The following is a 57,671-nucleotide window of genomic DNA, read 5'->3' as shown; positions in this document are numbered from 1 at the left end:
CGAAGCGGGACGCCTGGACGGTGTGAACGTGCTTCTGCGTCCGGTCAGCGCCGAGTCGCTGGATAATCTGGTGGCGACCTCTACCGCCCCCTTCGTGATGCGTGAAACCACCCGTGCCGCCCAGGCGCTTAACAGCCCGGCGCCGGGCGGTTTTGTGATTGCCAGCGATGAAGGCAGCGACCTGGTGGATCAACCTTATCCGCAGGTTTCGCTGTATGACTATCCTGCCCAGGAGCAGTGGAGCGAATTCCAGCGTCTGGCGCAGATGCTGATGCAGACGCCATTCAGCGCGGAAGGGATCGTCACCACCCTCTTCACCGACGCCAACGGCACGCGTCATATTGGCCTGCACCGTATGCCGGATAGCGCTGGCCTGTGGCGCTATATAGGGACATCCCTGCTGCTGATTGCGATGCTGGCGTGCATCGTCTGGAACGGTTATCAGGCCGTACGCCGCTATCAGCGTTCCCGCACGCGGCTGGCAGAAATCCAGGCCTACTACGAAAATTGCCTTAACCCGAAACTGATCTCCTCTTCTGAGAGCCTGATCGGATAACGTCCCTGCGCGACAAGTTGTGCTACCCTGTCGCGCACGTTTCTTCTGGCTGGAGTTCCCCCTTATGCATCTTAATATCGACTGGCAGGCGGTCGATACCGTCCTGCTTGATATGGACGGCACGCTGCTTGATCTCGCCTTTGATAACTATTTCTGGCAAAAGCTGGTCCCGGAAACTTACGGTGAACAGCAGGGGATCTCCCCGGCAGAAGCGCAGGAATTCATTCGTTCGCAATATAGCGCGGTGCAGCATACGCTAAACTGGTACTGTCTTGACTACTGGAGCGAGCGACTCGGTTTGGATATTTGTGCCATGACCACCGCCCAGGGCGCACGCGCCGTACTGCGCGAAGATACGGTCCCGTTCCTGGACGCGCTGAAAGCCTGCGGTAAGCGCCGTATTTTGCTGACAAATGCGCATCCCCATAACCTGGCCGTGAAGCTGGAACATACCGGTCTTGCTTCGCACCTTGATTTATTGCTTTCCACCCACACATTTGGTTATCCGAAAGAGGATCAGCGGTTGTGGCATGCCGTGGTAGAAGAAACCGGTTTACAGCCGGAACGCACGCTGTTTATTGACGACAGCGAGCCGATTCTGGATTCTGCGGCCGCTTTTGGCATTCGCTATTGTCTGGGCGTGACTAATCCGGATTCCGGCCTGGCTGAAAAAAGCTATCTGCGACATCCGGGGCTGAACGACTATCGCCGGATGATCCCCTCACTCACCGTGAAGGAGACGCCATGAAAGAAAAACCCTCTGATGGGGTAAGACTGGATAAATGGCTGTGGGCCGCCCGTTTTTACAAAACGCGCGCCCTTGCCCGTGAAATGGTTGACGGCGGAAAGGTGCATTACAACGGTCAGCGCAGCAAACCGAGCAAGCTGGTTGAACTGAATGCCACGTTAACGCTTCGCCAGGGCAACGATGAGAAAACGGTGGTGGTGAAAGCCATTACCGAACAACGGCGGCCCGCAACCGAAGCCGTTTTGCTGTATGAAGAGACGGCCGAAAGCATAGAGAAGCGCGAGAAAACCGCGCTGGCGCGCAAAATGAACGCGCTAACTATGCCTCACCCGGACCGGCGACCGGATAAAAAAGAGCGCCGCGATCTGATGAAATTTAAACACGGTGAGAGCGAGTAACCCTCACCTGCACGAGAGATGAAAATGGCCCAACACGACCAATTACACCGCTATCTGTTTGAACAATTCGCCGTGCGCGGCGAGCTGGTCACCGTATCCGAAACCTGGAAACAGATTCTGGAAAACCACAACTACCCGCTGCCGGTGAAAACCCTGTTGGGCGAACTGCTGGTTGCCACCAGCCTGCTGACCGCCACGCTGAAGTTCGCTGGCGATATTACCGTTCAGTTGCAGGGTGATGGCCCGATGTCGCTGGCGGTGATCAACGGTAATAACCAGCAGCAAATGCGCGGCGTGGCGCGCGTTCAGGGCGATATCCCTGAAAATGCGGATCTGAAAACGCTGGTCGGAAATGGCTACCTGGTTATCACGATTTCGCCTGAAGAGGGTGAGCGCTATCAGGGCGTTGTCGGTCTGGAAGGCGACACGCTTGCCGCCTGCCTGGAAGATTACTTCATGCGTTCCGAACAGCTGCCAACCCGTCTGTTCATCCGCACCGGTGAAGTGGATGGTCAGCCTGCTGCCGGTGGTATGCTGCTTCAGGTTCTGCCTGCGCAGGATGCGCAGACCAATGATTTCGAGCATCTGGCAACGCTGACGGAAACCATCAAAGCGGAAGAGCTGTTCACCCTGTCGGCGACCGACGTGCTGTGGCGTCTGTACCACGAAGAAGAAGTGACGGTTTACGATCCGCAGGCGGTGGAATTTAAGTGCACCTGCTCCCGCGAGCGTTGTGCTGGCGCCCTGAAAACGCTGCCGGATGAAGAGATCGACAGCATCATGGCGGAAGACGGTGAGATCGATATGCACTGTGATTACTGCGGTACGCACTACGTGTTTAATTCGATGGATATCGCGGAGATCCGCAATAACGCCTCTCCGGCGGACCCGCAGGTTCACTAAGCTCTGAGCCTGATGCCCGGCGGCGCTATGCTCGCACGGGCCTACAATGAATTGTGCAATTTTTTGATATGATTGCTAATTGTAGGCCGGGTAAGCGTAGCGCCACCCGGCAAGAAAAATCACTAACGCCACTGCGCATTATTGTAACTGTCGTAGCTCATATCGACACGCTCCCCAAAAATCTCAATATCCGCCCAGGGCTTCACGACAGATTTCACTTTCCTCTGCCTTAATGCGCGGTCAAGTTCTCCTCTGGTCAATGCCTCCGGCATTTTCCACGCGTCCCCGGCGATCCTCCAGCCCGTGTTAGTTTGTGTGTAAGCCACGATCGTGCGATCGGTAAATTGAAATAGCACGGCTTCCGGCTTGCCGTCGCTGTTAAGATCCAGCGGCATAAGTAAACAGTTACTCTGGGCGCTATCGCAGCTCTCGAAGCGATACTGATTGCTGAGCATGGCTTGCCAAAATGTCTTATCAGGATGAGCCATTCCCGGTGCGAGCTGGACCTGTTTTTCCAGCATCGCGGCGGTCATCTTACCTGCTCCGCCAGCATTCCTGGAGAGAAGACCATTTATTTCACGCTGGCGTTTTGGGTTAGAGATAAACTGCGGATCGTTTTGCAGCGTGAGCATCGCCTCCCGCCCCTTTCGTCCAGCGTTACTGAGCATATACAGGCTGACTTGATCCGCAGTTATTCTGCCGTCCTGATAGCGGGCCATATGGCTTGCAACACTTATTCGCCACGGATCCAGCACGGGGGTATGGACCAACGCCAGGAAAATGAGGGAAAGCAGCCCGGTCGCCGGGATGACGTACGCATGGATCTTCTGCGGTTCACGGCGCTGAATCAGAGCGCTGGCGCAAAAACCGATCGCCCAGACCAGCGCCACGATGGTTATCAATACCCCGTACAGACGCTCGGGTGACCAGCCGTATTGCGAAATGCGTAGCCACAGCGCCCACCCCGCCAGAACCGGATACGCGGGTACGATAGCCACAGCGAGGCGAATCATCCCTCGCAGCGGGGCATAGTAAGGCAGTGTTTGACGCTGTGGATGCCACACTATCGTCACCAGGAATAACAGCAGCAGCGCTAAGGTGGTCAGCAAGCCCGCGGCGGATATTCTGGCTGAAATGGATTCAAAGCCGACAAAAGGCAACGCGCCAATAAAGAGCAGCGCCAGCGCCGCCATCAGGGGAAGCAGACCGGTGGCGATGAGGGTCAGCAGATTTTGCAGGGCAAAGATTAACCTTACCTGCATGCGCGTGAGCACGGCCGCACTGGCTGAAACCACGCCAATCGCCACTGAAATAAATCCGTCAGAATGAAAGAAAAGCCGATCAAAAAAGCCGATGCCAATAAGTTCGAAAAGCTCGGCCCAGAGGAAAAGTACCAGCCAGAAGAGACCATTCGAAACAAAAATAATGAGCAGCGTCAGAGCGTTATGCCAGTTTCGTTGATAAAAGTCGCTTTAGAACGAGGTAGTCGGGACGGGATCCAGACGCCGCTGAAGCCATGGCAACACGAACAGCGTCATCAGCAGCAGATGAAAGCCGAAAACGAGCATCTCATCTCTGAGATTCCAGCTTTCGAGTCCTGCAACGCTCCACTTAAGCCAGCCGCCCATACCCGCGACTGCCGCGCCGATCATCCCGAGTGACAGCCACAAAAATGGCTTTCTGAATGACGTCATGGCAAGAGACAACGTGGTTGTCATTACCACGGTGGCAGGTACTACACACATCAGCCACAGCGTATCCGATGGCAATTTTGCGTACTCGATATACCACATGATTACATAGCAAATTACGCCCTGTAGAGCCCCCGCCAGCACGACGGCTACGCGCGTTAAAGCGGATAACGTCTCACGGTTTTCCATTTCTCATCCCTTGTTCATGAAAAATCTATTGTCTCATCAAAGCAAAACTCTGGCCCCCACCTCAAACTCTGAAAATAGCTGACCCAAGAGACCTGAATCGTTTTCCCAGTGTAACCCTTACGTAATTTTCTTACATGTATGCGATTACATTCACATTCTTCTGGATAAATTCACCAGAGATTAACCTTTTAAGAACATTTTCCCCATCCAAAAAGCGATTCCTGCGATAATCTGCCCGCCCTGTGACTGGAGTCGCAGCGTTTTCCGTTAGTAAGGGTTTTGACCAGATACGTAAATCTATGAGCCCCGTCGCGGTTAACATCCCCAGAAAAACCCTACAATTTCAGGCAGTACATATTGGCTAAGGAGCAGTGATATGCGTGTTAATGGTTTAACCCCGCAAGATCTCAAGGCTTATGGTATTCACGACGTCCAGGAAGTGGTCTACAACCCCGATTACGATACGCTGTATCAGGAAGAGCTCAATCCGGCACTGGAAGGATACGAGCGTGGTGTGTTGACGAACCTGGGTGCTATCGCCGTCGATACGGGTATTTTTACCGGTCGTTCGCCGAAAGATAAGTATATCGTCCGAGACGACACCACCCGCGATACGCTGTGGTGGGCTGATAAGGGCAAAGGGAAGAACGATAACAAACCGCTCTCCCCGGAAACCTGGCAGCATCTGAAAGGACTTGTCACCCATCAGCTTTCCGGCAAGCGTCTGTTTATTATTGATGCGTTCTGCGGCGCTAACGCCGACACCCGTCTCTCCGTACGATTTATCACCGAAGTGGCCTGGCAGGCGCATTTTGTGAAGAACATGTTCATTCGTCCAACTGATGAAGAACTGCAAGACTTCACCCCTGACTTTATCGTGATGAACGGCGCGAAATGCACCAACCCGCAGTGGAAAGAGCAGGGTCTGAACTCCGAAAACTTTATCGCCTTCAACCTGACCGAGCGTATCCAGCTGATAGGCGGTACCTGGTACGGCGGCGAAATGAAGAAAGGGATGTTCTCGGTCATGAACTACCTGCTGCCGTTGCGCGGTATCGCCTCCATGCACTGCTCGGCGAACGTCGGGGAAAAAGGCGATGTAGCAGTGTTCTTCGGCCTTTCCGGCACCGGTAAAACAACGCTGTCCACCGATCCAAAACGTCGTCTGATTGGCGATGATGAACACGGCTGGGATGATGACGGCGTGTTTAACTTTGAAGGCGGCTGCTACGCGAAGACCATTCGCCTGTCGGAAGAGGCAGAGCCGGATATCTACCACGCGATTCGCCGCGATGCGCTGCTGGAAAACGTCACCGTGCGTGCCGATGGCTCTATCGACTTCGACGATGCGTCTAAAACCGAAAACACCCGCGTCTCTTACCCGATCTACCACATCGAGAACATCGTCAAGCCGGTATCGAAGGCGGGTCACGCCACGAAGGTGATTTTCCTGACCGCAGATGCATTCGGCGTGCTGCCACCGGTTTCCCGCCTGACCGCCAGCCAGACGCAGTACCATTTCCTCTCCGGCTTTACCGCTAAACTGGCGGGTACCGAGCGCGGTGTGACCGAGCCAACCCCAACCTTCTCCGCCTGCTTCGGCGCGGCGTTCCTGTCGCTGCACCCAACGCAGTACGCGGAAGTGCTGGTGAAACGCATGCAGGCATCCGGCGCCCAGGCATACCTGGTAAACACCGGCTGGAACGGTACGGGCAAACGTATCTCCATCAAAGATACACGCGCCATCATCGACGCGATTCTGGATGGTTCGCTGGATAACGCCGAGACCTTTACGCTGCCGATGTTCGATCTGGCGATCCCAACAGCGCTGCCGGGCGTGGATACGCGTATCCTGGATCCGCGTAACACCTACGGTTCACCGGAACAGTGGCGTGAGAAGGCTGAATCGCTGGCGAAACTGTTTATCGAAAACTTCGAGAAGTATACCGACACCCCGGCGGGTGCTGCGCTGGTGAGTGCGGGACCGAAGCTGTAGGTAAAAGCAAAAAGGCAACGAAAGTTGCCTTTTTTAATGTTTTTTCCCTCTCCCCGTGGGAGAGGGCCGGGGTGAGGGCATCAGGCCCCACCCTTTTTTAACTCTCTTTCACCTGACCCCGTAAAACCGGCACCGGTAACCACGCACGAATGCTCAAACCACCCCGCTCGCTGGTGCCAATTTCCAGCAGTCCGTTATGGTTATCCACAATACGCTGCACAATCGCCAGGCCTAAGCCGGTTCCGCTGGTGCTGCGCGCGCTGTCGCCGCGCACAAATGGCTGGAACAGGTGCTTACGCTGCTCAGGCTTGATGCCCGGGCCATCGTCTTCCACCTGGAACCAGGCGCGGTTGAGTTCCGTACCGCTGCTGACTTTGATCCAGCCGTTGCCGTAGCGCGCCGCGTTGACCACCATATTCGCCACCGCGCGTTTAATGGAGAGCGGGTGCATACGTACCTGAATCTCACCTGCCTGAAGGTCGGTCGCAATTTCACGTTCGTAGCCGCTTTCGGCAGCAACCACTTCGCCCAGAACCGCATTCAGATCCGCCATCTCCATCGGCATCTCCTGCCCGGTGCGCAGGTAGTCGATAAACTGCTCGATGATGGCGTTACACTCTTCGATATCCTTGTTGATGGACTCTGCAAGATAACCATCCTGCTCGCCCATCATCTCCGTCGCCAGCCGGATACGCGTCAGGGGCGTGCGAAGGTCATGGCTGACCCCCGCCATCAGCAGCGTACGGTCGTCCGCCAGCTGTTTAACGCCTGCCGCCATGTGGTTAAACGCACGCGTTACCGAGCGCACTTCCGATGCGCCATACTCGCGCAGCGGCGGTGGGATAATACCTTTACCGACCTGTAATGCCGCATGCTCCAGGTCGACCAGCGGTCGGTTCTGGATACGAATAAACAGCCATGCGCCGCCGATGGCCAGCAGCATGATCGCCAGGGTGTATCGGAACAGCGGTGAGAAGTCGCCCTGATGAATCTCGGTGAGCGGAACACGCACCCAGATGTTGGGTGACAGCCAGGTTTTCAGCCAGACAACCGGCGAGCTTTTATTGACCTCAACGCGCACTTCCGTCGGGCCGCCAAGCTGCTGCGCCATCTGCTGGCTGAGGAATTCATAGTGCTGCGCCCAGCGCAGGCCGGCATCTTCCGCCGCTTCGTTCGAGTAGAGAGAAATGCCCAGCTCACGGTAGATTTCCCGACGGAACGCCGGGGGAACAACCAACTGCGTGCCGTCCTCCAGTTGCAGTTTGTCGGTCATCAGCATACGCACTTCGTATGCCAGCACCTTATTAAACTGCTGGAGGCTCGGCAGGATTGCAAAGTTCAGCACCACCAGGTAGGTCGTCACCAGACTGACAAACAGCAGGGTGACGATCAATAACAGCGTGCGGGCAAACGAACTTCGCGGCGAGAAGCGCATTCGCCTCATGCTTTAGAGCCGTCCGGGACAAACACGTAGCCCAGACCCCAAACGGTCTGAATATAACGAGGATGCGCCGGATCTTCTTCCACCATACGACGCAGACGAGAGATTTGCACGTCGATAGAACGCTCCATCGCGGAGTATTCACGACCACGCGCCAGGTTCATCAGCTTGTCACGGGAGAGCGGCTCACGCGGGTGGCTGACCAGCGCTTTCAGCACCGCGAACTCACCGCTGGTGAGCGGCATTGGCTCATCTTCACGGAACATCTCACGGGTGCCGAGGTTCAGCTTAAACTTACCGAATGCAATGACGGCCTCTTCCTGAGATGGCGCGCCCGGCAGTTCGTTCGCCTGACGACGCAGCACGGCGCGAATACGCGCCAGCAGTTCACGCGGGTTAAACGGCTTTGGAATGTAGTCATCAGCGCCAATCTCAAGGCCGACAATACGGTCGACTTCTTCACCCTTCGCCGTCACCATGATGATCGGCATCGGGTTGCTCTGGCTGCGCAGACGGCGGCAAATAGAGAGCCCGTCTTCACCAGGCAGCATCAGGTCCAACACCATCAGGTGGAAAGATTCACGCGTCAGCAGACGATCCATCTGTTCCGCGTTCGCGACGCTACGAACCTGGAAGCCCTGCTCGGTCAGATAACGTTCCAGCAGCGCACGCAGGCGCATGTCGTCATCTACGACCAGAATTTTGTAGTTCTCTTGCATTGTGTGTACTCCCAAAGGTTCGGATAAGCCTGGAACAGCGTATTCTAAAAAAGTGCACGGGTTCGACCAGCAAATTCTGGTATAAATTCTAGACGAAATTGTTACAAAGCATATTTAACAGCAGCTTATCTGTTCATTTCATCACATAAATCATTATTAATCTTGTCTGTTACACTGTGCGCTACGTATTGTGCGCAAAGACAGTTAACCGGCATTAAAGGCTGCACCATGAAAACGCCTCTGATCACCCGCGAAGGGTACGAGAAACTCAAAAAAGAGATGGATTACCTGTGGCGCGAAGAGCGTCCGGAAGTGACCAAAAAAGTCACCTGGGCCGCAAGTCTGGGCGACCGCAGCGAGAATGCGGACTATCAGTACAATAAAAAGCGACTGCGCGAAATCGATCGCCGGGTACGCTACCTGACGAAGTGTCTCGAGAATCTCAAAATTGTCGATTACTCCCCGCAGCAGGAAGGTAAAGTGTTCTTCGGCGCGTGGGTCGAAATTGAAAACGACAACGGCGATACCCTGCGTTTTCGTATCGTCGGCTATGATGAAATTTTCGGTCGTAAGGATTACATTTCTATCGATTCACCCATGGCCCGCGCCCTGCTGAAAAAAGAGGTGGGCGATTTAGCCGTTGTCCAGACGCCCGCAGGTGAAGCAAGCTGGTACGTCAACGAAATCGTGTATGTTAAATAGTCCGAGAGCGCCCTCCCCGGCTGGCATTTTTTGGTGTCAGCCCGTATAACTATCCCCCTGATTTTCGATCCACAAGATGAACTGACCATGATGAAAGAGTCGCTCTGCCGCATTATTGCGGGTGAACTTCAGGCCAGAGCCGAACAGGTAGAAGCTGCCGTTCGCCTGCTTGATGAAGGGAACACCGTGCCGTTTATTGCACGTTATCGTAAGGAAGTCACCGGCGGTCTGGATGACACGCAGCTGCGAAACCTGGAGACCCGTCTGGGCTATCTGCGCGAGCTGGAAGACCGACGTCAGGCGATCCTCAAATCTATCGGCGAGCAGGGCAAGCTGACCAGTGACCTGGAAAAAGCCATTAACGGTACCCTGAGTAAAACCGAACTCGAAGACCTCTATCTGCCGTACAAACCGAAGCGCCGCACGCGCGGGCAGATTGCGATCGAAGCCGGCCTTGAGCCACTGGCCGATCTGCTGTGGAACGAGCCGTCTCACGATCCGGAAACCGAAGCCGCCAAGTTTATCGACGCCGATAAAAGCGTAGCAGACACCAAAGCCGCGCTGGACGGTGCTCGCTATATTCTGATGGAGCGCTTCGCCGAAGACGCGGCGCTGCTGGCCAAAGTGCGTGATTACCTGTGGAAGAACGCGCATATCGTCTCCACCGTGGTGTCCGGCAAAGAGGAAGAAGGCGCGAAATTCCGCGACTATTTCGATCACCACGAACCCATTTCTACCGCGCCGTCTCACCGCGCGCTGGCGATGTTCCGCGGCCGTAACGAAGGCGTGCTGCAACTCTCCCTGAATGCCGATCCGCAGTTTGACGAGCCGCCAAAAGAGAGCCACTGCGAGCAGATCATTATGGATCATCTGGGCCTGCGCCTGAACAACGCCCCGGCGGACAGCTGGCGCAAAGGCGTGGTGAGCTGGACCTGGCGCATCAAGGTGCTGATGCACCTCGAAACCGAGCTGATGGGCACCGTGCGCGAGCGCGCCGAAGACGAAGCGATCAACGTCTTCGCCCGTAACCTGCACGACCTGCTGATGGCTGCGCCAGCTGGCCTGCGCGCCACCATGGGTCTCGATCCGGGTCTGCGTACCGGCGTGAAGGTGGCCGTGGTTGACGGCACCGGCAAGCTCGTTGCCACCGACACCATTTACCCGCACACCGGTCAGGCAGCGAAAGCGGCTGTCGTCGTCGCCGCGCTGTGCGAGAAGTACAACGTTGAGCTGGTTGCCATCGGTAACGGTACGGCGTCCCGCGAAACCGAACGTTTCTATCTCGACGTGCAGAAGCAGTTCCCGAAAGTGACGGCGCAGAAAGTGATCGTCAGCGAAGCGGGGGCATCAGTCTACTCCGCCTCTGAGCTGGCAGCGCAGGAGTTCCCGGATCTGGACGTTTCCCTGCGCGGCGCGGTCTCTATCGCCCGTCGTTTGCAGGATCCGCTGGCGGAGCTGGTGAAGATCGACCCGAAATCCATCGGTGTGGGCCAGTATCAGCACGACGTGAGCCAGACGCAGCTGGCGCGCAAGCTGGATGCGGTAGTGGAAGACTGTGTTAACGCCGTCGGCGTGGACCTGAACACCGCTTCCGTTCCCCTGCTGACCCGCGTGGCGGGCCTGACCCGTATGATGGCACAGAATATCGTCGCCTGGCGTGATGAGAACGGTCAGTTCCAGAACCGCCAGCAGCTGCTGAAGGTGAGCCGTCTGGGGCCGAAAGCATTTGAGCAGTGCGCGGGCTTCCTGCGCATCAACCACGGCGATAACCCGCTGGATGCCTCTACCGTTCACCCGGAAGCGTACCCTGTTGTTGAGCGCATCCTGGCCGCGACTCAGCAGGCGCTTAAAGACCTGATGGGCGACAGCAGCGCGCTGCGTAACCTGAAAGCGGTGGATTTCACCGACGAACAGTTCGGTGTGCCGACGGTCACTGACATCATCAAAGAGCTGGAAAAACCGGGCCGCGATCCGCGTCCTGAGTTTAAAACCGCGACCTTTGCTGACGGCGTGGAAACCATGAACGACCTGCTGCCGGGCATGGTGCTGGAGGGGGCGGTAACCAACGTCACCAACTTTGGCGCGTTTGTGGATATCGGCGTGCATCAGGACGGTCTGGTGCATATCTCTTCCCTCGCCGACAAGTTCGTTGAAGATCCGCACACCGTGGTCAAAGCGGGCGACATCGTGAAGGTGAAAGTGCTGGAAGTGGATCTCCAGCGCAAGCGTATTGCCCTGACCATGCGTCTGGACGAGCAGCCGGGCGACACTAACGCGCGCCGTGGCGGTAATGGCGGTGGCCGTGAACAGCAGCGTCCGGCAGCGAAAGCCGCGAAGCCACGCGGACGTGACGCACAGCCAGCAGGCAACAGCGCGATGATGGATGCGCTGGCAGCGGCGATGGGTAAGAAACGCTAATACTGTAAATGCCCGGTGGCGCGACGCTTACCGGGCCTACGGTTTTGTAGGCCGGGCAAACGCAGTGCCGCCCGGCAAGCAGGCCGCAGGGAATTAAAATAAATAAGTTGTATCCATATTTAAACCACGAATTATCACCTCATTAACAAATAGCCTTCTTTTTATTTTCACCTCAATTTCGCAAATATTGAGCAAGGTCAAGCAGACCGCAAATTAATACGATTAACAACATCCCGTCACATTTTTATTATTGCTGATAAAAACTATTCTCATTATCATCGCAGTGTAGATTATTTAACCTCTCGTGGAATCAGGCGCTATGCAATTCACTCCAGACAGTGCGTGGAAAATTATCGGTTTTACCCGTGAGATAAGCCCGGCCTATCGGCAGAAGCTGCTGTCCCTGGGCATGCTACCCGGCTCATCGTTCCAGGTGGTGCGCGTTGCGCCGTTGGGCGATCCTGTTCATATCGAAACCCGACGCGTTAATCTGGTTCTGCGTAAAAAAGACCTCGCATTAATTGAAGTTGAATCTTTATCCCGTTAACAAGCCAGCGGTTTCAGTGAGTCTATTACAATGAAAAAATTAACTATTGGCTTAATTGGCAATCCTAATTCCGGCAAGACAACCTTATTTAATCAGTTAACCGGCGCACGCCAGCGTGTGGGAAATTGGGCAGGCGTGACGGTGGAACGCAAAGAGGGCCAGTTCACTACAACAGATAATCAGGTCACGCTGGTTGATTTACCGGGGACCTATTCACTCACCACGATTTCATCCCAGACCTCACTCGATGAGCAAATTGCCTGCCACTATATTCTGAGCGGCGACGCGGATCTGCTCATCAATGTGGTGGATGCCTCCAATCTCGAACGAAATCTGTATCTCACGTTACAACTGCTGGAGCTGGGTATTCCCTGCATCGTAGCGCTTAACATGCTCGACATCGCCGAGAAGCAAAAGCTGCGCATCGACGTCGACGCCCTCTCCGCCCGTCTGGGCTGCCCGGTGGTTCCGCTGGTTTCTACCCGCGCGCGCGGCATTGACGCCCTGAAGCTGGCGATTGACCGCCACACGGGCAATGCCGACGTCGAACTGGTCCACTACGCCCAGCCGCTGCTGCGCGAAGCCGGGCAACTGGCGCAGGAGATGGACAACAGCATGCCCGCCAGACAACGTCTGTGGCTTGGCCTGCAAATGCTGGAAGGCGATATCTACAGCCGCGCCTACGCAGGCGATGCGGCTGATAAGCTGGGCGTCGCGCAGGCTCGCCTGAGCGACGAGCTGGACGATCCCGCTCTGCATATTGCGGATGCGCGCTATCAGGCTATCGCCGCTATCTGTGACGTGGTCAGCAATGCATTAACCGCTGAACCCAGCCGCTTCACCGCCGCCGTGGATAAGATTGTGCTCAACCGCTTCCTCGGTTTGCCGATCTTTTTACTGGTGATGTACGTGATGTTCCTGCTCGCCATTAACATCGGCGGTGCATTACAACCTATCTTTGATGGCGGCTCTGTCGCTATCTTCGTGCACGGTATTCAGTGGCTGGGCTACACCCTCCACTTCCCGGAATGGTTGACCATCTTCCTTGCGCAGGGGATCGGCGGCGGGATTAATACCGTCCTGCCGCTGGTGCCGCAGATCGGCATGATGTACCTGTTCCTCTCCTTCCTTGAGGATTCCGGCTACATGGCGCGCGCGGCCTTCGTAATGGACCGCCTGATGCAGGCGCTGGGGCTGCCGGGCAAATCGTTCGTGCCGCTAATTGTCGGTTTTGGCTGTAACGTGCCGTCAGTCATGGGCGCGCGTACGCTGGATGCCCCGCGCGAACGCCTGATGACCATCATGATGGCGCCGTTCATGTCCTGTGGCGCGCGTCTGGCGATCTTCGCGGTCTTTGCCGCGGCGTTCTTTGGTCAGGAAGGGGCGCTGGCCGTCTTCTCCCTGTATGTGCTGGGTATCGTGATGGCTATTCTCACCGGCCTGATGCTGAAGCACACCATCATGCGTGGCGAAGCGTCGCCGTTCGTGATGGAACTGCCGGTTTATCACGTTCCGCATCTGAAAAGCCTGATTATTCAGACATGGCAGCGCCTGAAGGGCTTCGTTCTGCGCGCCGGTAAGGTGATTGTGGTGGTCAGCATTTTCCTGAGCGCCCTGAACAGCTTCACCCTGAGCGGCCAGGCCGCGGACAACATTAATGACTCTGCCCTGGCCTCCGTCAGCCGGATCATTACGCCGGTCTTCAAACCGATTGGCGTTCAGGAAGACAACTGGCAGGCAACCGTGGGCCTGTTCACCGGCGCGATGGCAAAAGAGGTAGTTGTCGGTACCCTGAACACGCTTTACACCGCGGAAAACATCCAGGAAGAGGAGTTTAATCCGGCAGCGTTCAACCTCGGCGATGAACTGCTTGGCGCGGTGGAAGAGACCTGGCAGAGCCTCAAAGACACCTTCAGCCTGAGCGTACTGGCGAACCCGATTGAAGCCAGCAAAGGCGACGGCGAAATGGCGACCGGAGCAATGGGCGTGATGGGCCAGAAATTTGGCAGCGCGTCGGCGGCCTACAGCTACCTGATCTTCGTCCTGCTCTATATTCCATGCATCTCGGTCATGGGCGCCATTGCCCGTGAGTCCAGCCGCGGCTGGATGGGCTTCTCCATTCTGTGGGGGCTGAACATTGCCTACTCGCTGGCGACCGTGTTTTATCAGGCCGTCAATTACAGCCAGCATCCGCGCTACAGCCTGGTCTGTATCCTCGCGGTGATCCTGTTTAACGTAATGGTGATTGGCCTGCTGCGCCGGGCGCGTAGCCGCGTTGACGTTAACCTGCTGGCAACGCGCAAAACCCCAACGACCTGCTGTAACAGCCCAGCAGGCGACTGTCACTGAGGGGAAAAAGATGGCATCGTTGATTCAGGTTCGTGACTTACTGGCGTTACAGGGACGAATGGAGGCGAAGCAGCTCAGCCTCAGCCTGCATACGCCGCAGCCGATGATCGATGCCATGCTGGAAAGCCTGGAGGCGATGGGGAAAGCCGTGCGCATTCAGGAAGAGCCGGACGGTTGTCTGTCCGGCAGTTGCAAGAGTTGTCCTGAAGGTAAAGCCTGTCTCAGGGAGTGGTGGACGCTTCGCTGATAAAACCGGACAGCGCCGAACAAAACTCAGCAGGATGAGAGATGAACGGCGCATGTGCCGCTTTGGCAACCACCATTGATTTACTCTCCGGCCACAGCGCATCCAGCAGCGGAACCACCTTGCGCGGAACCAGTCCATCCAGATAGCCATAAATACGCAGATGCGGCACCGTTAACGACGCCAGCGGCTCGCGCAGATCGGCCGTTTTCAGGATCTCCAGTCCACCGTTCAGCACCTCAACCTCCGGCATCGGCAGAGAAAGCACCGTCTGCTTCAGCGTCCGTGCGTCCTGACGGGCGGTTTCTGTTCCCATGGTTTGTAGCGCCAGAAAACGCTCCACCGTCCGCTGGAAGTCTTCGCTCAGCTGATGCTGGAACCCGGCCAGCACCTCGGGTTTAATGCCCGGCCACGCCTCGCGGGCGCTGAAACAGGGTGATGAGGCAACGGTGATCAGCGCCTGGACCCGCTCAGGATGGCGCAGCGCAATCTGGCTTACCACCAGCCCGCCCAGGCTCCAGCCGAGCCAGACGGCTTTTTGCGGCGCCGCTTCCAGAACCTGCTCCGCCATGTCGTCAAGCGTCATCGCGCCATAGCCGTGGCTACGGCCATAGCCCGGTAGATCCACCAGGTGTACCGTGAATTGCGAGGCCAGTTCCTCACTTATGCAACGCCACACTTCGGCGTTCAGTCCCCATCCGTGCAGCAGCACAAGATGACAATTTCCCGTCCCAACGGTCTGCCACCACAGCGTCTTCATCAGTTAACGTTCTCTTTTTTCACATGGAGGTTGCGTATGCTAACAGTGCCCGGCTTGTGCTGGCTATGCCGAATGCCACTTGCGATGAGCGCGTGGGGCGTCTGTTCCGTTTGCACGCGAGCGCTGGGTTACCTGAAGGGCTGTCCGCAATGCGGCTTGCCTGCCGTCAGCCAGACGCTTCCCTGCGGCCGATGCCTGAAAAAAGCGCCGCCGTGGAGCGCGCTGGTGGCGGTGGATGATTATGTATTGCCGCTGAGTCGTCTGGTTCATCAGTTCAAATTTTCCAGCCAGATCGCGCTGGCGCAGCCGCTGGCACGCCTGTTATTACTGGCGGTATTGCAGGCGCGAAGAACGCGAGGACTGCCGCCGGTCGACACGCTCGTGAACGTGCCACTGTTTCAGCGCCGCCACTGGCGGCGGGGATACAATCAAAGCGACCTGCTGTGTCGTCCGCTCGCCCACTGGCTGGGTTGCCGGTACCCAGCCTCTGCGCTGAAACGTACTCATGCCACTGCCGTTCAGCACCGGCTCAACGCCCGGTCGCGCAAAAGGAACCTGAAAAACGCCTTTCGCCTTGAATTGCCGGTCAACGGTCTCCATATCGCGATTGTGGATGATGTCGTCACCACGGGCAGTACCGTGGCTGAACTTTCCCGACTGCTTTTGCAAAGCGGCGCCGCGTCAGTTCAGGTATGGTGTCTGTGCCGTACCTTGTAGCCCTTCTTCAATGGGCGTATGATTATACCCAGGTAATTTAGTCAACTATTAGGCCAAAGCTATGATCCGTATTTCCGATTCTGCACAAGCGCACTTTGCCAAACTGCTGGCAAATCAGGAAGAAGGGACGCAGATCCGCGTGTTTGTGATCAATCCAGGCACTCCGAATGCAGAATGTGGTGTCTCTTATTGTCCTCCGGATGCCGTGGAAGCAACTGACACTGCCCTTAAATTTGAACAGCTCACCGCGTACGTTGATGAGCTGAGCGCGCCGTATCTTGAAGATGCGGAGATTGATTTCGTCACCGACCAGCTGGGTTCTCAGCTGACGCTGAAGGCACCGAACGCGAAAATGCGTAAAGTCTCTGACGATGCCCCGCTGATGGAGCGTGTGGAATATCTGCTGCAATCGCAGATCAACCCGCAGCTGGCCGGCCACGGGGGACGTGTTTCCCTGATGGAAATCACCGAAGATGGTCTGGCAATCCTGCAATTCGGCGGCGGCTGTAACGGCTGCTCCATGGTCGATGTAACCCTGAAAGAAGGGATCGAGAAGCAGCTGTTGAACGAATTCCCGGAACTGAAAGGCGTGCGCGATCTGACAGAGCACCAGCGCGGCGAGCACTCCTACTACTGATTCAGTGCCCGTCTGTATTGCCCGGTGGCGCTGCGCTTACCGGGCCTACATTTTCTTGCCTCCCCCTCTATATGTTGACCTGCGTCTCATAATTCAAATTTTGCCTCCCTGGGTGATTCTCAATCACATCATGTTACCCGTATCATTCTCGTGGGCACTCAACACCCTTATAACAGCCGACTAAACTTAACGTTTTCGCAGGCATCAGTATGAGTGCCGTTAACACTCTGTTCCCAGTTGGGACAACCGGAATTTGTCGTTGAAACAATGACGTTACCCATAACAATTCAAAGGCCAGGTCAATCATGCCATTAGTCATCGTCGCTATCGGTGTTGTGTTATTACTGCTCTTGATGATCCGCTTCAAAATGAACGGATTTATCGCTCTGGTTCTGGTGGCACTTGCAGTCGGTCTGATGCAGGGAATGCCGCTGGTTAAAGTTATCAGCTCCATTAAAGCCGGTGTCGGCGGTACGCTCGGCAGCCTGGCGCTGATCATGGGCTTCGGCGCCATGCTCGGTAAAATGCTCGCGGACTGCGGTGGCGCGCAGCGTATTGCCACTACCCTTATCGATAAATTTGGCAAGCAGCACATCCAGTGGGCGGTGGTGTTAACCGGTTTTACCGTCGGTTTCGCACTGTTCTATGAAGTGGGCTTCGTTCTGATGCTGCCGCTGGTGTTCACCATCGCCGCTGCCGCCAACATCCCACTGCTGTTCGTGGGTGTGCCGATGGCTGCGGCGCTGTCCGTCACCCACGGTTTCCTGCCGCCGCACCCGGGTCCAACGGCTATCGCCACCATCTTCCACGCCGATATGGGTAAAACCCTGCTGTTCGGTACGATTCTGGCGATCCCGACGGTGATTCTGGCAGGCCCGGTGTATGCGCGCTTCCTGAAAGGCATCGATAAGCCTATCCCGGAAGGGCTGTACAGCGCCAAAACCTTTACTGAAGAAGAGATGCCAGGCTTTGGCGTCAGCGTCTGGACCTCACTGGTACCGGTGATCCTGATGGCGATGCGTGCCATAGCAGAGATGGTTCTGCCGAAAGGTCACGCGTTCCTGTCCGTTGCGGAGTTCCTGGGCGACCCGGTAATGGCAACGCTGATTGCGGTATTGATTGCGATGTTTACCTTCGGTCTTAACCGCGGTCGCTCCATGGATCAGATCAACGATACGCTGACCTCTTCCATCAAAATCATCGCCATGATGCTGCTGATCATCGGCGGCGGCGGCGCGTTCAAGCAGGTGCTGGTCGACAGCGGCGTGGATAAATACATCGCTGCCATGATGCATGAAACCAACGTATCGCCGCTGCTGATGGCGTGGTCTATCGCCGCCGTTCTGCGTATTGCGCTGGGCTCTGCGACCGTTGCGGCGATTACCGCAGGCGGCATCGTGGCACCGCTGATTGCCACGACGGGCGTCAGCCCTGAACTGATGGTTATCGCGGTCGGTTCGGGCAGCGTGATTTTCTCCCACGTGAACGATCCGGGCTTCTGGCTGTTCAAGGAGTACTTCAACCTGACCATCGGTGAAACCATCAAGTCCTGGTCCGCGCTGGAAACCATTATTTCGGTGTGCGGTCTGGTCGGGGTGCTGCTGTTGAATATGGTGGTTTGATGTAAAAAGCCGGGTAGCGCTGACGCTTACCCGGCCTACATTCTATTCCCTCTCCCTCTGGGAGAGGGTTAGGGTGAGGGTGAAACTACCGCTTATTACCCACCGCTCTTCTGCGCTTGTCCAAATCCTTAATCAACCTGTTCACCCCGTCATCGGCGAACATCGCTTCAAGCGTTGTGGACAGTTTGCGTCGCCAGTTTTTGTATTGATAGCTGGTGCCGGGGATGTTTACCGGCTCCGCCATATCAATCCAGTCTTCCGGTTGCAGACCGAGCAATGCGCTGTTGCTGTCGGCAATATAGCGCTGTAAGCCACGATTAAGCGTTGGCGTCATCGACATCAGCGACGCCTTATGCCCGGCGCGCTTCGGCAGACAACCATGTTTATGCAGCGCGTCCAGCAGCCCCTGCTTCGCCAGCTCGCGATCCTGATATAGCCCGCGCAGAACCTCTTCATTCGGGTAGAGACCTAACGTTTTGCCGAGCGTCAGGTCGCCGCTTTCCCAGTAGCCTCTGAGCGTAGGAAGATCATGCGTCGTCGCGACTGCCATTGACTGTTCAGGGTACGCTTTCGGCGCGCGGAAGGTTTTCTCATGGTCGTTTTCAAAATACAGCACTTTGTAGGAGTAGACGCCGCTGTCGCGGAGCTTACTGACAATTTCCACCGGCACGGTTCCGAGATCTTCGCCAATCACCATGCACTGATGACGTTTACTCTCCAGCGCGAGGATTGAGAGCAAATCGTCCACCGGATATTGCACGTACGCCCCGTGGTCAGCCGTTTCACCGTACGGGATCCACCACAGGCGCAGCACGGACATCACGTGGTCGATACGCAACGCGCCGCAGTTCTGCATGTTAGCGCGCAGCAGGTCGATAAACGGCTCGTAGGCACGCGTCGCCATCACGTGCGGATCCATTGGCGGTAAGCCCCAGTTCTGACCAAGCGGGCCCAGAATATCCGGCGGCGCACCGACGGAGGCTTTCAGACAGTAAAGCTCGCGGTCACACCAGGTTTCCGCCCCGCCTTCCGCCACGCCGACGGCCAGATCGCGATACAGCCCGATCGGCATGTTATAGCCCTGGCTCACCTGCCAGCAGGCGGCAAACTGGCTGTACGCCAGCCACTGCAACCAGAGATAGAAATCCACCTCGTCGGCATGCATCTCACAGAACGCCTTCACTTCCGGGGTATCCACGGACTGATACGCTTCCGGCCACACCGGCCAGCCCCAGCGCATCTCATCCTCCTGGACCTGATACGCATGCAACGCATCAAACGCTGCCTGCCAGTAAAGGCTCTCGCCTTCCTGCATCACAAACTGGCGGAAGGCTGCCATCTGCTCGTCGTCACGCTTCGCAAAGCCCTTCCATGCCAGACGCAGCGCCGCCATTTTCAGCGCGGTCACGGAGGCATAATCGACCCAGTCCGCATCGCGGGCCTGTTTCAGCATCTGTTGGGTGGTCTCAAGCTTCCACCACGCCTGCGCCTCTTTGCTGTTTTTGAAATCGTCTAACGCGTTAACGTCGATATAAATGACGTTCAGCCAGCGACGGGACGACGGGCTGTACGGGCTGGCGCTTTCCGGGTTGGCCGGATAGAGGGCGTGGATCGGGTTGAGGCCGATGAACGCGCCGCCGCGCTCGCCCACGGATGCCAGCATCTTTTTCAGGTCGCCAAAATCGCCAATGCCCCAGTTGCTGTCCGAACGCAGGGTATAGAGCTGCACGCAGGCGCCCCACAGCTTTTTGCCTTCAAGCAGCGCCTGCGGCTCATAGCAACGCTTTGGCGCCACGATCACCCGACAGTGAAAACGCTGGTCGTCCCGGGTAAGCGTAAGCGTGTGGTAGCCCTCCGGCAGCTTCGCCGGAAGGTTAAGGGTTTTGCCGCCTGTGGCATGGCCTTTGTGCTGATGCCCCTCTTCGGTGGTGAGCAGCCAGCTGAACTCGCCGCGCCCTTCCACCGCCAGCGGCATCTTTTTGCCCGCGGTAAAGACCTTCACGTTCGGCACCGGCGCACCCGACGCTTTCGCGTCGGTTTTGTGCATGGCATCCAGCAAACGTCTTTTGGTGTCCGCACCAATAGACTGCGGTTTGCCGTGCGCATTGATGTAACTGAGGCTAATTCCCGCCGCCTGCGCGGCACTGTCCAGACGTTTACTCTCCATCGCGCTTCCTTAGCGTTTTGCCTGCCAGATACGAGCCTGATAATCACGGATTGAGCGGTCAGAGCTGAACATACCGCAGCGCGCGGTGTTCAGGATACACGCGCGGGTCCACGCTTCCTGGTCGCGATACAGCACGTCGACCTGTTTTTGCGCTTCAACGTAGGCCGTGAAGTCCGCCATCACCAGGTACGGGTCGCCGCCCTGTTTGTCCATGCTGTGCAGCATCTGGTCAAACGCGTGCTTGTCGCCGTCGCTGTACTTCCCGCTTTCCAGCTCTTTGAGCACCGCATCCAGCACTTTATCTTTTTTACGCCATTTCACCGGGTCGTACCCTTTGGCTTTGATGGCTTTCACTTCTTCAACAGTATGGCCGAAGATAAAGATGTTCTCTTCGCCGACCTTCTCGGCAATTTCGACGTTCGCACCGTCCAGCGTGCCGACGGTCAGCGCACCGTTCAGGGCCAGCTTCATGTTGCCGGTACCGGACGCTTCTTTACCGGCGGTAGAGATCTGCTCGGAAATATCCGCCGCCGGGATCAGCATTTCAGCCGCAGAAACGCAGTAGTCCGGCAGGAACACCACCTTCAGCTTATCGCCCACTTTCGGATCGTTGTTGATCGCCGCCGCCACTTTATTAATGGCGAGGATAATGTTTTTCGCCAGGTAGTAGCCCGGCGCCGCTTTCGCACCGAACAGGAACACGCGCGGAACGCGGTCGGCCTGTGGATTCTCGCGGATCTCTTTATACAGCGCCAGAATGTGCAGCAGGTTCAGGTGCTGACGTTTGTACTCGTGCAGACGTTTGATCTGGATATCGAAAATCGCATTCGGGTTGATCTCAATCCCGGTGCGCATTTTCACGAACTCAGCCAGACGAACCTTGTTCTCCAGCTTAATGGCGCGGTACTGCTCGCGGAACTTCGCGTTGTCGGCCTGTTTTTCCAGGTTGATGAGCTGGTCCAGGTCGTTGGCCCACTCTTTCTTCAGGGTTTTGTCCAGCAGGCCGGCCAGCAGCGGGTTGCACTGCTTGATCCAGCGACGCGGCGTGATGCCGTTGGTCACGTTGTGGAACTTGGTCGGCCACAGCTGGTGATATTCCGGGAACAGATCTTTGACCACCAGATCCGAGTGCAGCGCCGCCACGCCGTTCACCGCAAAGCCGCTGACCACGCACATGTTCGCCATACGCACCTGTTTGTCGTGCACCACCGCCAGCTTCGCCCAGACGGCTTTGTCGCCCGGCCAGGTTTTCTCCACCAGCGTTTTGAACTGGTCGTTAATCTTATTGATGATCTGCATATGGCGCGGCAGCAGCGTTTTCACCAGCTTCTCATCCCAGCACTCCAGCGCTTCCGGCATCAGGGTGTGGTTGGTGTAGGCGAAGGTGCGGCTGGTGATGGCCCAGGCGTCGTCCCAGCTCAGCTGATGCTCGTCGATCAGCACGCGCAGCAGTTCCGGGATGGCAATGGTCGGATGCGTGTCGTTAAGCTGAATAACTTCGAAGTCCGGCAGTTGAGCCAGCTTGCGGCCCGCCAGGTGGTGTCGACGCAGAATGTCCGCCACGGAGCAGGCGCACTGGAAGTACTGCTGCATCAGACGCAGCTTTTTACCCGCCAGATGATTATCGTTCGGATAGAGGACTTTAGTCAGCTTCTCGGCGTCGATCCCCTGCTGCTCGGCGCGCAGGAAGTCACCGTCGTTGAATTTGGTCAGGTTAAACGGATGCGCGTGCTTCGCCTGCCACAGACGCAGCGGCTGCGCCACGCCGTTACGGTAGCCGAGTACCGGCAGGTCCCAGGCTTCACCGGTAATGGTGAACGCCGGTTCCCAGAGTCCCTGCTTCGTGACTTTCCCGCCAATCCCGACCTGCACATCCAGCTGCGCGTTGTGGCGGAACCACGGATAGGTATTGCGGTGCCAGTCGTCCGGCGCTTCCATCTGATGGCCGTCGGCAAATGACTGACGGAACAGGCCGTACTGATAGTTCAGGCCATAGCCAATCGCCGACTGGCCCACCGTTGCCATGGAATCCAGGAAGCAGGCTGCCAGACGTCCCAGACCGCCGTTACCCAGCGCCGGGTCAACCTCTTCTTCCAGCAGATCGGTCAGGTTGATGTCGTGTTCTTTCAGCACGTCACCGACCTCCTGATACCAGCCAAGGTTCAGCAGATTGTTACCCGTCAGACGGCCAATCAGGAACTCCATCGAAATGTAGTTGACGTGACGCTGGCCTTTCACAGGCTTCGCCACAGGCTGAGCGTCCAGCTGTTCTGCGAGCGCCCCGCTCACCGCCTGCCACCACTGGTGAGGCGTCATCTCGTTTGCAGCATGAAGGCCAAAACGCTGCCACTGACGCGTCAGGGCAGCCTGAAATTGAGCTTTGTTGAAAGTAGGCTGTGACATAGGGAATCGGCATCCTGTAGAGAGAAAACACATTTGGCGCTAGTGTGCCTGGCTCATTGCGCCTCTTCCTCCTCCTGTCGGGGATTAGGCAGGGAGGAGTAGCGGGGATGAGCATAAAAGTGTGATCGAGGCCACTGTGTAAGTGTGCGCTTCGCGGAAAAAGCGATCCCGGAAGAACGTCAAAGAAATGAAATGCAGTTTCGGAAGAAATTAATCATCGCTGAAATGATTACTTACGTAGAATAATATTTCCGCGCGTCGGGATTATTCAGCACCACTATTAAGCCCATGCAACTTTCCCCAAAGTTAATTAACTTCACCGTCATTATCTCTTTCTGAAACCAGTTTCAGCGCAACCGAGCGTCATGCAGACAAGCCAGAAGCAGCGCGGCATCCAGCCATTTACGGAAAGTTCCATCAGTGATGAGAATGTTTTGTGACAGAGTGCAAATTCAGAGCCTCCAAACCCAGACATAACTTGCAATAGTTCCTCTATTGGCCGAACTTATAGATATTAATTACGAAGCGCAAAAAAAATAAATTCTCTCGTTCCCCACAGTGAAGTGAAAACTATGTTGATTCCGTCCAAATTAAGTCGCCCGGTTCGTCTTGACCATACTGTGGTCCGCGAGCGCCTGCTGGCTAAACTTTCCGGTGCGCATAATTTCCGACTGGCGCTGGTTACGAGTCCTGCGGGTTATGGAAAAACAACGCTCATTTCGCAATGGGCGGCAGGTAAAAGCGATCTTGGCTGGTACTCCCTGGATGAAGGTGATAACCAGCAGGAGCGTTTTGCCAGCTATTTAATTGCCGCGATTCAGCAGGCGACCAACGGACACTGCGTCACCAGCGAGGTGATGGTGCAAAAGCGCCAGTACGCCAGCCTGTCCTCTCTTTTCTCCCAGCTGTTTATCGAGCTGGCCGAATGGCATCGCCCGCTGTATGTGGTGATTGATGATTATCATCTGATCACCAACCCGGTTATTCACGAGTCCATGCGTTTCTTCCTGCGCCATCAGCCGGAAAACCTGACGCTGGTTGTCCTGTCGCGTAACCTTCCGCAGTTGGGCATTGCCAACCTGCGGGTGCGCGATCAGCTTCTGGAAATCGGCAGTCAGCAGCTGGCCTTTACCCATCAGGAAGCGAAGCAGTTCTTTGACTGCCGTCTGACGTCTCCGATTGAGGCGTCTGAAAGCAGCCGCCTGTGCGATGACGTTGCCGGCTGGGCCACGGCGCTTCAGCTGATTGCCCTCTCCGCGCGGCAAAACAACAGCCCGACGCATCAGTCCGCACGCCGCCTGGCGGGCATCAACGCCAGCCACCTGTCGGATTATCTGGTGGATGAGGTACTCGACAGCGTTGACCTCTCCACCCGCCATTTCCTGCTGAAAAGCTCCCTGCTGCGCTCCATGAACGACGCGCTGATTGTGCGCGTCACCGGTATTGAAAACGGGCAGCTCCAGCTCGAAGAGATTGAACGTCAGGGTCTGTTCCTGACGCGTATGGACGATCACGGCGAATGGTTTAGCTACCATCCGCTGTTTGGCAGCTTCCTGCGCCAGCGTTGCCAGTGGGAACTGGCCGCAGAGCTGCCTGACATTCACCGCGCCGCCGCCGAAAGCTGGATGGCGCAAGGTTTCCCGAGCGAGGCTATCCACCATGCGCTGGCCGCCGGGGATGCCGGTATGCTGCGCGATATTCTGCTCAACCACGCGTGGGGACTGTTCAACCACAGCGAACTGACGCTGCTGGAAGAGTCGTTAAAAGCGCTGCCGTGGGAAAGCCTGCTGGAGAATCCGCGTCTGGTGCTGCTCCAGGCCTGGCTGATGCAGAGCCAGCATCGCTACAGCGAAGTGAACACCCTGCTGGCGCGCGCCGAGCAGGAGATGGAAAGCGAGATGGATACCACCCTGCACGGCGAATTTAACGCCCTGCGCGCACAGGTGGCGATTAACGACGGGGACCCGGATGAAGCTGAACGGCTGGCGATGGTCGCGCTGGATGAGCTGCCGCTGGCGAATTTTTACAGCCGTATTGTGGCCACCTCGGTACACGGCGAAGTGCTGCACTGTAAGGGCGATCTCACGCGTTCGCTTTCACTCATGCAGCAAACCGAACAGATGGCGCGCCGCCACGATGTCTGGCATTACGCCCTGTGGAGCCTGATCCAGCAAAGCGAGATTTTATTTGCTCAGGGGTTTCTGCAAGCAGCCTGGGAAAACCAGGAGAAAGCGTTCCAGCTGATCCGTGAACAACATCTGGAACAGCTGCCGATGCACGAGTTCCTGTTGCGTATTCGCGCTCAGCTGCTGTGGGCATGGTCGCGTCTGGATGAAGCAGAAAGCTGCGCCCGCCAGGGTCTGAATGTCCTTTCGAGCTTCCAGCCGCAGCAGCAGCTCCAGTGTCTGGCTCTGCTGGTGCAGTGCTCGCTGGCACGCGGCGACCTGGATAATGCCCGTAACCACCTTAACCGCCTGGAAAATCTGCTCGGCAACGGACAGTACCATAGCGACTGGGTCTCCAACGCCGATAAGGTCAGGGTGATTTACTGGCAGATGACCGGCGATAAAAAGTCCGCCGCCAACTGGCTGCGTCACACGCCTAAACCGGAATTTGCCAATAACCACTTCCTGCAAAGCCAGTGGCGCAATATTGCCCGCGTGCAGATCCTGCTGGGTGACTTTGAGCCTGCCGAGATCGTGCTGGAAGAGTTAAACGAAAACGCCCGCAGCCTGCGCCTGATGAGCGATTTAAACCGCAACCTGCTGCTGTTAAACCAGCTTTACTGGCAGGCAGGACGTAAAAACGATGCCCAGCGCGTACTGCTGGAAGCGTTGCAGCTGGCGAACCGCACCGGGTTTATCAGCCACTTTGTAATTGAGGGTGAAGTGATGGCCCAGCAGCTGCGCCAGCTGATTCAACTCAACACGCTGCCGGAACTCGATCAGCATCGCGCCCAGCGCATTCTGCGCGAGATTAACCAGCATCATCGCCACAAGTTTGCGCACTTCGATGAGAACTTTGTTGAACGTCTGCTGAACCATCCGGAAGTGCCGGAGCTTATCCGTACCAGCCCGCTCACCCAGCGTGAATGGCAGGTGCTGGGGCTGATCTATTCAGGCTACAGCAACGAGCAGATTGCCGGTGAGCTGGCGGTGGCGGCGACCACCATCAAAACGCACATTCGCAATCTGTATCAGAAGCTGGGCGTGGCGCACCGTCAGGATGCGGTGCAGCATGCGCAGCAGCTGTTGAAGATGATGGGGTACGGAGTGTAAATCCTCTGCGGTCTGATGCCCTCACCCCGGCCCTCTCCCACAGGGAGAGGGAGAATGGCTTCTCAACATAACTCTAACTGCAAATTATTATCTTTAATCACCTGCATCACGCCCGCCGGTGGCATCACATCAGTATAAACCGCATCCACCATGCTGATGCTGCCCATGTTCACCATCGCGTTACGACCAAACTTGGAATGATCCACCACCAGCATCACATGACGTGAGTTTTCAATGATCGCGCGCTTGGTGCGCACCTCGTGGTAATCAAACTCCAGCAGCGAGCCGTCGGTGTCGATGCCGCTGATCCCCAGAATGCCGAAATCGAGGCGAAACTGAGAGATAAAATCGAGCGTCGCTTCGCCGATAATGCCCCCGTCGCGGCTGCGCAGTTCGCCGCCCGCGAGGATGATGCGGAAATCGTCTTTCTGCATCAACGTGTTGGCCACGTTCAGGTTGTTGGTCACCACGCGGAGGTTCTCGTGGTTCAGCAGCGCATGGGCGACCGCTTCCGGCGTGGTGCCGATATCAATAAACAGCGTCGCGCCGTTCGGGATCTGGCTCGCCACTTTACGGGCGATACGCTCTTTCTCTGCCGTTTGCGTCGCCTTACGGTCATGCCATGAGGTGTTCACCGAGCTGGACGGCAGCGCGGCACCGCCGTGGTGACGCAGAATACGGTTCTGATCGGCCAGGTCGTTGAGGTCACGACGGATGGTTTGCGGGCTAACGGCAAACTGCTCCACCAGCTCTTCAGTACTGACGTATCCCTGTTTTTTTACCAGTTCGATAATGGCGTCATGACGTTGTGTTTGTTTCATGAAATATCCCTGGGAATTATGTTCGCTTTCGCGCATGGAGCGTATCGGCCAGCGCCATCGCCAGCCCGACCGCCAGGCCGGTAACGTGCGCACCATTGGCGATAGACATACCAAACAGATCAAACCATCCGGCAATAAGCCATATTAACGCAAAGGTTATTAATCCACGTTGTAAATAGATGCCGCTATCCGGGTCGCGCTCGCCTCTGAGCCAGGCGTAACCCATCAGGGCGTACACCACGCCGGATAACCCGCCGAACCATGGACCGCTGAATTTATGCTGCACGTAGCCGCTTAACAGGGCGCTGATAAGGGTGATCACAATCAGCTTGCCGCTGCCGAGCCGCTTCTCCACCGCCCCGCCGAGATACCACCACCACAGCAGGTTAAAAAGGATATGCATCACCGAGAAGTGCATCAGCGCATGCGTGAAGTAGCGCCAGACGTCAAATTGCAGGGAGGGATCGTACGGCCATGCGAGGGCAATCATCACGCTCTGGTCACCCACCACGCTCATAATAATGAAGACGATGATGCAGGCTACCATCAAAAGCAGCGTAAACGGTCCTGCGCGCTCGCGGAGGGTGGCGAGAAACGGAAAACGTTGATAGTGCAGGCCACTGCCGGTCTGGCCGGATTGCCAGCTTGCCGCCAGATAACGCGGGTCGCCCGGGTTTTCCAGGAAACGCGCCAGCTCGGCGTTCACGCGCCCAGCCTGGCTTTCGTCTGCCAGCCAGACATCCGTCTGTGTATGCTGCTGAATAGTCAGGATAATGCCCTGCGTCGCCATATAGTCGACAAACGCCTGGGCGACGCGCGGGTTGCTAAAAGAGGTGATCATCAACATGGGCAGCGGTCGCTTATTTCCACACAAAAGGGGACAGTATAGCGGGATCAGCGCTCAAACGCGTATTCAACTTCTGCCGGGAAATGACGATGCCAGGCATCGAAGCCGCCATCGACGCTGTATACCGCCTCGTAACCCTGCTGGAGCAGATACTGCGCCGCGCCTTTACTGCTGTTGCCGTGATAGCACATCACCATCACCGGGGTATCGAAGTCGTTATCGCGCATAAACGCGCCCAGCGTGTCGTTGGTGAGATGGAACGCGCCCGGCGTGTGGCCCATCGCAAAGCTCTGCGGATCGCGGATATCCACCAGCACCGCTTTTCCCTGGTGCATCTTCTGGTGGGCTTCTTCTACGTTAATACATTCAAACTGATCCATGGTGTTCTCATCTTATATTCAGGTGTGGTGCGGTTTTCCCCTCACCCTACCCTCTCCCCGTGGGAGAGGGCTGGGGTGAGAGCATCAGACCGCACGATTTTACCCCGTAGTGTACGTCCTGGCGGCGGGTAAACGCCATTATGTTATCCATATCACTCTAAATTGTTTTTTTGATGTTACCAAAAGCGCGTTCCTTTGCTATTATGAGCGATATCGAACATTTTTGAGCTTTAACGAAAGTGCATGAGGGTGTTATGGAAACCAAAGATCTGATTGTGATAGGCGGTGGCATCAACGGTGCCGGTATTGCGGTTGATGCCGCAGGACGCGGTTTATCCGTGCTGATGCTGGAAGCTAACGATCTCGCCTGCGCGACGTCGTCCGCCAGCTCCAAGCTGATCCACGGTGGCCTGCGCTACCTGGAACACTACGAATTCCGCCTGGTCAGCGAAGCGCTGGCCGAACGCGAAGTGCTGCTGAAAATGGCCCCGCATCTGGCGATCCCGATGCGCTTCCGCCTGCCCCATCGCCCGCATCTGCGTCCGGCGTGGATGATCCGCATCGGTCTGTTTATGTACGATCATCTGGGTAAACGCACCAGCCTGCCGGGTTCAACCGGTTTGCGTTTTGGCTCAGAATCGGTCCTTAAGCCTGAAATCGTGCGCGGTTTCGAATATTCCGACTGCTGGGTGGACGATGCGCGTCTGGTACTGGCTAACGCGCAGATGGTCGAGAAGAAAGGCGGCGAGGTGAAAACCCGCACCCGCGCCACCGCCGCACGCCGCGAAAACGGCCTGTGGATTGTGGAAGCGGAAGACGTGGATACCGGCGAGAAGTTTAGCTGGAAAGCGCGCGGCCTGGTGAATGCCACCGGCCCGTGGGTGAAACAGTTCTTCGACGACGGCATGCACCTGCCTTCACCGTACGGCATCCGCCTGATTAAGGGCAGCCACATCGTGGTGCCGCGCGTGCATACCCAGAAACAGGCTTATATCCTGCAAAATGAAGACAAGCGCATTGTGTTTGTGATCCCGTGGATGGACGAGTTCTCCATCATCGGCACCACCGACGTGGAGTACAAAGGCGATCCGAAAAACGTTGAGATCGACGAGAGTGAAGTCAGCTACCTGTTGAAAGTGTACAACGCGCACTTTAAGAAACAGCTGGCGCGCGATGACGTGGTCTGGACCTACTCCGGCGTGCGTCCGCTGTGTGATGACGAGTCTGACTCACCGCAGGCCATCACCCGTGACTATACGCTTGATATTCACGACGTTGACGGTCAGGCGCCGCTGCTCTCCGTGTTTGGCGGTAAGCTCACCACCTACCGTAAACTGGCGGAGCACGCGCTGGAGAAACTGGCACCGTATTACAAAGGCATCGGCCCGGCGTGGACGAAAGGCGCCGTGCTGCCTGGCGGCGATATCGGCGATAACCGCGACGATTACGCCGCGAAGCTGCGTCGCCGCTTCCCGTTCATTACCGAAGGCATGGCGCGCCACTACGCCCGCACCTACGGCAGCAACACCGAACTGTTCCTCGGCGACGCGAAAGAGATTGCCGATCTGGGCGAGCATTTTGGCCATGAGCTATACGAAGCCGAGCTGCGCTACCTGGTGGAACACGAGTGGGTGCGCCGTCTGGACGATGCCATCTGGCGTCGTACTAAACAAGGGATGTGGCTGAATGCCGAGCAGCAGTCTCGCGTGGCGCAGTGGCTGGCGCAACATGCGGGAAAGCGTGAATTGTCGCTGGCGTCGTAATTGAAAAAAAGCCGGGTGTCGGCTCCGCCTTACCCGGCCTACTCGATCCCGTAGGCCCGGTAAGCGCAGCGCCACCGGGCTTTGTTTTTACAACCGCACCGGATCAATATGCCAGATATTCTCGGCATACTCTTTGATGGTCCTGTCTGACGAGAAGTAGCCCATGTTGGCGATGTTATGCATCGCGGTGCTGGTCCACTTCTCCTGCTGACGGTACAGTTCGTCCACCTTATCCTGACAATCCACGTAGCTGCGGTAATCCGCCAGCACCTGATAGTGATCGCCAAAGTTAATCAGCGAGTCCACCAGGTCACGATAGCGTCCAGGCTCCTCAGGGTTAAACACTCCGGTGGCGATTTGCGTCAGCACCTGGCGTAACTCTTCATCCTCTTCATAATACTCACGCGGCGAGTAGCCCTGCTTGCGCAGCGCCTCCACCTCTTCCGCCGTATTCCCGAAGATAAAGATATTCTCCGCGCCCACATGCTCCAGCATTTCGACATTTGCGCCGTCCAGCGTGCCAATAGTCAGCGCGCCGTTCAGGGCAAACTTCATGTTGCTGGTGCCGGATGCTTCCGTCCCCGCCGTGGAAATCTGCTCAGAGAGATCCGCCGCCGGAATAATCAGCTGCGCCAGGCTTACGCTGTAGTTCGGGATAAACACTACCTTCAGCTTATCGCCAATGTCCGGATCGTGGTTCACCACCTTCGCCACATCGTTGATGAGATGAATGATGTGCTTCGCCATGTAATACGCGGAGGCCGCCTTACCGGCAAAGATTTTCACACGCGGCACCCACTCCGCCGTCGAGTCAGCCTTAATGCGGTTGTAGTGGGTAATGACGTGCAGGACATTCATCAGCTGACGCTTGTACTCGTGGATACGTTTGATCTGCACGTCGAACAGCGCTTTCGGGTTCGCCACCACGTTCAGATGCATCGCCAGCCAGACCGCCAGACGCTTCTTGTTCAGCAGCTTGGCTTCCCGTACCGCTTTGTTCACCGTCGGGAAATCGATGTGCTGCTCAAGCTCGCTCAGCTGGCTCAAATCGGTGCGCCAGGTGCGGCCAATGTTCTCATCCAGAACGTCGGAGAGCGGCTGGTTCGCCAGCGCCAGCCAGCGGCGCGGGGTGACGCCGTTGGTCACGTTGCAGAAACGCGTCGGGAAGATCTTCGCGAAGTCCGCAAACAGCGACTGCACCATCAGGTTCGAATGCAGCTCTGATACGCCGTTGACCTTGTGGCTGATCACCACCGCCAGCCAGGCCATGCGTACACGACGCCCGTTGGATTCATCAATGATCGAGGCGCGGCTCAGCAGACCGGTATCGTTCGGGTACTGCTCCTGCAAGGTCTTGAGGAAGTAGTCGTTGATCTCGAAGATGATTTGCAGATGGCGCGGCAGAATTTTGCCGAGCATATCCACCGGCCACGTCTCCAGCGCTTCACTCATCAGCGTATGGTTGGTGTACGAGAACACCTGGCAGGTTACTTCAAACGCGTCATCCCAGCTGAACTTATGCTCGTCAATCAGCAGGCGCATCAGCTCAGGGATCGACAGCACCGGATGGGTATCGTTGAGGTGAATAGCGGTTTTTTCCGCCAGATTCGCATAGGTTTTGTGCAGCTGATAGTGACGGCTAAGGATATCCTGAATCGTTGCCGAGACGAGGAAATACTCCTGACGCAGGCGCAGCTCGCGGCCTGAGTAGGTCGAGTCATCCGGATACAGGACGCGGGACACGTTCTCAGAGTGGTTTTTATCTTCCACCGCCGCGAAGTAGTCGCCCTGGTTGAATTTACCCAGGTTGATCTCGCTACTGGCCTGCGCGTTCCACAGGCGCAGCGTATTGGTCGCATCGGTGTCGTAGCCGGGGATGATCTGGTCATAGGCCACGGCCAGGATCTCCTCGGTTTCCACCCAGCGGGATTTTTTACCTTCCTGCTGAATACGCCCGCCAAAACGCACCTTGTAGCGCGTGTTGTGGCGCTTGAACTCCCACGGGTTACCGTACTCCAGCCAGTAGTCCGGAGACTCTTTCTGACGGCCATCCACGATGTTCTGCTTGAACATGCCGTAGTCGTAGCGAATACCGTAGCCGCGCCCGGGCAGCGCCAGCGTCGCCAGTGAATCGAGGAAGCAGGCGGCAAGACGCCCGAGACCACCGTTACCCAGCCCCGGGTCGTTCTCTTCGTCAATCAGCTCTTCTAAATCCAGCCCCATCTCTTCCAGTGCGTTTTTGACGTCGTCATAAATCCCGAGCGATAACAGCGCATTGGAGAGGGTGCGACCAATCAGAAACTCCATCGACAGGTAATACACCTGTCGCGTCTCCTGCGAAAGCTGGGCGCGGTTGGAGCGCAGCCAGCGTTCGACCATACGGTCGCGCACCGCAAACAGCGTGGCGTTCAGCCACTCATGTTTGTTGGCAATAACGGGATCTTTCCCAATGGTAAACATCAGCTTATAGGCGATGGAGTGTTTCAACGCCTCAACGCTGAGCGTGGGGGAAGAGTAGCTAAATGGAGCATTCATATCAGTAACTTCGCCTCGTTACATCAAGCGTTGATAAAGGTCGCGGTAGGACTGCGCCGCAACGTGCCAGCCAAAGTCCATGGACATCGCCTGACGTTGTACGTAACGCCACAGGGATGGACGGGACCACAAGACGAAAGCACGCCGGATCGCCCGAAGCAGCGACCAGGCATTACTGTCCTCGAAAACAAACCCGCTGGCGATACCATCCGCCAGGTTTTCCAGGGAGCTGTCAGACACCGTATCCGCCAGCCCGCCCGTGCGGCGTACCAGCGGCAACGTACCGTATTTCAGACCATAGAGCTGCGTCAGGCCGCAGGGCTCGAAACGGCTCGGCACCAGAATCACGTCCGCGCCGCCCATGATGCGGTGCGAGAACGCTTCGTGATAGCCAATCTGCACGCCCACCTGCCCCGGATGTTCCGCCGCGGCCGCAAGGAAACCTTCCTGCAATACCGGGTCGCCCGCGCCGAGCAGCGCCAGTTGCCCACCTTGCTCCAGTAATCCCGGCAGCGCTTCCAGCACCAGATCCAGCCCTTTCTGGCTGGTCAGGCGGCTGACCACCGCAAACAGCGGTACCTTGTCGTTGACCTTCAGCCCCATCGCAATCTGTAGCTGGCGCTTGTTCTCCGCTTTGTCCTCCACGGAGTCGCGTCCATAGCGCGCCGCCAGCAGGAGGTCCGTTTCCGGATTCCAGATCTGTTCATCTACGCCGTTCAGAATGCCCGACAGACGACCTTCACGGTGGCGCTGTTGCAGCAGCCCTTCCATACCGTAACCGAACTCCGGCTGGGTAATTTCACGCGCGTAGGTTGGGCTGACCGCCGTGATATGGTCGGCGTAGTACAGACCCGCCTTCAGAAACGAAATCTGTCCGTTAAACTCCAGCCCGTGCATGTTAAAGAACGACCATGGCAGATCGATGTCATTCATATGATGCGCGTAATACATGCCCTGATACGCCAGGTTGTGCACCGTAAACACCGATTTGGCCGGGTGCCCCTTCGCCGCCAGATACGCAGGAGCCAGCCCCGCGTGCCAGTCGTGCGCGTGCACCACGTTCGGACGCCAGAACGGATCCAGCCCGACGGCCATCTCCGCCCCCACCCAGCCGAGCAGGGCAAAGCGCAGCACGTTATCGGTATAGGCGTACAGGTTGGTATCGTGATACGGGCTGCCGGGTCGATCGTATAAATGCGGGGCATCAATCAGGTAAATCCCTGTGCCATTGTAATGTCCAAACAGCAGGGTGATACGTCCCGCGAAGGTCTCGCGACGGGTAACAACCTTTGCATCGGGAATACCACGCCGGATATCCGGAAAAGCGGGCAACAACACGCGGGTATCCACCCCTCCGGCAATTTGCGCCGCCGGTAGTGCACCAAGAACATCCGCCAGTCCGCCCGTTTTTAACAACGGGAACATCTCAGAACATACGTGTAAAACCTGCATCATCGCTCCTGTTTGATTTGCAGCTTCCGCAACATTTCCCGTGTTACTAACACGATCCCCTCTTCCGAACGGTAGAAACGACGCGCATCTTCTTCCGCGTTTTCCCCAATCACCATCCCTTCGGGAATGACGCAGGCACGGTCGATAACGCAGCGACGCAGACGACATGAGCGCCCTACCCAGACATCCGGCAGCAGGACTGCCGAATCGATATTACAGAATGAGTTTATACGCACGCGCGGGAACAGCACGGACTGCACCACCACCGAACCGGAGATAATGCACCCGCCAGAGACCAGCGAGTTGAGCGTCATACCGTGGCTGCCGGAGCGGTCCTGGACGAACTTCGCCGGCGGCAGCGATTCCATATGGGTGCGAATCGGCCAGTTCTGGTCGTACATATCCAGCTCAGGCGTGACGGACGCAAGATCGAGGTTGGCTTTCCAGTACGCTTCCAGCGTTCCCACATCGCGCCAGTAAGGTTCCGCATTCGGATCGGACTGCACGCAGGACAGCGGGAAGGGGTGTGCATACGCCATGCCAGCTTTGGTAATTTTCGGGATAATGTCTTTGCCGAAGTCGTGACTGGAGTTCTCGTCTTTGTCGTCCTCTTCCAGCAGTTCATAAAGATAATCGGCGTCAAAGACATAGATCCCCATGCTGGCGAGCGATTTGGTGTCGTCTCCCGGCATGGTTGGCGGGTTCGCCGGTTTTTCGACAAAGTCGATAATCTTGTCGTCGCCATCTACATGCATCACGCCAAACGCGGTTGCTTCCGCAACAGGCACCGGCAGGCACGCCACGGTGCAGCGCGCCCCTTTTTCGACGTGGTCGATCAGCATGTGGGAGTAATCTTGCTTGTAGATGTGGTCCCCGGCGAGGATAACGATGTATTCCGCGTTGTAGCGGCGAATGATGTCGAGGTTTTGGGTCACGGCATCCGCCGTGCCGCGGTACCAGTTCTCCCCGTGAACGCGCTGCTGCGCCGGGAGCAGATCGACAAACTCGTTCATCTCTTCGCTGAAGAATGACCAGCCGCGCTGAATGTGCTGCACCAGCGTGTGCGACTGATATTGGGTAATGACGCCAATACGGCGAATGCCTGAGTTCAGGCAGTTTGACAGTGCAAAATCGATAATACGGAACTTACCACCAAAGTGAACGGCCGGTTTAGCGCGCTTGATGGTCAAATCTTTCAGACGGGTACCACGCCCGCCCGCGAGTATCAGGGCAACTGTTTTTAATGGTAGCTGGCGCGCCAACATTAACGGATCGTTCTTCTCTAATCTAACCATGACTAACTCCTTTTTTATCATCTTTGGAATACGCACACTCCGTGCGCAGGCCCGTGCCAGACAGCCATAACAACCGGATTATCCGCTCCGGCAAAGGGAGGAATGGCTCGCCACTCCCCGTCAGGTAAAACAATCTCTGCGACGTCATCCGTCGCGTTCAGCGTCACCAGCCACGCATCCGAAAGCAGGATTTGCAGACAGGGTATGCCGTGTTGCCACTCTTGCGCGCTTAACGGTTGCGCGTCTTTATTCAGCCAGCGAACGTTGCCGTCGCCCTCTTCCCACCAGCGGTCGGCGGTGAGCGCGGGGATGCGCTGGCGAAGATGGATCAGCGCCGCGGTGAAATGGGTCAGCCCGCTGTTCGCTTCTCCCCAGTCGAGCCAGGTCAGGGTGTTGTCCTGGCAATAGGCGTTGTTGTTGCCGTGCTGGCTGTGGCCGTGCTCATCGCCCGCCAGCAGCATCGGCGTGCCCTGCGACAACAAAAGCGTCGTCAGCAGCGCATGAACGCTGGCGCGTCGCCGCTCGATCACATCCAGACTTCCGCCTAACCCTTCTATACCATGGTTAAAGCTATGGTTATTGTTAGTCCCATCGCGATTCTCCTCGCCGTTTGCCTCATTGTGTTTCTGATTGAAACAAACGCAGTCGCGCAGCGTAAAACCGTCGTGCGCCGTCACCAGGTTAATGGTGGCCGACGGACGTTTGCCGTCACGCTTAAAGAGATCGCTGGAGCCGGCAAAGCGACCGGCAAACTCCCCCAGCGACAGATCGCGCGTCAGCCAGAAGCGGCGGACGGCATCGCGGAAGTGGTCGTTCCACTCGGCAAACAGCGGCGGGAAGTTCCCCACCTGATAACCGCCCTCGCCGATGTCCCAGGGCTCCGCAATCAGCTTCACCTTTGAAAGCACCGGGCAGTTTTTGATGGCCTCAAACAGCGGCGCCTGCTGGCTGAACGCCGGGGTGCGCCCCATCACTGGCGCCAGGTCGAAGCGAAAACCGTCCACGTGGAACGTCTCAACCCAGTATTTCAGGCACTCGTACGCGTAATGCGTAACGGCCGGATGACTGAGGTTGAGGGTGTTACCGCACCCGGTCCAGTTCTCGTAATCGCCGTCGTCCCTGATCCAATAATAGCTACGGTTATCGATTCCGCGCTGTGAGAGCGTCGGGCCGTCAAGATCGCTTTCCGCACTGTGGTTCAACACCACGTCCAGAATGACCTCGATACCCGCCGCGTGAAGCGCCTTCACCGCATCGCGAAACTCATCCCGCGCCTTCTCAGGATTCACCGCATAACGCGGATCGAGGGCGAACAACGCCAGCGGGTTGTAGCCCCAGTAGTTGCTTAACCCGAGACGCTGTAGCCGCGGCTCGCTGGCGAAATGCGCCACGGGCAACAGCTCCAGCGCGGTGATCCCTAAGTGCTTCAGGTACGCGACCATCGTCGGATGCCCAAGCGCTTTGTAGGTGCCGCGCATCTCTTTGGGAATTGACGGGTGCAGATACGTCAGCCCTTTAACGTGGGCTTCATAAATAACGGTGTTGCCCCAAGGCGTACGCGGCGGGGCATCGTCTTCCCAGTCGTAGAGATCGTGCACCACCACGCTTTTGGGCGCGACGGGCGCACTGTCGCGGTGGTCAGGTTCGCCGTAGCCAACGTGGAACAGCGGGTCATCTTTAAACTCACCGTCCACCCGGTGCGCACAAGGGTCAATCAGCAGCTTCGCCGGGTTAAACCAGTGCCCCTGAGAGGGCTCCCAGGGGCCGTGTACGCGAAAACCGTAGTGCATCCCCGGCCGTCCTCCGGCCAGGTAGCCATGCCAGGTATCCCCCGTGCGCGCCGGTAAATCGTAACGGTGCTCGTTACCTTCCCCATCAAACACACAGAGTTCCACCCGCTCCGCATGGGCGGAAAAGAGCGTGAAGTTCACTCCCTTTCCGTCAAAACTCGCCCCGAGCGGTTCGGGTTTACCTGCCGTAAGCTGCGTCATTCTCCCTCCCGCACCAGCCAGATTGTGCCAAGCGGCGGCAGCGTCAGGCTCAGGGAGTTCGGACGGCCATGGCTTTCAACGGCATCGCTCTGCACCAGCCCGCCGTTACCCGCATTGCTGCCGTGGTAATGCATGGAGTCGGTATTGAGAATTTCGCGCCATTTGCCCGGCTGGTTAATGCCGAAGCGGTAGTGTTCACGCGGCACTGGCGTGAAGTTGCTGGCGACGATGATCTCGTTACCCGCCTTGTCGCGGCGCGCAAAGACAAACACCGAGCGCTCGTGGTCGTCCACCACCAGCCACTCAAAGCCGTACGGGTCGAAGTCCAGCTCGTGCAGCGCTTTGTGGTGGCGATAGGTCAGGTTCAGGTCGCGGACCAGACGCTGTACGCCGTGGTGCCAGTTGTCCGCGCCTTCCAGCAGATGCCAGTCAAGGCTGGTATCGTGGTTCCATTCGCGCCCCTGCGCAAATTCGTTGCCCATAAACAGCAGCTTTTTGCCCGGGAAGGCGAACATCCAGCCGTAGTAGGCGCGCAGGTTGGCAAACTTCTGCCACGCGTCCCCCGGCATGCGGTCGAGAATGGATTTCTTGCCGTGCACCACTTCATCGTGCGACAGCGGCAACATGAAGTTTTCGGTGTAGTTGTAGAGCAGCCCGAAAGTGAGCTTATCGTGGTGATACTGACGATAAACCGGGTCGAGCTTCATGTAGTCGAGCGTGTCGTGCATCCAGCCGAGGTTCCACTTGTACCAGAAGCCCAGTCCGCCCATTGACGGTGGACGGGAAACGCCCGGGAAGTCGGTGGACTCTTCCGCCATGGTCACGGCACCTTCCACCTGCTCCCCGATGATGCGGTTGGTGTTGCGCAGAAACTCAATCGCTTCGAGGTTTTCACGCCCGCCATACTCGTTCGGGATCCACTCACCCTCTTTGCGGCTGTAGTCGCGGTAAATCATCGACGCCACCGCATCGACGCGCAGGGCATCAATGCCGAAACGCTCGATCCAGTACAGCGCGTTCCCGACCAGGTAGTTCGATACTTCATGGCGACCGTAGTTGTAGATCAGCGTGTTCCAGTCCTGGTGATAGCCTTCGCGCGGGTCGCTGTGCTCGTAAAGCTTTGTGCCGTCGAACTCTGCCAGCGCAAAATCATCCGACGGGAAGTGGCCCGGCACCCAGTCGAGGATGACGTTCAGCCCGGCGGCGTGCGCGGCATCGATGAAATAGCGGAAGTCATCGCGCGTACCAAAGCGGCGCGTAGGCGCATACAGCCCGGTTGGCTGATAGCCCCAGCTGCCGTCGAACGGGTGCTCGTTGATCGGCAGCAGTTCCAGGTGCGTAAAGCCCATCCATTTGGCGTACGGCACCAGCTGGTCCGCCAGCTCGCGATAGCTCAGCCAGAAGTTGTTATCGGTGTGGCGACGCCACGAGCCGAGATGCACTTCATAGACGGAGATCGGCGCATCAAAGCGGTTAGCCTGCTTGCGCTCTTCCGTCTGGACAACCTTCTCCGGCAGGCCGCAAATCAGCGAGGCGGTATTCGGGCGCAGTTCGGCCTCAAAGGCGTACGGGTCAGATTTAATGCGCAGCTTGCCGTTGGCATCGATCATCTCGAATTTGTAGAGCTGACCGTTGTGCGCGCCGGGGATAAACAGCTCCCAAATGCCGGTTTCCCGGCGCAGGCGCATGGGGTGACGACGACCGTCCCAGTAGTTGAACTGCCCGACAACGGAGACGCGCTGGGCGTTTGGCGCCCATACGGCAAAACGCGTGCCGGTGATACCGTCCATGGTATCCGCATGGGCACCCAGCGTTTCGTAAGGGCGTAAATGGGTCCCTTCGGACAGCAGCCAGGCGTCCATCTCTTTTAAAAGCGGGCCGAAGCTATAGGGATCGTCAATCAGGTTTTGCTGACCGTGCCAGATAACGGCAAGCTGATAACGAAAAGGATTTTTACGGCGGGGCATGACGCCCGAGAAGAAGCCACGCGAGTCGAGGCATTCCAGATTACCCACCTTGCGGCCGGTTTTGGGTTCGATAACCCACACTTCTGTTGCATCCGGTAACAGCGCACGAACTTCCAGTCCGGCCTCTGTACGGTGCATCCCTAGCACAGAAAAGGGGTCGGCAAAGTGACCCGCAATAAGCGCATTAATCACGTCTCTCGAAATACGATCGGACATGGTATTCATCCTGTTTTTTTATGTCGCCCTTTTTACGCGCTCCGGGACGACTTTTAATGTGACCTAAACGGTGCAGTTAATCCTCTCTGCTCCGCCCTACCCTCAGGTGAGAAATAAATCTTCCTTAAAGCATAGCCAACGTCGTGGGTCCTCCTGATAAAAAATAAGACATCTGCGTTTTACTCCATGTAGTACGCAAAAAAAGGGGGTGACAATCACCCCCCGTGTTTAACAAATTATTACGCCAGCTGGCGCAGCATGCGGCGCAGCGGCTCGGCGGCACCCCACAGAAGCTGGTCGCCAACGGTGAACGCGGAGAGGTACTCCGGCCCCATGTTCAGCTTGCGCAGGCGGCCAACCGGGGTGGTCAGCGTGCCGGTGACGGCTGCCGGGGTCAGTTCGCGCATGGTGATATCGCGATCGTTTGGCACCACTTTCGCCCACGGGTTATGCGCGGCCAGCAGCTCTTCCACGGTCGGAATAGACACATCTTTTTTCAGTTTAATGGTGAAGGCCTGGCTGTGGCAGCGCAGCGCGCCGATACGCACGCACAGACCGTCAACCGGAATGGTGTTCGCGGTGCCGAGGATTTTGTTGGTCTCAGCCTGGCCCTTCCACTCTTCGCGGGTCTGGCCGTTATCCAGCTGTTTGTCTATCCACGGGATCAGGCCGCCGGCCAGCGGTACGCCGAAGTTATCCACCGGCAGCTCGCCGCTGCGGGTGAGCTGAGTGACTTTACGCTCGATATCGAGGATCGCGGACGCCGGGTCTGCCAGCTCGGCAGCGACGCTCTGGTGCAGCTGGCCCATCTGGGTCAGCAGCTCGCGCATATGACGCGCGCCACCGCCGGACGCCGCCTGGTAGGTCGCCACGGAGACCCACTCCACCAGATCCTGTGCGAACAGACCGCCGAGAGACATCAGCATCAGGCTGACGGTGCAGTTACCGCCAACAAAGGTTTTCACGCCGTTGTTCAGGCCGTCGGTGATGACGCCCTGGTTAACCGGGTCGAGAATAATGATGGCATCGTCTTTCATGCGAAGCGAAGAGGCCGCGTCAATCCAGTAGCCCTGCCAGCCGCTTTCACGCAGCTTCGGATAGATTTCGTTGGTATAATCGCCGCCCTGGCAGGTCACAATAATGTCGAGTGCCTTCAGCGCCTCCAGGTCGTAAGCATCCTGCAACGTGCCTGTGGTACCCCCAAAGGACGGTGCAGCCTGGCCGAGCTGGGAAGTGGAGAAGAAGACCGGGCGGATGGCGTCGAAATCGCGCTCTTCAACCATGCGTTGCATGAGTACAGAGCCGACCATACCGCGCCAGCCGATAAAACCAACGTTTTTCATAGCATTTTTTTCCTGCAAGGGGTGTGTGCTGATTGTGCAAGCCAGTATTGAACTGGGATATGCTTCACATTACAAAATGCTGCCAAAGTCGCAAGCGAAATTAATCGATGATTGCCCGGCAATCAGAAAAAGTGCTAATCATCGCAATGACCACAATAAGTATCAGGGATAATTTAAGATGAGTGAAATCATTTCCGCAGCGGTTTTATTGATCCTGATTATGGATCCGCTCGGTAATCTGCCGATCTTCATGTCGGTGCTGAAGCACACCGAGCCGAAGCGCCGTCGGGCGATCATGATCCGCGAGCTGCTCATCGCCCTGCTGGTGATGTTTATCTTCCTGTTCGCCGGTGAAAAAATTCTCGCTTTCCTGAACTTACGCGCCGAAACGGTCTCCATTTCCGGCGGGATCATTTTGTTCCTGATTGCCATTAAGATGATTTTCCCTAGCGCGGAGGGCAGCAGCAGCGGCCTGCCTGCGGGTGAAGAGCCGTTTATCGTGCCGCTGGCGATTCCGCTGGTCGCCGGGCCAACGATTCTGGCCACGCTGATGCTGCTGTCGCATCAGTATCCGAATCAGATGAGCCATCTGGTGATTGCCCTGCTGATCGCCTGGGGCGGGACGTTTATTATCCTGTTGCAGTCGTCGCTATTCCTGCGCCTGCTGGGTGAGAAAGGGGTGAACGCGCTGGAGCGCCTGATGGGGCTGATTCTGGTAATGATGGCAACGCAGATGTTCCTGGACGGGATACGGGCGTGGATGAAAGGATAGGTAAAAGCAAAACGGCAATCCTTGATTGCCGTTTTTAGTGTTTGCTCCCTCTCCCCGTGGGAGAGGGAGAAAACCGGGATCAGCTCAGCAGCGTAAACGCAATCATCCCGACAACCGCACCCGTCGTGCCGAGGATGGTTTCCATCAGCGTCCAGGTTTTCAGGGTTTGCGCTTCGGTTGCGCCGGTAAATTTACCGAACAGCCAGAAGCCTGCATCGTTCACGTGAGACACCACAATCGAACCACCCGCGATACAGATAGAGAGCGCCGCCATCTGCGCGCCGGAGTAGTTCAGCTGTTCAATCACCGGCATTACCAGACCCACGGCGGTTAAGCACGCCACGGTCGCGGAGCCCTGAATGATACGCACCGCCGCGGCCAGCACAAAGCAGGTGACCGCAATCGGCAGGCCCATTCCGGTCAGCGCTTCGCCCAGCGCCGGGCCAACGCCGGAATCCACCAGCACCTGCTTGAACACGCCGCCCGCCCCGATCACCAGCAGGATAATCCCCGCCGGTTGCAGCGCGGCACCACAGATCTCCATCACGCGGTCTTTCGGCATGCCCTGACGCATTGCCAGGCCGTAAATCGCGACCAGACACGCCACCAGAATCGCAGTGAACGGATGACCAATAAATTCGAACCATTCGTAAGCGGTTGACCCCACCGGCACAAAGCGTGCAGCGATGGTTTTCAGGCCCACCAGCACCAGCGGCAGCAGGATCAGCGACAGACTGAAGCCGAAGGACGGCATTTTACCCTCGCCCAGGTGCGGCTCGGTGATGTCGTCCGGAATGTGCAGCTCAACGTAACGGCTGATAAAGTTTCCCCACAGCGGACCGGCGATAATCATCCCCGGGATCGCCGCACACAGGCCAATCAGGATCATCCAGCCAAAGTCAGCATGCATCTGGGAGGCCAGCAGCATCGGCGCAGGCCCCGGCAGCAGGAACGCCGCCGCCGCCGCCACGCCCGCAAACAGCGGAATGACCAGCTTCACGAGGTTAGTACCGGTATGGCGCGCCATGGAGAATGCGACGCTTATCAGCAGCACAACGGCCACTTCAAAGAACAGCGGCAGCGCGCAAATCAGACCGGCCAGACCAATCGCGTAGTGCGCACGGCTGTGCCCGAAGGATTTCAGCATCTTGACGGCAATCTGATCGACCGCGCCCGTCTCGTGCAAAATCTTGCCAAACATCGCGCCCAGTGCCACCACAATGGCCAGGAAGCCGAGCGTGCCGCCCATCCCTTTTTCCATCGTCGCCGCGATTTTGTCGAGCGGCATGCCGGAAAAGAGACCAGCACCAATAGAAACCACCATCAAAGCAACGAAGGCGTGCATACGTGCCTTCATCACTAAAAACAGCAGCAGCAATACGGAACCCACTGCTGTCAAAACTAGCGTTAATGTACTCAAAACTTACTGCCTTTTATTAATAACCTCGATGGTGCTGGCAACAACACCTTCCAGCGGCTGATCGATATCAACCACTAAGACATCCTGCTCGTCAGCACCCGGCTCCTGCAACGCTTCGAACTGCGTTACCAGCATCTGGGTTTTGAAGAAGTGGCCTTTACGCGCCTTCAGGCGGCTTTCAATCACCCCGAAATCGCCTTTCAGGTAGATGAAAGAGAGGTTCGGGTTGCCGTCGCGCAGCAGGTCGCGATAGGTTTTTTTCAGCGCGGAACAGACGATCAGGGAGACTTTATTGGTGCGCTGCATCGCGAACGCGGCGTCATTCAGCGCCTGCAACCACGGTTTGCGGTCGTCGTCGTTCAGCGGCTCGCCGGAAGCCATTTTCATGATGTTGCTACGCGGATGGAGGAAGTCACCATCAAGAAACGCAGCCTGGAGTTGATGCGCCACTTCGCTCGCCACGGCAGATTTACCGCTACCGGACACGCCCATCAGGACGTAAACGTGGTGATCGTGATTAGTCGTGCTCAAAGGGTGTCCCTCAGTCAATTGTTACGGGTAACAGTTATCGGTAACATTGTCCTGCCGGGGCATAAGAGAAGCAATATCCAAACGTGCGCGAAGTGAATAAGTGTGAGCTACTTCAAATTTGTCGGATTAAATAGATCCACCCGGTGACAAGGTGAAACCTAAATCTAACATTTTAGGGGTAACTGCCTCACCACGAATGCGCGCCAGCAGGCGTTCTGCACCAATGCGGCCCATGCGTTCACGCGGGGTCAGGACGCTCGCCAGACGCGGCTCCATCACCTGGCCAATGTCGTGGCCGTGGAAACCGGCAATCGCCATATCATCCGGGATTTTTAAACCCAGACGCTGGCACTCAAACGCCGCGCCGACCGCAAGGTCATCGTTGGTACAGAAAATACCGTCCAGTTGCGGATACTCGCGTCGCGCCTGACGCATCAGCTCAATACCCGACGTGTAAGAAGAAGATTGCTCCACCATCACGCTGTACGGGGTTAAACCGGCGTCGAGCATCGCCTGCTCGTATCCCTTCTGTTTGATGATAGTACGTTCATCCAGACGCGCACCCAGATAGGCCACATGGCGATGACCGCGGGCGATGATCGCCGCCGTCATCTGACGCGCCGCTTCAAAGTTATCGAACCCCACGGCGATGTCGAGGCACGGCGACTGGCTGTCCATCAGCTCCACCACCGGAATGCCTGCCACTTCAATCATTTTCAGCGTGCGCGGGGTGTGAGTACGTTCCGTTAAAATCAGGCCGTCGATGTTCCAGGAAAGCATCGATTCAAGACGTTCCTCTTCCAGTTCCGGCTTGTACCCGTAGTGGGCGAGCATGGTCTGATAGCCAAACGCATCGGTGACGCTTTCGATGCCACGCAGCACTTCGGCGAATACCTGGTTGGTTAAGGAAGGAAGCAGGACGCCCACCGCACGGCTGGTCGCATTGGAGAGAATATCGGGCGCGCGGTTGGGGATATAACCCAGTTCATCAAGGGCGGCGGCAATCTTGCCACGCAACGCCACGGAAACCTGTTCCGGGTTACGTAAAAAACGGCTGACCGTCATTTTGGTCACACCGACGCGATCGGCGACATCCTGAAGTACGGGGCGTTTCTTTTTCATCGTCCTGAGAAATCTTGAAGTGAGAGATTTGCTCAGTTTATCACGGACAAAGCTCAACCTTCCCCGTTTAAAGGGAAGGTTGAGAAATTATTTAAACCGGCGGCAGGTCAAACAGCAGAATTTCACTTTCGCTGTCGGCATGCACGGAGAGCGCCTGCTCATCCCAGACGGCCAGACCATCGGCGGTTGTCGCTTTGGTGCCATTGATGGACACCTCCCCTTTCACCACCTGGATCCACACGCGGCGGTTGGCGGCGATCTGGTGCACAGACTGTTCATCTTTCGCCAGCGCCCAGCGGTACAGCTCCATATCCTGATGCACTTTCAGGGAACCTTCACGCGCATCCGGCGAGAGCACCAGCTGTTTGCCCTGTTTCGCGTCGAAGCGGCGCTGCTCGTAGCGTGGCGTGATGCCGGTCTCTTCTGGAATGATCCAGATTTGATACAGGTGCAGTTTTTCCGTTTTGCTCGGGTTGTACTCAGAGTGACGCACCCCGGTCCCCGCGCTCATAATCTGGAACTCGCCCGCCGGAACCTGCTCTTTGTTGCCCATGCTGTCCTGGTGCTCAACCGCCCCTTCCAGCACATAGGTCAGGATTTCCATGTCTTTGTGCGGGTGGGTACCGAAGCCCTGGCCTGCATCAATCACGTCATCGTTAATCACGCGCAGTGCGGAGAAGCCCATGAAGTTCGGGTCGTAGTAGTCGGCAAACGAGAATGAATGCCATGAGTCCAGCCAGCCATGATTCGCGTGACCACGTTCGTTTGCTTTGCGTAAGTAGATCATTGTTTTCACCCTCAGTTCGTTTCGATGGAGTAAGTGTGGACGCAAACGCCCTGGGATCATAGAGGGTGAAAATTGACTCCTCTGTTCAAAAATTGTGAACAAGCGCAGAGGAGCCGTTTTTGCTTATTTCGCGAGGGTTACCGTGGCAGGAGAAGCCTGTTCGAAGGCCCGTTCGAGGATTTCCAGGTTGGTCAGAACGTCAGATTCCTTGACGTAATTCGCCGTGCCGTTTGTGAGGGTCTCAAACAGCGCATCATAGACGCGTCCATAGTCGCCCGTTTCCGGCTTCAGCTCTTCCCTGACCGTCACGCCCTCGTCGTTCACGTACTCCAGCACGCCCACGGAATCATCTGCCGCAAAGCCCGGTTCACCCGGCATGATGTTGGCCTTCAGGCTGGTCTCCTGCTGGTCAATGCCGTACTTGATAAAGGAGCCTTTCTTGCCGTGAACGATAAATTTCGGGTAGTCGATTTTCACCAGGTGGCTGGTTTTCACGATGGCTTTGAGATCGCCGTAGAACAGCTGTGCTTCAAAGGTATCGTCCGGGTTGGCCTTATTGCGCAGGCTGCGGATGTCATACGCCACGTGGTCCGGGCGGCCAAACAGGGAAATAATCTGGTCCATGGTGTGCACGCCCAGACCGTAGAACGACCCGTCCTGCGGCAGTCCTGGCTGGGTTTCCGCCACCGGGCGGTAGTAATCGAAGTGGCTTTCGATTTCCACGATCTCGCCGAGTTTGCCGCTCTCAATCGCCTTTTTCGCCGTCAGGAAGCAGCTGTCAAAGCGTCGGTTCTGGTACGGCGTGACGGTCAGGCCTTTGCTTTTCGCCAGCGCAAAGAGTTCCTTCGCTTCGGCGATGGTCGGAGTGAACGGTTTTTCCACCAGCACGTTTTTACCTGCTTCCAGCGCGCGTTTCGCGTAGTCAAAGTGGCTGTCGGCGTGGGTACAGACCACCACCAGCTTCACCTGCGGATCATTTAACACTTCATCAAGATCGCTGGTGAAATGAATATGGGAATACTGCGGAGACTGTTCTTCCGGCTTCGCGCTGCGGCGGTAGATATGAGCGACGTGCCAGGTCTCTTTACGGTTGAGAACATACGGAAGGTGGTAACGCGTGGTGCTTTTGCCAAATCCAATAAATGCGCAGTGTAGTGTCATGGCTCAGTCCTTTTTCGAAGGTTGCTGAGTCTAACCATAACAAAAAAAAAGCCAGCTAAAAGCTGGCTAAAGTAATACTGGAAGCAATGTGAGCAATGTCGTGCTTTCAGGTTCCCGTAGGAGGTCTTCCTGAATGCAGAGCAATAATAATCATTCTCATTCGCACTTGTCCAACATTTTTTGCAAAAAATAGCGATTGACTCAACTTTTAAAGTCACTGATGTTGGAGGGGACTTTTAACTGACTGAGGAACAAGGAATGAGTGAGATAGTGATACGCCACGCTGAACCGAAAGATTACGACGCCATTCGTCAGATCCACGCCCAGCCGGAGGTGTACCACAACACGCTACAGGTTCCTCATCCTTCAATGGAAATGTGGCAAATGCGGCTAGGCGAACAGCCGGGCATTAAACAGCTGGTTGCCTGCATTGATGATATCGTGGTCGGCCACCTCACCATTGATGTCGCCCAGCGACCACGCCGCAGCCACGTTGCCGATTTCGGTATATGCGTTGGCGCAGAGTGGCATAACCGCGGCGTGGCCAGCGCGCTGATTCGCACCATGATCGATATGTGCGACAACTGGCTGCGCGTCGACCGCATCGAGTTAACGGTGTTTGTGGATAACGAACCGGCAATCGCGGTGTACAAAAAGCACGGGTTTGAGATTGAAGGCACCGGCAGGCGCTATGCCCTGCGCAACGGCGAGTATGTGGATGCGTATTATATGGCGAGGATGAAGTAATGAGTTGCCGGGTGGCGGCTTCGCCTTACCCGGCCTACGTCCGTGCCGTTGTAGGCCCGGTAAGCGCAGCGCCACCGGGCAACAAAATCAATACCCCGCCGTTAAATCATCCACCGAACGCGGGTCCGACGCGCCAAACAGCGCGCCATCCGGTCCGACCATAATGCTCTGGGTGCTGCCCATCGCCTCCTTCACCGCCACCTTCTGCCCGCGCTGCTCAAGCAGCTTGAGGGTGTCCGGGCTAAAGCCCTTCTCCACGCGCAACTCGTCCGGCAGCCACTGGTGATGGAAACGCGGCGCATTGGTCGCTTCGGCGACGTTCATCCCAAAGTCGATGCTGTTCACCACCATTTGCAGTACGGTGGTGATAATCCGGCTCCCGCCAGGGCTGCCGGTCACCAGCCAGGTTTTGCCGTCTTTCACCACAATGGTGGGCGACATGGATGATAGCGGGCGCTTCTTCGGCCCTACCGCATTCGCATCGCCGCCGACCAGGCCGTAGACATTCGGCACGCCCGGCTTGGCAGAAAAATCATCCATCTCGTTGTTCAGCAAAATACCGCTGTTGCCCGCCACAATCCCGGTGCCGAAAGTGGTGTTAAGCGTGTACGTCACCGCCACCGCGTTACCGTCTTTATCTACCACCGAGAAGTGGGTGGTCTGGTTACTTTCATACGGTGCCAGCTTGCCAGGGCGGATCTCGCTCGACGGCTTAGCCTTGTTGATGTCGATCTCGTCGGCAATGGATTTGGCGTACGCCTTGTTGGTCAGCGCCTGCCACGGCACCTTCACGAAGTCCGGGTCGCCGAGGTATTCCGAGCGGTCAGCGTAGGCGCGCTTTTCCGCCTCGGCCATCACCTGCATGGCATCGGCGCTACCGAAGCCATACTTGTGCATATCGAAGTTTTCCAGAATATTGAGGATCTGCACGATGTGAATGCCCCCGGAAGACGGCGGCGGCATGGAGAAGACCTCGTAGCCGCGATAGGTGCCGCTAATCGGCTCGCGCTCCACCGCCTTATATTCCGCCAGATCCGCTTTGGTGATCAGCCCGCCGTTCTTCTGCATCTCATCCGCAATCTGATCGGCAATCGGCCCCTTATAGAAGGCATCCGGACCGTTTTCGGCAATCAGTTCGAGACTTTTTGCGAGGTTCTTCTGCACCAGCTTATCGCCCTTCTTCAGCGGCTCGCCGTCTTTCCAGAAGATAGCCTTGCTGTTCTCATGATTGGGAATAACTTCGCTGCCGTAGGTTTTGAGGTCGTCCGCCAGCGCGTCGTTGACGACGAAGCCGTCGCGCGCCAGCCTGATGGCAGGCTGCACCACTTTATTCAGCGGCAGCGTGCCGTATTTTTCCAGCGCCAGCGAGAACCCCGCAACGGTACCCGGCGTGCCGGAGGCAAGGTGCGAGGTCAGGGATTTTTTACTGTCCGGATTACCCTGATCGTCGAGGAACATATCGCGGGAGGCCTGGTTCGGCGCCATCTCACGGAAGTCGATGGCCGTGGTTTTACCGTCTTTCGTGCGCAGCATCATAAACCCGCCGCCGCCCAGGTTCCCCGCCTGTGGATGCGTCACCGCCAGCGCATATCCCACCGCGACCGCCGCATCCACCGCGTTACCGCCCTGTTTAAGAATATCGACGCCCACCTGCGTTGCCAGCGCGTCAACCGAGGCCACCATGCCGTGCGTCGCCCGCACGGGGTGAAAAACATCCTCCTCCACGCCGTAAGAGACCGGTGGAGCGGCGGGCGGGTTGGCCGCCACGGTAAATGTGCCGCCTGCCATCAGCGCAGCGATGGCGACCCAGCGCAAAAAGGTTGGTTTCATCATTATTGTTCTCCAGGTGAAGGGGCCCATATTCCCCGCTTAAGCCTGGTTCACAACTCTTAAAAAATCATCGTTATGCCGGAATGAGGGTAAACTTAAGAGAAGCCTCAAAGGAGGAGATAACCATGAAACGATTACTGATCCTGACCGCGCTGCTTCCGTTCGCCGCGCTCGCACAGCCAATCAACACCCTGAACAACCCGAACCAGCCGGGCTACGTCATTCCGAGCCAGCAGCGTATGCAGACGGAGATGATGAGCCAGCAACAGCAGCAGAAAGGGATGCTCAATCAGCAGTTAAAGACGCAGACCCAGGTGCAGCAGCAGCACCTGCAAAACCAGATGAATACCAACACCCAGCGCGTACAGCAGGGCCAGATGCTTGAACAGCCGCTGCCCAATGCAAACGGTGGGATGTTAGGAGGCGGAGTATCGCAAAGCAGCGGTCAGCAGCACATGCTGCCGACCCAGCAGAACGGCAGTATGCTTAATAAATAAAGTTCGGCCCGATCTGGTCAATCGCATCGGTACAGATGCTGTCCACGCCCCAGCGCAGCAGCTCGGCTGCACGCTGGGGTTTGTTGACGGTATACACCAGGATATGCAGACCGGCCTCCTTCAACAGCGTCACGCGCGCTTCATCCAGCAGCTTATGGTTGAGGTGGATCGACACGCAGCCTAAGCGGGTCGTCAGCGCGCGCCAGTCTTCTCGCCACGCATCCAGCAGCAGCCCGCGCGGCAACTCCGGAACGGCGGCCTGTGCGGCTTCCAGCGCGTCGATGTCAAACGACGACAGCAGCGGCGCGGTCATCCCTTCCCACAGCTCACGCGCGGCAATGGCAATCACTTTACCCGTCAGCGGCCCGGTGCCGGTGGTTGGTTTGATTTCAATATTGGCCATCATACCGTGTTGACGACAGCGGTCCGCCACTTCCGCCAGCAGCGGCAGCGGTTCGCCTTTGAATTCGCCGCTGAACCAGCTTCCGGCGTCCACCTTCAGCAGGTCACGCCACGGCAGTTCACCCGCCACGCCCCAGCCGTTGCTGGTGCGTTCGAGGTTGTCGTCGTGCAGCAGGAAAATTTCGCCGTCCTTCGACAGCTTGGCGTCGAACTCGATCATCGTGTGGCCGTAGCGTGCGCCAACGTCAATTGCCGCCAGGGTGTTTTCCGGCGCCAGTTTACCGCCACCACGGTGGGCGACGATGTGGGGGTAAGGCCAGTTGCTCATACTCGTTGTCCTGTTTCACCGTCAAATAAGTGCAGGTGATTTTCCGGCATATGCAGCCACAGCGTACTGCCTGCTTTCGAGCGCTCCTGATGCGGCAGACGCACTACCAGCTTTTGCTCGCCCCAGCGTCCGTGCGCCAGGTTGTCTGCGCCCAGCATCTCCAGCGTGTCCATCACCAGCGGCACGCCGCCGTCCGCCTGAGACGTCAAACCAATATGCTCGGGGCGGATACCAAGCGTCATCTTACGCCCGGCGTAGCCACGATAGTACCAGTTGATCGGCAACGCCATCCCGCTTTCCAGCTCGAAGTGTGTTCCCGCCGCATTGATCCGCCCGTCCAGCAGGTTCATCGCCGGGCTGCCGATAAAGCTCGCCACAAAACGGCTGGCCGGTTTCTCGTAGACTTCCACTGGGGTGCCAATCTGCTCGGCGATGCCTTTGTTCATCACCATCACGCGCTGGGCGAGGGTCATGGCTTCAACCTGATCGTGGGTCACATAGAGGGACGTGGTTCCCAGCCGCCGATGCAGCTGCTGTAGCTCAAGACGCATCTGCACGCGCAGTTTGGCGTCGAGGTTTGACAGCGGTTCGTCGAACAGAAATACCGCCGGATCGCGCACGATGGCGCGCCCCATCGCCACGCGCTGGCGCTGGCCGCCGGAGAGCTCGCGCGGGCGACGCTTGAGCAGGCCGTCCAGCTCCAGAATGCGCGCGGCCTCTTTCACGCGCTCCTCGATATGGCCTTTGCCCATACCGCGAATTTTCAGCCCCCAGGCCATGTTCTCTTCCACGCTCATGTGCGGATAGAGGGCGTAGTTCTGGAATACCATCGCGATGCCGCGATCTTTGGGTTCCATCTCGGTAACGCGCTGGCGGTCAATCCAGATATCCCCGGACGTCACACGCTCCAGCCCGGCCACCATACGCAGCAGGGTGGATTTTCCGCAGCCGGACGGGCCGACCATCACGATAAATTCCCCGTCCGCCACGTCGAGCGTCAGCGGCTGAATGACCTGGGTTTTGCCGTCCCAGCTTTTGGTTACTGCCTGTAATTTTAAACCTGCCATCTTATTTCTCGCTATCGACCAGGCCGCGGACAAACGCGCGCTGCATGGCTAAAACAATGACTACGGGTGGGATAAGGGTGAGCAGCATCGCCGCCATCACCTGGTTCCAGAGGGTGGTGCCTTCGCCGGTGGCGATCATGCCTTTGATGCCCGCCACGGCGGTGCCGAGGTTGACGTCCTGAACGATCAGCAGCGGCCACAGATACTGGTTCCAGCCGTAGATAAAGGTGATCACAAACAGCGCCGCGAGATTGGTTTTCGACAGCGGCAGCACGATGTCGCGGAAGAAGCGCATCGGCGAGGCCCCGTCAATGCGCGCGGCTTCAATCAGCTCGTCCGGCAGGGTCATAAAGAACTGGCGAAACAGGAAGGTGGCGGTCGCCGAGGCCATCAGCGGCAGGGTCAAGCCCGCGTAGCTGTCGAGCATCTTCAGGTTGGCGATCACCTCCACCGTCGGGAAGATACGCACCTCCACCGGCAGCATCAGGGTGATGAAAATCATCCAGAAAAACAGGTTACGCAACGGAAAGCGGAACCAGACGATGGCGAAGGCCGAAAGCATCGACACGGTGATTTTGCCGACGGTGATGCCGAACGCCATGATGAAACTGTTGAGCATCATCAGCCAGAACGGCGCGCTGTTAGCGCTCACGCCCTGCGTCCAGATAGTTTTCATGTTCTCGAAAAGATGCGTGCCTGGGATCAGCGTCATTGGCGTGTCGAACACCGCTTTGGTGTCCAGCGTGGCGGCGACGAAGGCCACGTACAGTGGGAACAGGATGACGAGGATGCCCAGAATCAGCAGGGTATGGCTGAAAATCGTCAGCCCGCAACGGTTCTCAATCATTGGTAGCGCACCTTACTTTCGACATAGCGGAACTGCACCACCGTGAGGATGATGACGAGGAACATCAGCACGACCGACTGTGCAGCAGAGGCTGAGAGATCAAGCCCGGCAAAGCCCTCGCGGTAGATCTTGTAAATCAGCGTGGTGGTTGCCTGCACCGGGCCGCCCGCGGTGGCGGCGTCGATCACCGGGAAGGTGTCGAAGAAGGCGTACACCAGGTTCACCACCAGCAGAAAGAAACTCACCGGGGCGATCAGCGGCAGCGACAGCCGGAAGAAGCGGCGCACCGGCCCTGCGCCGTCGATGGCGGCGGCCTCCACCAGCGAACGCGGGATAGACTGTAGCGCGGCAAAGAAAAACAGGAAGTTATAGCTGATCTGCTTCCACACCGAGGCGAACACCACCAGGAACATCGCCTGACCGCTGTTCTGGGCGTGGTTCCAGTCGTAGCCAAACTCACCCAGGAAGTGGGTAATCAGCCCGCGGCCCGGGTTAAACAGGAAGATCCACAGCACGGCGGCCACGGCGGGAGCCACGGCGTAGGGCAGCAGCATCAGGGTCTGATACAGACGGCTGCCCCGTACTACGTAATCCACCAGCGCGGCGAAAAACAGCGACGCGACAAGACCGCTGACGGTGACCAGCGCGCTGAATTTGATCGTCGTCCAGAAGGAATCCAGGTAGTAGCTGTCGTGGAACAGCGCGGTAAAGTTGTCCAGCCCGACAAACTGGCTGGAAAGCCCGAACGGATCGACGCTTTGTACCGAGTACCACAGCGCTTCGCCCGCAGGCCAGATAAAGAAGATGACGGTGATGACCAGCTGCGGCGCGACCAACAGGTACGGCAGCCAGCGGGAACGGAACACCGGACGGGATGATGACATAGGTTAGCTCAGGTTGGTTTCCCCTCACCCCGTCCCTCTCCCAAAGGGAGGGGGTTAGGGTGAGGGCAAAAAGATTAAGACTTCGTCGACTGCTCAAAGCGGCGCAGCAGCTGATTCCCGCGCTCTACCGCGGAATCCAGCGCCTGCTGTGGCGTTTTCTTCCCGGTCCACACGCTTTCCAGCTCTTCATCGACGATGGTGCGGATCTGCGGCATGTTGCCCAGACGCAGGCCTTTGGTGAACGGCAACGGCGGCTTGTTCAGCATCTGACGCGTCGCGATATCCGCGCCCGGGTTCTTGCTGTAGAAGCCCTGCTCGCGGGTCAGGTCGTACGCGGCTTTGGTGATCGGCAGGTAGCCGGTCTTCTGGTGCCACTCGGCGGCGTTTTCCGGCTTCGCCAGGAAGTCGAGGAACTCGGCCACGCCTTTGTAGGTGCCGTTGTCTTTACCCTGCATCACCCACAGGCTCGCCCCGCCGATGATGGCATTCTGCGGCGCGCCTTTGACGTCAGCGTCGTACGGCATCATGCCCACGCCGTAATTGAATTTGGCGTAGTGACGGATGTCTGCCAGCGAGCCAGATGAGGCGGTGGTAATGGCGCAATCGCCGTTGTAGAACTTCTCGGTGGATTCGTCTTTACGCCCGAAGTAGCTGAAGTCGCCCTTCTTATTGAGTGCTTCCAGCAGCGCGATGTGCTTCACCTGCTCCGGCTTGTTGAACTCCAGCACCGCGTCGGTACCGTCGAAGCCGTTGTTTTTGGTGGCAACCGGCAGGCCGTGCCAGGCGCTGAAGTTTTCAATCTGGATCCAGCCCTGCCAGCCGCTGGCGTAGCCGCACTTCATCCCCGCCGCTTTCAGCTTCGCGGTGTATTCGGCCAGGTCCTGCCAGGTTTTTGGCGGCTGCTCCGGATCTAAACCGGCTTTCCTGAAGGCGTCTTTGTTGTAGTACAGCACTGGCGTAGAGCTGTTAAACGGCTGGGACAGCAGATGCCCGCTTTTGGAATCCGTGTAGTATCCCGCCACGGTTGGCACGAACTGGGACTCGTCAAAGTTAATGCCCGCCTCTTTGAACACCTCGTACACCGGCTTGATGGCTTTGGAGGCCATCATGGTCGCGGTGCCCACTTCATAAACCTGTAACAGCGCAGGCGCGTTACCGGTACGGAAGGCGGCGATGCCCGCGCTCAGGCTCTGCTCGTAGTTGCCTTTGTACACCGGCACAATTTTGTAATCCGGGTGGGTGTCGTTGAAACGTTGCGCCAGGGAGTCAACCTCTTTACCCAACTCTCCTTCCATGGAATGCCAGAACGGAATGGTCGTCACAGCCATTGCGTTCGTCGCAAAAGCCAGACCCAGTGCCAGACCCAAAGCTGTGTGTCGTAACGATGTCATTGTCATCTCTCTTATTGTGCCGGATGCGCGATATCACGCGTTTTATGCTCGCGAGGTAACATGACATGCTCGAATGACAGAAAAATAACTGTTTGTTTACAGACAGGTGACAGCCAGGCGTCAGAGGGATGATGGTTGTGTGAAGGGGTTTAGATGTTGGGTGCGGTCTGGTGCCCTCACCCCGGCCCTCTCCCACAGGGAGAGGGAGAAAACACTAAAAAGGCAACTTGCGTTGCCTTTTTGCTTTTACCTATCCGCCCAGGTACGCGCTCCGCACCGCTTCGTTCGCCAGCAGCGCATCGCCGGTATCGGAGAGCACCACGCGCCCGTTCTCCAGCACATAGCCGCGGTCAGCGAGCTTCAGCGCCTGGTTGGCGTTCTGTTCGACGAGGAAGATGGTCATCCCCTCTTTGCGCAGCTGCTCAATGGTATCGAAAATCTGCTGGATGATGATGGGCGCAAGACCGAGCGACGGTTCATCCAGCAACAGCAGACGCGGCTGGCTCATCAGCGCGCGGCCAATCGCCAGCATCTGTTGCTCGCCGCCGGACATGGTGCCCGCGCGCTGAATACGACGCTCCCACAGGCGCGGGAAGAGTTCGTACACCCACTTGATGCGGGTCTGGTATTCATCCCGGTGGGCGAAGAAACCGCCCATCGCCAGATTCTCTTCCACCGTCATGCGGGAGAATACGCGACGCCCTTCCGGGACAATCGCCACCGCTTCACGCATGATTCTGGCGGTCTGCCAGTCGGTGATGTCTTTACCATCAAACACAATCCGCCCGCTGGTGGCGCGCGGGTCGCCGCACAGGGTGCCGAGCAGCGTGGTTTTGCCCGCGCCGTTAGCCCCAATCAGGGTGACGATTTCGCCCTGATTGATATGCAGGCTGACATCGTGCAGCGCCTGAATTTTGCCGTAGTGCGCGTTGACCTTGTCGAACGTTAACATCGCTTTTTCCATCTTATGCCTCACCAAGGTATGCGCGGATCACGTCCGGGTTGTTGCGGATCTCTTCCGGCGTGCCGTTTGCCAGCGGCGTGCCCTGGTTTACCACGTAGATACGGTCCGAAATGCCCATCACCAGCTTCATGTCATGCTCAATCAGCAGGATGGTGGTGTCGTGATGGTCGCGCAGCTCGGCAATCAGCTCGTCCAGCTCTTTGGTCTCTTTCGGATTGAGACCTGCCGCTGGTTCGTCGAGCATCAGGATCTCCGGCTGCGTCACCATGCAGCGCACAATCTCCAGGCGACGCTGATCCCCGTAAGCGAGGTTGCTCGCCTGACGGTTGGCGTGCTGGAGCAGGCCGATACGGTCGAGCCAGGTCGCGGCGCGATCGAGCGCCTCTTCCTGCGTGCGGCGGAAGGCCGGGGTTTTCAGCAGGCCGGAGAAGAGGCCGGTTTTCAGCTGCTGATGTTGCGCCACCAGCAGGTTCTCAATCACCGTCATCTCGCGGAACAGACGCACGTGCTGGAAGGTACGCACCACGCCCATGCGGGCAATCTGCTGGCCCGGCAGCCCTTCAAGATGCTGATCGCGCAGCATGATGGTGCCGCCCGTCGGCTTGTAGAAGCCGGTCAGGCAGTTGAAGACCGTGGTTTTTCCCGCGCCGTTCGGGCCAATCAGGGAGACAATCTCTTTCTTGTGCAGATCCAGATTCACATTGTTGACCGCCAGCAGGCCGCCAAAACGCATCATCAGGCCGTTAACGGATAATAAAGGCTTCATGCCTGCTCTCCTTTCGCCTGTGTGCGTTTCAGCTTCAGCTGTGGACGGGTCATCGGCAGGAGACCCTGCGGACGCCAGATCATCATCAGCACCATCAAACCACCCAGCATTAACATGCTGTATTCGTTAAAGTCGCGCATCAGCTCGCGGGAGACCACCAGCAGGATAGCCGCGAGGATCACGGCGAACTGCGAGCCCATTCCGCCGAGCACCACAATCGCCAGCACGAAGGCCGATTCGGCAAAGGTGAACGATTCCGGGCTGACGAAGCCCTGACGCGCGGCAAACAGCGTTCCGGCGAAACCGGCAAACGCGGCGCTGATGGTAAATGCGGTCAGCTTGATGCGGGTCGGGTTCAGGCCCAGGGAGCGGCAGGCGATCTCATCTTCACGTAGCGCTTCCCATGCGCGGCCCAGCGGCATGCGCAGCAGACGGTTGATCACAAACAGCGTAATCACCACCAGCAGCAGCGCCACCAGATAGAGCCAGATCACGCGGTCGGACGGATCGTATTTGATGCCAAAGAAGTTGCTGAAGGTATCCCAGCCGCCTTCGCGGGCGGTACGGCTGAACTCCAGGCCGAAGAAGGTCGGTTTCGGGATCTGGCTGATGCCGTTCGGACCGCCGGTCACTTCGGTATTGTTGAGCAGCAGGATACGGACGATTTCGCCGAAGCCTAAGGTCACAATCGCCAGGTAGTCACCGCGCAGGCGCAGCACCGGGAAGCCGAGCAGGAAGCCCGCCGCGGCAGAGACCAGCCCCGCAAGCGGCAGACAGGTCCAGAAGCCGAGGCCGTAATAGTGGTTCAGCAGCGCGAAGGTGTACGCGCCGATGGCGTAGAACCCGCCGTAGCCCAGCACCAGCAGGCCAGACAGCCCCACCACCACGTTCAGACCCAGCCCCAGAATCACGTAGATCATGGTCAGGGTGGCAATATCCACCGTCCCGCGCGATACCATAAACGGCCACGCCACGGCAGCCACCAGCAGCGCCACAAGGAACAGCTTCTGTTTCACGGTTGTACCGTCGATCGCCGGCAGGACGAATTTCGGCCCGGAGA

At 57.4% G+C, this 57,671-nt stretch carries 48 protein-coding genes (2 of these 48 cut by a window edge); 18 read left to right on the top strand and 30 right to left on the bottom strand.

From position 1 onward, the window contains the following. From CU081_RS05810 to hslO, 4 genes are all read left to right on the top strand, one after another. On the top strand, positions 1–556 hold the final stretch of the coding sequence (locus tag CU081_RS05810; protein WP_003861620.1) for an intracellular growth attenuator family protein. Its footprint begins 1,583 nt before the window's first position; the window shows 556 of its 2,139 coding nt (coding positions 1,584–2,139); its start codon lies off the left edge, out of view; the stop codon is at positions 554–556. Positions 557–620: 64 nt separating this feature from the next. Then, a complete protein-coding gene (gene yrfG, locus CU081_RS05805; RefSeq protein ID WP_003861619.1) occupies positions 621–1,304 on the top strand; it encodes a GMP/IMP nucleotidase in 684 nt (227 codons plus the stop codon). Continuing rightward, positions 1,301–1,702: a ribosome-associated heat shock protein Hsp15 gene (gene hslR / locus CU081_RS05800; RefSeq protein WP_003861618.1), complete on the top strand. Its 402-nt coding sequence runs from the start codon at positions 1,301–1,303 to the stop codon at positions 1,700–1,702. The genes yrfG and hslR overlap by 4 nt, the downstream gene beginning before the upstream one ends. A gap of 18 nt (positions 1,703–1,720) precedes the next feature. After that, positions 1,721–2,605, top strand: a complete 885-nt coding sequence (gene hslO / locus CU081_RS05795) for an Hsp33 family molecular chaperone HslO (RefSeq protein WP_006812239.1) — start codon at positions 1,721–1,723, stop codon at positions 2,603–2,605. A gap of 122 nt (positions 2,606–2,727) precedes the next feature. Here hslO and CU081_RS05790 read toward each other — a convergent pair whose 3' ends face one another. Both CU081_RS05790 and CU081_RS26450 read right to left on the bottom strand, forming a co-directional pair. After that, positions 2,728–4,029, bottom strand: a complete 1,302-nt coding sequence (locus CU081_RS05790) for a DUF4153 domain-containing protein (protein WP_225990550.1) — start codon at positions 4,027–4,029, stop codon at positions 2,728–2,730. A gap of 48 nt (positions 4,030–4,077) precedes the next feature. Then, entirely contained in the window at positions 4,078–4,485 is a 408-nt protein-coding gene (locus tag CU081_RS26450) for a hypothetical protein (RefSeq protein WP_022651952.1), read from the bottom strand. 376 nt (positions 4,486–4,861) lie between these two features. Between CU081_RS26450 and pckA the strand changes: the two genes are divergently transcribed. After that, positions 4,862–6,481, top strand: a complete 1,620-nt coding sequence (pckA, locus tag CU081_RS05785) for a phosphoenolpyruvate carboxykinase (ATP) (protein WP_003861616.1) — start codon at positions 4,862–4,864, stop codon at positions 6,479–6,481. Positions 6,482–6,578: 97 nt separating this feature from the next. On the opposite strand, the gene envZ is transcribed toward pckA, so the two are convergent. Together envZ and ompR are read right to left on the bottom strand one after the other, a co-directional pair. Next, complete coding sequence (gene envZ, locus CU081_RS05780) at positions 6,579–7,925, bottom strand: two-component system sensor histidine kinase EnvZ (protein ID WP_003861615.1); 1,347 nt, start codon at positions 7,923–7,925, stop codon at positions 6,579–6,581. Then, positions 7,922–8,641 (bottom strand): osmolarity response regulator transcription factor OmpR, encoded by a 720-nt coding sequence (gene ompR / locus CU081_RS05775; RefSeq protein ID WP_001157751.1) that lies wholly within the window; start codon positions 8,639–8,641, stop codon positions 7,922–7,924. The genes envZ and ompR overlap by 4 nt, the downstream gene beginning before the upstream one ends. A 228-nt stretch (positions 8,642–8,869) precedes the next feature. Here ompR and greB point away from each other — a divergent pair, with 228 nt between their 5' ends. The 5 genes from greB to feoC all read left to right on the top strand — a co-directional run bounded on the left by greB (position 8,870) and on the right by feoC (position 14,904). Next, on the top strand, positions 8,870–9,343 hold the full coding sequence (greB, locus tag CU081_RS05770) for a transcription elongation factor GreB (protein ID WP_003861614.1): 474 nt from the start codon (positions 8,870–8,872) through the stop codon (positions 9,341–9,343). An 87-nt stretch (positions 9,344–9,430) separates the two neighbouring features. Beyond that, positions 9,431–11,761 (top strand): Tex family protein, encoded by a 2,331-nt coding sequence (locus tag CU081_RS05765; RefSeq protein WP_022651955.1) that lies wholly within the window; start codon positions 9,431–9,433, stop codon positions 11,759–11,761. A 319-nt stretch (positions 11,762–12,080) separates the two neighbouring features. Further along, a complete protein-coding gene (gene feoA, locus CU081_RS05760) occupies positions 12,081–12,308 on the top strand; it encodes a ferrous iron transporter A (protein ID WP_003861611.1) in 228 nt (75 codons plus the stop codon). 30 nt (positions 12,309–12,338) lie between these two features. Beyond that, positions 12,339–14,657, top strand: a complete 2,319-nt coding sequence (feoB, locus tag CU081_RS05755; RefSeq protein ID WP_003861609.1) for a Fe(2+) transporter permease subunit FeoB — start codon at positions 12,339–12,341, stop codon at positions 14,655–14,657. A gap of 10 nt (positions 14,658–14,667) precedes the next feature. Then, positions 14,668–14,904, top strand: coding sequence for a [Fe-S]-dependent transcriptional repressor FeoC (feoC, locus tag CU081_RS05750; RefSeq protein WP_003861607.1), 237 nt, complete (start codon positions 14,668–14,670; stop codon positions 14,902–14,904). On the opposite strand, the gene bioH is transcribed toward feoC, so the two are convergent. Beyond that, a complete protein-coding gene (bioH, locus tag CU081_RS05745) occupies positions 14,879–15,661 on the bottom strand; it encodes a pimeloyl-ACP methyl ester esterase BioH (RefSeq protein ID WP_003861604.1) in 783 nt (260 codons plus the stop codon). The two genes, feoC and bioH, sit on opposite strands and share 26 nt — an antisense overlap. Positions 15,662–15,697: 36 nt before the next feature. On the opposite strand from bioH, the gene gntX reads away from it, so the two are divergent. The 3 genes from gntX to gntT all read left to right on the top strand — a co-directional run bounded on the left by gntX (position 15,698) and on the right by gntT (position 18,637). After that, positions 15,698–16,378: a DNA utilization protein GntX gene (gene gntX / locus CU081_RS05740; RefSeq protein ID WP_003861603.1), complete on the top strand. Its 681-nt coding sequence runs from the start codon at positions 15,698–15,700 to the stop codon at positions 16,376–16,378. Between the two features lie 61 nt (positions 16,379–16,439). Then, positions 16,440–17,015, top strand: a complete 576-nt coding sequence (nfuA, locus tag CU081_RS05735) for a Fe-S biogenesis protein NfuA (protein WP_003861601.1) — start codon at positions 16,440–16,442, stop codon at positions 17,013–17,015. 305 nt (positions 17,016–17,320) lie between these two features. Further along, on the top strand, positions 17,321–18,637 hold the full coding sequence (gene gntT, locus CU081_RS05730; protein WP_003861600.1) for a gluconate transporter: 1,317 nt from the start codon (positions 17,321–17,323) through the stop codon (positions 18,635–18,637). A gap of 85 nt (positions 18,638–18,722) precedes the next feature. On the opposite strand, the gene malQ is transcribed toward gntT, so the two are convergent. Beyond that, complete coding sequence (malQ, locus tag CU081_RS05725) at positions 18,723–20,804, bottom strand: 4-alpha-glucanotransferase (protein ID WP_003861598.1); 2,082 nt, start codon at positions 20,802–20,804, stop codon at positions 18,723–18,725. 9 nt (positions 20,805–20,813) lie between these two features. Further along, positions 20,814–23,207, bottom strand: a complete 2,394-nt coding sequence (gene malP, locus CU081_RS05720) for a maltodextrin phosphorylase (RefSeq protein ID WP_003861596.1) — start codon at positions 23,205–23,207, stop codon at positions 20,814–20,816. A gap of 572 nt (positions 23,208–23,779) precedes the next feature. Here malP and malT point away from each other — a divergent pair. Further along, entirely contained in the window at positions 23,780–26,485 is a 2,706-nt protein-coding gene (malT, locus tag CU081_RS05715) for an HTH-type transcriptional regulator MalT (RefSeq protein WP_003861595.1), read from the top strand. Positions 26,486–26,547: 62 nt separating this feature from the next. On the opposite strand, the gene CU081_RS05710 is transcribed toward malT, so the two are convergent. From CU081_RS05710 to glpE, 3 genes are read right to left on the bottom strand one after another with little or no spacing between them, the layout of a single operon-like run. Next, a complete protein-coding gene (locus CU081_RS05710; protein ID WP_003861593.1) occupies positions 26,548–27,306 on the bottom strand; it encodes a DeoR/GlpR family transcriptional regulator in 759 nt (252 codons plus the stop codon). A gap of 16 nt (positions 27,307–27,322) precedes the next feature. Then, positions 27,323–28,153 carry a rhomboid family intramembrane serine protease GlpG gene (glpG, locus tag CU081_RS05705; protein WP_003861592.1) on the bottom strand — a complete coding sequence of 277 codons (831 nt, stop codon included), beginning with the start codon at positions 28,151–28,153 and terminating at the stop codon, positions 27,323–27,325. Between the two features lie 47 nt (positions 28,154–28,200). After that, positions 28,201–28,533: a thiosulfate sulfurtransferase GlpE gene (gene glpE, locus CU081_RS05700; RefSeq protein WP_003861590.1), complete on the bottom strand. Its 333-nt coding sequence runs from the start codon at positions 28,531–28,533 to the stop codon at positions 28,201–28,203. 254 nt (positions 28,534–28,787) lie between these two features. Here glpE and glpD point away from each other — a divergent pair, with 254 nt between their 5' ends. After that, a complete protein-coding gene (glpD, locus tag CU081_RS05695; protein ID WP_003861588.1) occupies positions 28,788–30,296 on the top strand; it encodes a glycerol-3-phosphate dehydrogenase in 1,509 nt (502 codons plus the stop codon). Between the two features lie 87 nt (positions 30,297–30,383). On the opposite strand, the gene glgP is transcribed toward glpD, so the two are convergent. The 6 genes from glgP to asd form a co-directional block, all read right to left on the bottom strand. Continuing rightward, positions 30,384–32,831, bottom strand: coding sequence for a glycogen phosphorylase (gene glgP / locus CU081_RS05690; RefSeq protein WP_003861587.1), 2,448 nt, complete (start codon positions 32,829–32,831; stop codon positions 30,384–30,386). An 18-nt stretch (positions 32,832–32,849) separates the two neighbouring features. After that, a complete protein-coding gene (gene glgA / locus CU081_RS05685; protein ID WP_003861584.1) occupies positions 32,850–34,283 on the bottom strand; it encodes a glycogen synthase GlgA in 1,434 nt (477 codons plus the stop codon). Continuing rightward, positions 34,283–35,578, bottom strand: a complete 1,296-nt coding sequence (glgC, locus tag CU081_RS05680) for a glucose-1-phosphate adenylyltransferase (protein WP_003861582.1) — start codon at positions 35,576–35,578, stop codon at positions 34,283–34,285. Before glgC ends, glgA begins: the two co-directional genes overlap by 1 nt. 17 nt (positions 35,579–35,595) lie before the next feature. Next, positions 35,596–37,569, bottom strand: coding sequence for a glycogen debranching protein GlgX (gene glgX / locus CU081_RS05675; RefSeq protein WP_003861580.1), 1,974 nt, complete (start codon positions 37,567–37,569; stop codon positions 35,596–35,598). Continuing rightward, a complete protein-coding gene (gene glgB / locus CU081_RS05670; protein WP_003861578.1) occupies positions 37,566–39,752 on the bottom strand; it encodes a 1,4-alpha-glucan branching enzyme in 2,187 nt (728 codons plus the stop codon). The genes glgX and glgB overlap by 4 nt, the downstream gene beginning before the upstream one ends. 239 nt (positions 39,753–39,991) lie before the next feature. Then, entirely contained in the window at positions 39,992–41,095 is a 1,104-nt protein-coding gene (gene asd, locus CU081_RS05665; protein ID WP_003861575.1) for an aspartate-semialdehyde dehydrogenase, read from the bottom strand. 178 nt (positions 41,096–41,273) lie between these two features. Here asd and yhgN point away from each other — a divergent pair, with 178 nt between their 5' ends. After that, positions 41,274–41,867, top strand: a complete 594-nt coding sequence (gene yhgN / locus CU081_RS05660) for an NAAT family transporter YhgN (protein ID WP_003861574.1) — start codon at positions 41,274–41,276, stop codon at positions 41,865–41,867. A gap of 79 nt (positions 41,868–41,946) precedes the next feature. Here yhgN and gntU read toward each other — a convergent pair whose 3' ends face one another. The 5 genes from gntU to CU081_RS05635 all read right to left on the bottom strand — a co-directional run bounded on the left by gntU (position 41,947) and on the right by CU081_RS05635 (position 46,888). Then, a complete protein-coding gene (gene gntU, locus CU081_RS05655; RefSeq protein ID WP_003861572.1) occupies positions 41,947–43,287 on the bottom strand; it encodes a gluconate transporter in 1,341 nt (446 codons plus the stop codon). Positions 43,288–43,290: 3 nt separating this feature from the next. Then, positions 43,291–43,818: a gluconokinase gene (gntK, locus tag CU081_RS05650; protein ID WP_003861569.1), complete on the bottom strand. Its 528-nt coding sequence runs from the start codon at positions 43,816–43,818 to the stop codon at positions 43,291–43,293. 126 nt (positions 43,819–43,944) lie between these two features. Further along, a complete protein-coding gene (gene gntR, locus CU081_RS05645; protein ID WP_003861567.1) occupies positions 43,945–44,940 on the bottom strand; it encodes a gluconate operon transcriptional repressor GntR in 996 nt (331 codons plus the stop codon). Positions 44,941–45,031: 91 nt separating this feature from the next. Continuing rightward, positions 45,032–45,727 carry a pirin family protein gene (locus CU081_RS05640; protein WP_003861565.1) on the bottom strand — a complete coding sequence of 232 codons (696 nt, stop codon included), beginning with the start codon at positions 45,725–45,727 and terminating at the stop codon, positions 45,032–45,034. Between the two features lie 123 nt (positions 45,728–45,850). Then, positions 45,851–46,888 (bottom strand): oxidoreductase, encoded by a 1,038-nt coding sequence (locus CU081_RS05635; protein ID WP_003861563.1) that lies wholly within the window; start codon positions 46,886–46,888, stop codon positions 45,851–45,853. Between the two features lie 258 nt (positions 46,889–47,146). Here CU081_RS05635 and yhhY point away from each other — a divergent pair, with 258 nt between their 5' ends. Beyond that, positions 47,147–47,635, top strand: a complete 489-nt coding sequence (gene yhhY / locus CU081_RS05630) for an N-acetyltransferase (protein ID WP_003861561.1) — start codon at positions 47,147–47,149, stop codon at positions 47,633–47,635. An 87-nt stretch (positions 47,636–47,722) separates the two neighbouring features. Here the strand turns inward: yhhY and ggt are convergent, their stop codons facing one another. Further along, entirely contained in the window at positions 47,723–49,468 is a 1,746-nt protein-coding gene (gene ggt / locus CU081_RS05625; RefSeq protein ID WP_003861559.1) for a gamma-glutamyltransferase, read from the bottom strand. Positions 49,469–49,590: 122 nt separating this feature from the next. Here ggt and CU081_RS05620 point away from each other — a divergent pair, with 122 nt between their 5' ends. Next, positions 49,591–49,962 (top strand): DUF2756 family protein, encoded by a 372-nt coding sequence (locus CU081_RS05620; protein WP_022651960.1) that lies wholly within the window; start codon positions 49,591–49,593, stop codon positions 49,960–49,962. Here CU081_RS05620 and ugpQ read toward each other — a convergent pair. The 8 genes from ugpQ to CU081_RS05580 form a co-directional block, all read right to left on the bottom strand. Beyond that, positions 49,952–50,692: a glycerophosphodiester phosphodiesterase gene (ugpQ, locus tag CU081_RS05615; RefSeq protein WP_022651961.1), complete on the bottom strand. Its 741-nt coding sequence runs from the start codon at positions 50,690–50,692 to the stop codon at positions 49,952–49,954. The two genes, CU081_RS05620 and ugpQ, sit on opposite strands and share 11 nt — an antisense overlap. Continuing rightward, positions 50,689–51,759 (bottom strand): sn-glycerol-3-phosphate import ATP-binding protein UgpC, encoded by a 1,071-nt coding sequence (locus tag CU081_RS05610; RefSeq protein WP_022651962.1) that lies wholly within the window; start codon positions 51,757–51,759, stop codon positions 50,689–50,691. The genes ugpQ and CU081_RS05610 overlap by 4 nt, the downstream gene beginning before the upstream one ends. A 1-nt stretch (position 51,760) precedes the next feature. Continuing rightward, positions 51,761–52,606 carry a sn-glycerol-3-phosphate ABC transporter permease UgpE gene (gene ugpE / locus CU081_RS05605; protein WP_039269119.1) on the bottom strand — a complete coding sequence of 282 codons (846 nt, stop codon included), beginning with the start codon at positions 52,604–52,606 and terminating at the stop codon, positions 51,761–51,763. Further along, positions 52,603–53,490 carry a sn-glycerol-3-phosphate ABC transporter permease UgpA gene (gene ugpA / locus CU081_RS05600; RefSeq protein ID WP_003861551.1) on the bottom strand — a complete coding sequence of 296 codons (888 nt, stop codon included), beginning with the start codon at positions 53,488–53,490 and terminating at the stop codon, positions 52,603–52,605. Before ugpA ends, ugpE begins: the two co-directional genes overlap by 4 nt. Before the next feature lie 74 nt (positions 53,491–53,564). After that, complete coding sequence (gene ugpB, locus CU081_RS05595; RefSeq protein ID WP_022651963.1) at positions 53,565–54,881, bottom strand: sn-glycerol-3-phosphate ABC transporter substrate-binding protein UgpB; 1,317 nt, start codon at positions 54,879–54,881, stop codon at positions 53,565–53,567. A 250-nt stretch (positions 54,882–55,131) separates the two neighbouring features. Beyond that, complete coding sequence (gene livF / locus CU081_RS05590) at positions 55,132–55,845, bottom strand: high-affinity branched-chain amino acid ABC transporter ATP-binding protein LivF (protein ID WP_022651964.1); 714 nt, start codon at positions 55,843–55,845, stop codon at positions 55,132–55,134. A 1-nt stretch (position 55,846) separates the two neighbouring features. Further along, positions 55,847–56,611 (bottom strand): high-affinity branched-chain amino acid ABC transporter ATP-binding protein LivG, encoded by a 765-nt coding sequence (gene livG / locus CU081_RS05585; protein ID WP_003861544.1) that lies wholly within the window; start codon positions 56,609–56,611, stop codon positions 55,847–55,849. Beyond that, positions 56,608–57,671 carry the 3' portion of a high-affinity branched-chain amino acid ABC transporter permease LivM gene (locus CU081_RS05580; protein WP_003861542.1) on the bottom strand. Its footprint extends 214 nt past the window's final position, so only the last 1,064 of its 1,278 coding nucleotides appear in the window; the start codon falls outside the window, past its right edge — the gene reads right to left on this strand; its stop codon occupies positions 56,608–56,610. The genes livG and CU081_RS05580 overlap by 4 nt, the downstream gene beginning before the upstream one ends.

The organism is Enterobacter sp. CRENT-193 (genome assembly GCF_002787395.1).
In the GTDB taxonomy this organism is placed as follows: Bacteria; Pseudomonadota; Gammaproteobacteria; order Enterobacterales; family Enterobacteriaceae; genus Enterobacter; species Enterobacter hormaechei_C.
This window is presented reverse-complemented; position numbering and strand designations above follow the sequence as displayed.

Excerpts from the sequence above, each read along its gene's own strand:
- yrfG (WP_003861619.1), top strand. The coding sequence starts at position 621 with ATGCATCTTAATATCGACTGGCAGGCGGTCGATACCGTCCTGCTTGAT.
- hslR (WP_003861618.1), top strand. The coding sequence starts at position 1,301 with ATGAAAGAAAAACCCTCTGATGGGGTAAGACTGGATAAATGGCTGTGG.
- hslO (WP_006812239.1), top strand. The coding sequence starts at position 1,721 with ATGAAAATGGCCCAACACGACCAATTACACCGCTATCTGTTTGAACAA.
- CU081_RS26450 (WP_022651952.1), bottom strand. The coding sequence starts at position 4,485 with ATGGAAAACCGTGAGACGTTATCCGCTTTAACGCGCGTAGCCGTCGTG.
- pckA (WP_003861616.1), top strand. The coding sequence starts at position 4,862 with ATGCGTGTTAATGGTTTAACCCCGCAAGATCTCAAGGCTTATGGTATT.
- envZ (WP_003861615.1), bottom strand. The coding sequence starts at position 7,925 with ATGAGGCGAATGCGCTTCTCGCCGCGAAGTTCGTTTGCCCGCACGCTG.
- ompR (WP_001157751.1), bottom strand. The coding sequence starts at position 8,641 with ATGCAAGAGAACTACAAAATTCTGGTCGTAGATGACGACATGCGCCTG.
- greB (WP_003861614.1), top strand. The coding sequence starts at position 8,870 with ATGAAAACGCCTCTGATCACCCGCGAAGGGTACGAGAAACTCAAAAAA.
- CU081_RS05765 (WP_022651955.1), top strand. The coding sequence starts at position 9,431 with ATGATGAAAGAGTCGCTCTGCCGCATTATTGCGGGTGAACTTCAGGCC.
- feoA (WP_003861611.1), top strand. The coding sequence starts at position 12,081 with ATGCAATTCACTCCAGACAGTGCGTGGAAAATTATCGGTTTTACCCGT.
- feoB (WP_003861609.1), top strand. The coding sequence starts at position 12,339 with ATGAAAAAATTAACTATTGGCTTAATTGGCAATCCTAATTCCGGCAAG.
- feoC (WP_003861607.1), top strand. The coding sequence starts at position 14,668 with ATGGCATCGTTGATTCAGGTTCGTGACTTACTGGCGTTACAGGGACGA.
- bioH (WP_003861604.1), bottom strand. The coding sequence starts at position 15,661 with ATGAAGACGCTGTGGTGGCAGACCGTTGGGACGGGAAATTGTCATCTT.
- gntX (WP_003861603.1), top strand. The coding sequence starts at position 15,698 with ATGCTAACAGTGCCCGGCTTGTGCTGGCTATGCCGAATGCCACTTGCG.
- nfuA (WP_003861601.1), top strand. The coding sequence starts at position 16,440 with ATGATCCGTATTTCCGATTCTGCACAAGCGCACTTTGCCAAACTGCTG.
- gntT (WP_003861600.1), top strand. The coding sequence starts at position 17,321 with ATGCCATTAGTCATCGTCGCTATCGGTGTTGTGTTATTACTGCTCTTG.
- malQ (WP_003861598.1), bottom strand. The coding sequence starts at position 20,804 with ATGGAGAGTAAACGTCTGGACAGTGCCGCGCAGGCGGCGGGAATTAGC.
- malP (WP_003861596.1), bottom strand. The coding sequence starts at position 23,207 with ATGTCACAGCCTACTTTCAACAAAGCTCAATTTCAGGCTGCCCTGACG.
- malT (WP_003861595.1), top strand. The coding sequence starts at position 23,780 with ATGTTGATTCCGTCCAAATTAAGTCGCCCGGTTCGTCTTGACCATACT.
- CU081_RS05710 (WP_003861593.1), bottom strand. The coding sequence starts at position 27,306 with ATGAAACAAACACAACGTCATGACGCCATTATCGAACTGGTAAAAAAA.
- glpG (WP_003861592.1), bottom strand. The coding sequence starts at position 28,153 with ATGTTGATGATCACCTCTTTTAGCAACCCGCGCGTCGCCCAGGCGTTT.
- glpE (WP_003861590.1), bottom strand. The coding sequence starts at position 28,533 with ATGGATCAGTTTGAATGTATTAACGTAGAAGAAGCCCACCAGAAGATG.
- glpD (WP_003861588.1), top strand. The coding sequence starts at position 28,788 with ATGGAAACCAAAGATCTGATTGTGATAGGCGGTGGCATCAACGGTGCC.
- glgP (WP_003861587.1), bottom strand. The coding sequence starts at position 32,831 with ATGAATGCTCCATTTAGCTACTCTTCCCCCACGCTCAGCGTTGAGGCG.
- glgA (WP_003861584.1), bottom strand. The coding sequence starts at position 34,283 with ATGCAGGTTTTACACGTATGTTCTGAGATGTTCCCGTTGTTAAAAACG.
- glgC (WP_003861582.1), bottom strand. The coding sequence starts at position 35,578 with ATGGTTAGATTAGAGAAGAACGATCCGTTAATGTTGGCGCGCCAGCTA.
- glgX (WP_003861580.1), bottom strand. The coding sequence starts at position 37,569 with ATGACGCAGCTTACGGCAGGTAAACCCGAACCGCTCGGGGCGAGTTTT.
- glgB (WP_003861578.1), bottom strand. The coding sequence starts at position 39,752 with ATGTCCGATCGTATTTCGAGAGACGTGATTAATGCGCTTATTGCGGGT.
- asd (WP_003861575.1), bottom strand. The coding sequence starts at position 41,095 with ATGAAAAACGTTGGTTTTATCGGCTGGCGCGGTATGGTCGGCTCTGTA.
- yhgN (WP_003861574.1), top strand. The coding sequence starts at position 41,274 with ATGAGTGAAATCATTTCCGCAGCGGTTTTATTGATCCTGATTATGGAT.
- gntR (WP_003861567.1), bottom strand. The coding sequence starts at position 44,940 with ATGAAAAAGAAACGCCCCGTACTTCAGGATGTCGCCGATCGCGTCGGT.
- CU081_RS05640 (WP_003861565.1), bottom strand. The coding sequence starts at position 45,727 with ATGATCTACTTACGCAAAGCAAACGAACGTGGTCACGCGAATCATGGC.
- CU081_RS05635 (WP_003861563.1), bottom strand. The coding sequence starts at position 46,888 with ATGACACTACACTGCGCATTTATTGGATTTGGCAAAAGCACCACGCGT.
- yhhY (WP_003861561.1), top strand. The coding sequence starts at position 47,147 with ATGAGTGAGATAGTGATACGCCACGCTGAACCGAAAGATTACGACGCC.
- ggt (WP_003861559.1), bottom strand. The coding sequence starts at position 49,468 with ATGATGAAACCAACCTTTTTGCGCTGGGTCGCCATCGCTGCGCTGATG.
- CU081_RS05620 (WP_022651960.1), top strand. The coding sequence starts at position 49,591 with ATGAAACGATTACTGATCCTGACCGCGCTGCTTCCGTTCGCCGCGCTC.
- ugpQ (WP_022651961.1), bottom strand. The coding sequence starts at position 50,692 with ATGAGCAACTGGCCTTACCCCCACATCGTCGCCCACCGTGGTGGCGGT.
- CU081_RS05610 (WP_022651962.1), bottom strand. The coding sequence starts at position 51,759 with ATGGCAGGTTTAAAATTACAGGCAGTAACCAAAAGCTGGGACGGCAAA.
- ugpE (WP_039269119.1), bottom strand. The coding sequence starts at position 52,606 with ATGATTGAGAACCGTTGCGGGCTGACGATTTTCAGCCATACCCTGCTG.
- ugpA (WP_003861551.1), bottom strand. The coding sequence starts at position 53,490 with ATGTCATCATCCCGTCCGGTGTTCCGTTCCCGCTGGCTGCCGTACCTG.
- ugpB (WP_022651963.1), bottom strand. The coding sequence starts at position 54,881 with ATGACATCGTTACGACACACAGCTTTGGGTCTGGCACTGGGTCTGGCT.
- livF (WP_022651964.1), bottom strand. The coding sequence starts at position 55,845 with ATGGAAAAAGCGATGTTAACGTTCGACAAGGTCAACGCGCACTACGGC.
- livG (WP_003861544.1), bottom strand. The coding sequence starts at position 56,611 with ATGAAGCCTTTATTATCCGTTAACGGCCTGATGATGCGTTTTGGCGGC.